The 52,427-nt window shown below is 56.7% G+C and carries 34 protein-coding genes and 1 other RNA gene (1 of these 35 only partly in view); 13 read left to right on the forward strand and 22 right to left on the reverse strand.

Translation table 11 applies throughout. The annotated features are described in order from the left end of the window. The 9 genes from B2V21_RS12975 to B2V21_RS13015 all read left to right on the forward strand — a co-directional run. A protein-coding gene (locus B2V21_RS12975) for a glycosyltransferase family 2 protein (RefSeq protein WP_376787064.1) crosses the window boundary here: on the forward strand, nt 1-2,244 show its 3' portion. The gene continues 72 nt to the left of window position 1, outside the view; 2,244 of the gene's 2,316 nt are visible here — the last part of the coding sequence; its start codon lies beyond the left edge, outside the window; its stop codon occupies nt 2,242-2,244. A gap of 33 nt (nt 2,245-2,277) precedes the next feature. Next, a complete protein-coding gene (locus B2V21_RS12980; protein WP_286917047.1) occupies nt 2,278-4,677 on the forward strand; it encodes a glycosyltransferase family 2 protein in 2,400 nt (799 codons plus the stop codon). 40 nt (nt 4,678-4,717) lie between these two features. Further along, nucleotides 4,718-7,750: a glycosyltransferase family protein gene (locus tag B2V21_RS12985; protein WP_286917048.1), complete on the forward strand. Its 3,033-nt coding sequence runs from the start codon at nt 4,718-4,720 to the stop codon at nt 7,748-7,750. Then, entirely contained in the window at nt 7,747-8,973 is a 1,227-nt protein-coding gene (locus B2V21_RS12990) for a glycosyltransferase family 4 protein (RefSeq protein ID WP_286917049.1), read from the forward strand. The genes B2V21_RS12985 and B2V21_RS12990 overlap by 4 nt, the downstream gene beginning before the upstream one ends. Beyond that, nucleotides 8,933-11,122: a glycosyltransferase family 2 protein gene (locus B2V21_RS12995; protein ID WP_286917050.1), complete on the forward strand. Its 2,190-nt coding sequence runs from the start codon at nt 8,933-8,935 to the stop codon at nt 11,120-11,122. The genes B2V21_RS12990 and B2V21_RS12995 overlap by 41 nt, the downstream gene beginning before the upstream one ends. A 32-nt stretch (nt 11,123-11,154) precedes the next feature. Next, nucleotides 11,155-12,393 carry a hypothetical protein gene (locus B2V21_RS13000; protein ID WP_286917051.1) on the forward strand — a complete coding sequence of 413 codons (1,239 nt, stop codon included), beginning with the start codon at nt 11,155-11,157 and terminating at the stop codon, nt 12,391-12,393. Continuing rightward, the gene (locus tag B2V21_RS13005) at nt 12,394-13,569 is read left to right on the forward strand and encodes a nucleotide sugar dehydrogenase (protein WP_286917052.1); all 1,176 of its coding nucleotides are present in this window, start codon (nt 12,394-12,396) and stop codon (nt 13,567-13,569) included. A gap of 605 nt (nt 13,570-14,174) precedes the next feature. Continuing rightward, the gene (locus B2V21_RS13010; protein WP_286917053.1) at nt 14,175-16,241 is read left to right on the forward strand and encodes a DUF7024 domain-containing protein; all 2,067 of its coding nucleotides are present in this window, start codon (nt 14,175-14,177) and stop codon (nt 16,239-16,241) included. Nucleotides 16,242-16,363: 122 nt separating this feature from the next. Continuing rightward, nucleotides 16,364-17,446 carry an acyltransferase family protein gene (locus B2V21_RS13015; RefSeq protein WP_286917054.1) on the forward strand — a complete coding sequence of 361 codons (1,083 nt, stop codon included), beginning with the start codon at nt 16,364-16,366 and terminating at the stop codon, nt 17,444-17,446. 30 nt (nt 17,447-17,476) lie between these two features. On the opposite strand, the gene B2V21_RS13020 is transcribed toward B2V21_RS13015, so the two are convergent. The 11 genes from B2V21_RS13020 to rfbB form a co-directional block, all read right to left on the reverse strand. Next, on the reverse strand, nt 17,477-19,138 hold the full coding sequence (locus tag B2V21_RS13020) for a hypothetical protein (protein WP_286917055.1): 1,662 nt from the start codon (nt 19,136-19,138) through the stop codon (nt 17,477-17,479). Nucleotides 19,139-19,196: 58 nt separating this feature from the next. Then, the gene (locus B2V21_RS13025; protein WP_090358565.1) at nt 19,197-19,535 is read right to left on the reverse strand and encodes a 4-amino-4-deoxy-L-arabinose-phospho-UDP flippase; all 339 of its coding nucleotides are present in this window, start codon (nt 19,533-19,535) and stop codon (nt 19,197-19,199) included. Next, the gene (locus B2V21_RS13030) at nt 19,532-20,530 is read right to left on the reverse strand and encodes a glycosyltransferase family 2 protein (protein ID WP_286917079.1); all 999 of its coding nucleotides are present in this window, start codon (nt 20,528-20,530) and stop codon (nt 19,532-19,534) included. Before B2V21_RS13030 ends, B2V21_RS13025 begins: the two co-directional genes overlap by 4 nt. A 336-nt stretch (nt 20,531-20,866) precedes the next feature. Continuing rightward, nucleotides 20,867-23,395 (reverse strand): glycosyltransferase family 4 protein, encoded by a 2,529-nt coding sequence (locus B2V21_RS13035; RefSeq protein ID WP_286917056.1) that lies wholly within the window; start codon nt 23,393-23,395, stop codon nt 20,867-20,869. Beyond that, the gene (locus tag B2V21_RS13040) at nt 23,396-24,892 is read right to left on the reverse strand and encodes a methyltransferase domain-containing protein (protein WP_414708399.1); all 1,497 of its coding nucleotides are present in this window, start codon (nt 24,890-24,892) and stop codon (nt 23,396-23,398) included. Then, on the reverse strand, nt 24,892-26,106 hold the full coding sequence (locus tag B2V21_RS13045) for an ABC transporter ATP-binding protein (protein WP_286917058.1): 1,215 nt from the start codon (nt 26,104-26,106) through the stop codon (nt 24,892-24,894). Before B2V21_RS13045 ends, B2V21_RS13040 begins: the two co-directional genes overlap by 1 nt. Beyond that, nucleotides 26,103-26,897 (reverse strand): ABC transporter permease, encoded by a 795-nt coding sequence (locus tag B2V21_RS13050; protein ID WP_056842872.1) that lies wholly within the window; start codon nt 26,895-26,897, stop codon nt 26,103-26,105. Before B2V21_RS13050 ends, B2V21_RS13045 begins: the two co-directional genes overlap by 4 nt. Nucleotides 26,898-26,899: 2 nt before the next feature. Continuing rightward, nucleotides 26,900-28,261 (reverse strand): phosphomannomutase, encoded by a 1,362-nt coding sequence (locus B2V21_RS13055; protein ID WP_192067217.1) that lies wholly within the window; start codon nt 28,259-28,261, stop codon nt 26,900-26,902. 141 nt (nt 28,262-28,402) lie between these two features. Further along, complete coding sequence (locus B2V21_RS13060; RefSeq protein ID WP_286917059.1) at nt 28,403-29,848, reverse strand: mannose-1-phosphate guanylyltransferase/mannose-6-phosphate isomerase; 1,446 nt, start codon at nt 29,846-29,848, stop codon at nt 28,403-28,405. A gap of 257 nt (nt 29,849-30,105) precedes the next feature. Continuing rightward, complete coding sequence (gene rfbD / locus B2V21_RS13065; protein WP_286917060.1) at nt 30,106-31,002, reverse strand: dTDP-4-dehydrorhamnose reductase; 897 nt, start codon at nt 31,000-31,002, stop codon at nt 30,106-30,108. Continuing rightward, nucleotides 30,999-32,069, reverse strand: coding sequence for a dTDP-glucose 4,6-dehydratase (gene rfbB / locus B2V21_RS13070; RefSeq protein WP_286917061.1), 1,071 nt, complete (start codon nt 32,067-32,069; stop codon nt 30,999-31,001). Before rfbB ends, rfbD begins: the two co-directional genes overlap by 4 nt. 372 nt (nt 32,070-32,441) lie before the next feature. Here rfbB and B2V21_RS13075 point away from each other — a divergent pair, with 372 nt between their 5' ends. Continuing rightward, a complete protein-coding gene (locus B2V21_RS13075) occupies nt 32,442-32,771 on the forward strand; it encodes a YceK/YidQ family lipoprotein (protein ID WP_286917062.1) in 330 nt (109 codons plus the stop codon). 18 nt (nt 32,772-32,789) lie between these two features. Here the strand turns inward: B2V21_RS13075 and B2V21_RS13080 are convergent, their stop codons facing one another. The 6 genes from B2V21_RS13080 to ffs form a co-directional block, all read right to left on the reverse strand. After that, nucleotides 32,790-33,668: a PhzF family phenazine biosynthesis protein gene (locus tag B2V21_RS13080; protein WP_286917063.1), complete on the reverse strand. Its 879-nt coding sequence runs from the start codon at nt 33,666-33,668 to the stop codon at nt 32,790-32,792. A 230-nt stretch (nt 33,669-33,898) separates the two neighbouring features. Next, nucleotides 33,899-34,501 (reverse strand): recombination mediator RecR, encoded by a 603-nt coding sequence (gene recR / locus B2V21_RS13085; protein WP_286917064.1) that lies wholly within the window; start codon nt 34,499-34,501, stop codon nt 33,899-33,901. A gap of 65 nt (nt 34,502-34,566) precedes the next feature. Then, nucleotides 34,567-35,601 (reverse strand): NADP-dependent oxidoreductase, encoded by a 1,035-nt coding sequence (locus tag B2V21_RS13090; protein ID WP_286917065.1) that lies wholly within the window; start codon nt 35,599-35,601, stop codon nt 34,567-34,569. A gap of 346 nt (nt 35,602-35,947) precedes the next feature. Further along, nucleotides 35,948-36,274: a YbaB/EbfC family nucleoid-associated protein gene (locus B2V21_RS13095; RefSeq protein WP_043189078.1), complete on the reverse strand. Its 327-nt coding sequence runs from the start codon at nt 36,272-36,274 to the stop codon at nt 35,948-35,950. A gap of 74 nt (nt 36,275-36,348) precedes the next feature. Beyond that, complete coding sequence (dnaX, locus tag B2V21_RS13100) at nt 36,349-38,541, reverse strand: DNA polymerase III subunit gamma/tau (protein ID WP_286917066.1); 2,193 nt, start codon at nt 38,539-38,541, stop codon at nt 36,349-36,351. Nucleotides 38,542-38,757: 216 nt separating this feature from the next. Next, an RNA gene (gene ffs, locus B2V21_RS13105) (signal recognition particle sRNA small type) lies at nt 38,758-38,854 on the reverse strand. Nucleotides 38,855-39,080: 226 nt separating this feature from the next. Between ffs and B2V21_RS13110 the strand changes: the two genes are divergently transcribed. Continuing rightward, nucleotides 39,081-39,563: a GNAT family N-acetyltransferase gene (locus B2V21_RS13110; protein ID WP_286917067.1), complete on the forward strand. Its 483-nt coding sequence runs from the start codon at nt 39,081-39,083 to the stop codon at nt 39,561-39,563. 300 nt (nt 39,564-39,863) lie between these two features. On the opposite strand, the gene B2V21_RS13115 is transcribed toward B2V21_RS13110, so the two are convergent. From B2V21_RS13115 to B2V21_RS13135, 5 genes are all read right to left on the reverse strand, one after another. Continuing rightward, the gene (locus B2V21_RS13115; RefSeq protein ID WP_286917068.1) at nt 39,864-41,030 is read right to left on the reverse strand and encodes a zinc-binding metallopeptidase family protein; all 1,167 of its coding nucleotides are present in this window, start codon (nt 41,028-41,030) and stop codon (nt 39,864-39,866) included. 468 nt (nt 41,031-41,498) lie between these two features. After that, entirely contained in the window at nt 41,499-43,841 is a 2,343-nt protein-coding gene (gene ligA, locus B2V21_RS13120; protein WP_286917069.1) for an NAD-dependent DNA ligase LigA, read from the reverse strand. 141 nt (nt 43,842-43,982) lie between these two features. After that, complete coding sequence (gene zipA, locus B2V21_RS13125; RefSeq protein ID WP_286917070.1) at nt 43,983-44,906, reverse strand: cell division protein ZipA; 924 nt, start codon at nt 44,904-44,906, stop codon at nt 43,983-43,985. 193 nt (nt 44,907-45,099) lie between these two features. Further along, entirely contained in the window at nt 45,100-48,588 is a 3,489-nt protein-coding gene (gene smc, locus B2V21_RS13130; RefSeq protein WP_286917071.1) for a chromosome segregation protein SMC, read from the reverse strand. 2 nt (nt 48,589-48,590) lie between these two features. After that, a complete protein-coding gene (locus B2V21_RS13135) occupies nt 48,591-49,250 on the reverse strand; it encodes a GntR family transcriptional regulator (RefSeq protein WP_090358607.1) in 660 nt (219 codons plus the stop codon). A 255-nt stretch (nt 49,251-49,505) separates the two neighbouring features. On the opposite strand from B2V21_RS13135, the gene xdhA reads away from it, so the two are divergent. Both xdhA and B2V21_RS13145 read left to right on the forward strand, forming a co-directional pair. Next, nucleotides 49,506-50,960, forward strand: coding sequence for a xanthine dehydrogenase small subunit (gene xdhA, locus B2V21_RS13140; protein WP_286917072.1), 1,455 nt, complete (start codon nt 49,506-49,508; stop codon nt 50,958-50,960). Further along, nucleotides 50,953-52,427, forward strand: a 1,475-nt coding sequence (locus tag B2V21_RS13145; RefSeq protein ID WP_286917073.1) for a molybdopterin cofactor-binding domain-containing protein, incomplete at its 3' end; no start/stop codon positions are given. The genes xdhA and B2V21_RS13145, both read left to right, overlap by 8 nt.

Raw genomic sequence — 52,427 nt, forward strand, 5'->3', positions numbered from 1 at the left:
CAAACGTCCGAATACCGACCGGAGGCTTTGATCTGGAAAGGTATCGGGACATTGCCGCATGATCCGCAGTTGGCTTTTATTTTTCTAAGCAATGCAGCGCACCTGCTTCCTCATCGACCAGACGTACACGCCTTGGTCGGCCGAAGCATTCTTCTTCAGCATCAGCCAAAGCTTGCGAAAGAGTATCTGTGGTCGGCCTGGCAGAAAAACCCAAACGACCTTTCTTTGAGAATGACTCTGTGGCAAGCCCGTAGCCAGTGTGAGTCGCCCCAGAAATTGCGCACATCAATTCTGGCGCACCTTCCTGATATCACCGAGGCGAGTGAACTCTCTTTCGTGTTGAAGTTGCTGCTCGCCCAGCCCGATGGCGCTTCTACCTTTGGCGTGGTTCGCTACAGCCCCGAGGAAAAGGAAGTTCAGGGTTGGGCCGTGGATCTACGCAATCCACAAGCTGTGCCCACTTTGGAGCTTGAGTCCAACGGGCAAACGATGTCGTTGACGGCAAATCTGGCGCATCCGCTACTGATTGCCATAGGCCTTCCCGCCACTCACGGCGGGATCCGAATCAAGGTTCCTAATCCCACGCGGGCCGTGAACATAAGATTCTCAGCAGGAGCCTGCTTGCTGGGCAGCCCGGTGTCGGCGATGCCAACGTTCGTCCCGCCCCCTGCAGTTCTTGGAACAGGTACAACTCAGTCAGTCGATGTACTGATTCCGGTCTATGACGGGCTTGAGGAAACCCTTGAGTGCATCAACAGCGCGATCGCAGCTCGTAAGCTCAATCGCATACCACACCGGATCGTAGTACTGGAAGATGCCACGCCGATTCCAGGTTTGCGAAAGGCGCTCAACGTCTTGGCAGGGAAAGGTAAGATCAAGCTGGTGCAGAATCCTGTTAATCTGGGTTTCATTAGGAACATGAACCGCGGCATGGCACTCAATAGCTTGCAAGACGTGGTCTGGCTCAATGCCGATACACGAGTCCAAGGCAATTGGCTGGACCGGCTGCATGCAAAGGCGTACGCCTCGGCCGATATCGCCTCAGTTACCCCCTTTACCAACAATGGCGAGCTGATGAGCTTTCCTATTAGCCGCATTAGCGCGCCGATGCCAAATGCCATCGAACACGCCAAGATCGATGACCTAGCTCGAGAAGTGGACAGCCCTGCGGTAGAGCTAGAGACCGGATGCGGCTTTTGCCTCTATATCAAGCGGAGTGCATTGGATGTCGTGGGCTATTTGGACGAGGTGCATCTGAGTCGTGGTTATGGTGAAGAAACCGATTGGTGCCTTCGAGCGCGTCAGCATGGTTTCAGGCATATCGGAGCTCCCAACGTATTCGTCGCTCACAAAGGCGGAGTCTCCTTCAAGGAGGAGAAAGCGCTAAGGGTGGCTTACAACAACGCAATATTGCGTACGCGGTTTCCTAGCGCCGAATCCGACTACGAGGCCTTCTGTAAGAGAGATCCATTGCGGCCAGCACGCAACGCACTTCAAAGCGCTCGCCTACCTGAAATATACGATTGGCTCGAGAACCGAGGGCTGCCTAGCAACGGTGTCATACCTCTCTATGCCCACAATCAAGTGCCCGTCGATGAGCCGGTGATACTCGAGTATCGCCAAGGTGAAGCTGGTCTGATGATCACCGTCAAGGCAATGACTACACCCTTGATGACAGTACTGGAATACAGCATGCCTAGAGATATTGCAGATTTCCGTCAAACCATAACCGCTCTACTGAACAATGGTGTGCGCGGTTTGGTTTGCAAAGGGACTGCTCAAGTGCCAGTCGCACTACAGGATCTACTGTGTGGATTAGATATCAGTTCCAGCGCCGACGACCTCCCCTCCATTGAGAAGGTGAATATCACGTCAGACGTTCTCGAACATCGCGCGATAATAGCGGACGATCTATCCCAACCCGACGTGCTGCACAAATGGCTTAAAATCGCGCAGGTACTTCGCAAAACGCGTTCAGCCAACGTGCTCTGCGTCGAAGGTGACGGCCCCGCGTTAGCGACGCTTCGTTCAACCGGTGCCGTACTAGGCCTGCTTGCTCCATCTGGACATGACCATGCTCAATGGGCAGCATTGAGCGGTTGCGAACGATTAATCAGCCTTGACCCTGAATCGGCAAGTGATGCCTATTGCCAAACCATGACCAAGCGGTATGGTTTGCCCCTTTATATACTGGATCAAGAACCTTCAGTCGAAGTCGACGCCGGGATCCGTGCACATGGATAAATCAAGGAAATAGGCCCGCAGCCTGACAGAACTATGAACGATCAAAATGCAACCTCTCGTATGTGTGGACTCATTACTGGGCTGTACGGCGACGTACTACAAGGCTGGGCACTAGACCCTTCAAAACCCGCGCTACGTCTGGTGATCGAAGTGTTCATCGATGGACATAGCGTAGCCTTTGCCAAAGCTAACGAATTCCATCCAGGGGCGGATGGGGGCGACGAATTCAATGGTTTCGCCCTTCAGCTTCGTGAAAGCTGGCTTTCAAACGCTAAAACCATCTCAGCACGTATAGCCAATCAAGAGAAATGGCTTGAAGGAACTGTTCACCTCCCTGCGCCCTCTCCTGCTGATCCAGCACCGGCGGCTTCACAGGTATGGCATACCGGTGGACTTAAAGTCAGTGGCTGGGCATTCGATCCTACTGATCCGAATCGAGCAGTGACCGTGACGGTCCGAGAAGGTATCAACACCCTGGCCACAGTCACCGCCGATCATCTGCATCACGCTCTAGCTTATAAGGCCAGCCGGCACCACGGCTTCGAGATTGATTTGCCGTGGGTGTTAGCGGATGGAAAACTGCATAATCTCGAGGTATTCAACGACCGAGGTCAACCCCTGTCTGGTAGTCCACTGCAGCTATGCTGCTGGCCAGAAGGTATAGAGTCACTCGTACGCTCAAATGGCCACACTCGTCTAAACACGCACTGTGATACTTTGTTGGCAACTGTAGCGCGCCACCAAGAACTACTACTTCCCAAAAGTGCTGGATTTGAGCACTATCCAGAGTGGTTTGAAGTATTTCAAGCGCCAGCACCAGCTGTAGAGGGTACACCGCTTAGATGTGGCGTAATGATTATTACCGATGGGAACAGTACGCTTGAGACAATCACTCAATCAAGTGTTGCGAATCAACGGGTCGAAGTTACTCTCACTGTGCTGACTCATGAGGATGACATTACAGCGGCAATAAATAAGCTTGAGGCCCAGAAGTGTGACGCAATTATTCCCGTGATGGCTGGAGACAGATTATCCCCATACGCAGTTGATCAACTGATGGGGTTGATGACTGACGGGGTGATTTGGGGATATGGTGATTGTGATTGCGATGGAATAAATGGTGAGCGTACCTCGCCATGGTTAAAGCCGATTTGGGATATAGACCTGTTTTTAGGCGCTGACATATTTACCCCTGGCGCGGTGATACGGACTGAAGCGATCAAAAGCGTTCTCGAGCGCATTCGAAAAAATACCCAGCCAGCGCGGATCAGCTGGTTAGACTTCGTTAGCGCTCTAGCTTTTTTTAGCGAAACATCAGGCTCTACCGTAGGGCATCTCCCCCGCGTAGTTTATCATCGGCATACTAGACTACCTAGAAGTCCTGTTGGGGCTGAAAGAAACATAAAAAGAGAAAAGTCGATTGGGTGGCTGGTTCAAAACCTAGTGCCCGGTTCGACTGTAAAACCAAATCACATTTATCCCGCGCTGCTAGTTCCTCAGTGGGCTCACCCCCAAACGTTTCCTAAAGTGACCCTTATGATTCCGACGCGAGATCGGGTTGATCTTCTTCGGACATGTGTTGAGGGGGTTTTGAAAAGCACCAATTATCCAAACTTAGAAATTATTATAGTTGATAATGATTCCACCGAGGATGAAACGCTCCAATATTTAGACGAACTACAAACACGGGGTGTACGCGTGCTGCCACATCCGCATGCGTTCAACTATCCTGCAGTCAATAACAGGGCCGCCGAGGTATCAACAGGCGAGCTTGTCTGCCTACTGAATAATGACATTGAAATCATAGATAGCAACTGGCTCACCGAACTGGTGAAGCATTGCCTTCGTCCCAACATAGATGTGGTAGGAGCGAAACTCCTTTGGTCGAATGGTATGGTTCAACACGGTGGAGTCGTTATAGGTATCAATGGCCTCGCCGCACACGCAGGGAACAACCTAGAAGATAGAGATCCCGGTTATCTTGGGAACAATCAGATTACACATCGCCGAAGTGCAGTGACTGGCGCTTGCATGCTACTCACCAGAGAGTTGTACTTGAAACACCGCGGCATGGATGAGTTCCTTTTTCCGGTAGCTTTCAATGATGTTGATCTCTGTTTGAGAATTACGGAATCTGGAGGGCGTATTTTGTGGGTAGCTTCCAGCAAGCTAATTCACGCAGAATCTGCAAGCCGTGGCAAGGACATTAGCGCCGAGAGGCGAAGTAGAGCAAAGCGAGAGCAAGATTACTTCATAAGAAAATGGTCCGTAATCAATAGAAGCGATCCTTTCTATCACCCCTCTCTTTCTCATGATTATTTGACTGGGCCATATTCAGGTCTAGCATTACCACCAACTAACAACTCAATCAGATACAGCTACTCAGTTCTAACCTCAACTGAGCAGCGAGAAATGGAAAGATTGAAAGGATGAAGAATTCATTCGCAGAACTAAATGACGGCGAATATAGCCCATGGCGCCGATCCATGCCATTGAAGTCAACGACAGTATCCTTTTGATGAATACACCATTACGTGACAACATGAACGATAGACATTCGTTACCAAGTAGTAACACACACACTCAATTTGATGCTGTATTCTATCGAACTTGGTTTCCCGACGCGTCGCAGCTGGACGATATAGCGGCTAGGGAAAATTGGGAGGAAAACAAAGCATCGAGGCCACCCAACTTCAATAGCCTGCTGAATAGCAGAGGACTTTCTCTTTCTACCATCCCTAAGGATACAGATTGGGATCTCTATGTTTCTAAGCATCACAAGCTTAAAGAGCCCAGCACATCTCAGTACCATATACTTTTCAGTTATTTAAGGAAACAGCAAGCCGAAAAGCTCCGAGATTTTCAGTTTGTGCGATCCTATTACAAGTCACTTAGCGCATATAACGATAAGCATTTGAATTCACTTTTCATGAATAGTGAACATGGCGCCTATTTGGGTTCCATACGCGAACTGCTAGAAGCCTATGGATTCGAACCAAACGTTATAGGCTACCTATATTCAAAAAATATCATCCCAATTGCAGCATCGGAAAACCTCGGCTGGGACTGGGATAAATTCATTGACCAGCTGATGATGCAACCCGTTCGGAAGCATACCTTTAGCAATAGTGCATTAACAAACGCAGAACTATACATTTTACTTGCGTGGCACGCGCATCGCAGTGGGCTTGAAGCCAAAGCAGAACAGTTATATAGAATTGCAAAGGAAATACATGCTGACTGTGCGATGATTAAGCAATGGACTAGTAAAGTCACGCTATCCACGTCGAGCTACATATTTTCACCCAATAACTGTGTTGATACGCTTTTTTATAGATCTCGTTACGAGGACCTCAGCCTCAGCGACGTTACAGGCTTGGAAAGACATTGGCAAACGCATGGCTTTGCTGAGCATAGAGCTCCGACCCTAGAGCATGAGCTGCATTTATTGCATCTCAACATACAAGATCTGCCCGTGGGTTTCGACTGGCGCAGCTTTTTGAAAGAATATGAGATTGATGGTAACAGACCTTGGGCGAGCAGAAACTTTGCCATAATCTCGTACCTCCAGCTGGTTAAAGAGGGAAAAGCGTATGAGCATAGTTTTTATACCAGCTACTACGTGGATGCCCTGAGGTTATCAGCCGATCCAAGCCAAGCTTTCGCTCACTGGTCAACTAGCGTGTCGGGCTCCGATCGTCGTATCGGTAACCTTACTCAATATTTGACAAGCCTAGATTTGCCTATAGGCAAAATTCCGAGTTGGCTTGATTTCGAGGAAATCAAAGAAATCAATAGTGAATGGAGCAAACCATATTGGGATACTATCGCCCACATCCTCCGCTCCGCATCGCTTCCACTACTGAAAGTCACCAAGGACTCGATGCGCAACGCTGATTTTTACTATGAAATCGGCAATCATTACGAGCACTTGGGAAATCTCGATAGGGCACATGAAATCTACATCGGACTACTTGAGTTTGCCAGCCATACATTCACATTAGAGCATCTAGGCAATATATACTACCGCGCTGGATTATATTCCAGGGCGATGAGCAAATACCTGAAGGCAGTTTCAAATGGAAACTGTTCAGAGTGGGCATATATCAACGCCTTGAGATGCGCAGCCAAAAATATCAGCACTGCGGCAATCACAGTGAGCATATGCTCTTCAGCGATCGACAATCTCACAGATCCAAAGCTGATAGAAGAATATATTGGCGAGATCGTTGATACGCTATGGACTGAAGCATCTAAACAAATTGATATTTATTTACATCAAAACAAAAGATCTGAAATAATAGATACCGTTTTTGAAACAGCTAAGGTTATCGATGCTTTATATTCAACACTGACTATTGGGAAATCGAAGCGACGGTACGAAGGAGCGCTTAATTCGGAAAAGGTTCTTATTGTGGGAGATTTCTTCCTACCTCAATGCAAACGATACCGTATTCATCAAAAGCTTGAACAGCTGGAGGCAGCCGGATACAGCGCAACCGCGGTCTCGTGGGTGGATGCCGATCTGGCACTGCAGGAAATCGCTCTGCATGATATTTGTATTTTCTATAGAGCACCTGCGCTCCCCAATGTAGTTAAAGTCATTTCAACCGCTAAAGCTATGGGCAAAGTAGTGGTGTATGAAACAGATGATCTTATTTTTGATGGTGCATATCCACCGCCCATAGAAACATACGGGGGATATATTAGCGAAGCTGAGTACAAAGATCTTGTAAAAGGAATGAGTCTCTACAGGGCAGCTGCTAAGCTCTGCAATTATGCTATTGGATCCACACAACCATTAGTAAATGAGCTCGCCAAACTAGTCACATCAGGCCGATGCTTCCTACATCGGAACGCTTTAGATAAGCAAAACGTGATTCCAGGACCTCCGCCCCAGAAAATCAATCGTGACCATGTCAATATCTTCTATGGCAGCGGCACCAAAGCGCACAATAGCGATTTTATCGAAACCGCACTTCCCGGCTTGAAAAAGCTGATGAGCGAACACACGGTGACAAGGCTCGTCATCGTCGGTTACTTAAATTTACCAACTGAGTTTTTAAAGCTTTTTTCTGATCGAATCGTACAAATCCCCCTTACTGATTCCGTGGAAACGTATTGGTCTTATCTTTCAGCCGCCGACATCAATCTCGCGGTACTTATTCCAGACGCGTTAACTGACTCCAAGAGCGAGCTTAAATGGTTCGAGGCCGCAATCTACGGCATACCATCCGTTGTCAGCCCGACACAGAACTACATAGATGTTATAAATGAGGGTGAAGACGGATTAATCGCTTTTGACCTTGAACATTGGTATGAAAAGCTTGAGCAGCTGGTGCGCTCGCCTGAATTGCGTCACCGCATTGGCGACGCTGCATATAGGCGCGTCGTGAAAGATTACGGAGTTCCAAAAATGTCTCAACAGCTGAGAAGTACGCTTGACCTATTGGTCGAGCTACAAACGTCTGTCAATAATCAGCGCAGTGAAAGATCCCCGTCATGAGCACTAAGAAAAAAATAGCACTCGTAAATGTATTTTTTGCTCCCCAGTCTATCGGAGGGGCTACACGTGTCTTGATGGATAATTTCGATCTGCTTCGCAAGGGTTATGCGGAGGATTATGATCTCGTTGTTTTTACCAGCGATCACGGTTCTCAAAAACCGCACACCTTAACCACCTATCTTCATGAAGGTGTAAGGGTGTACCGTGCAGGCATCGTCTACAGAATCAATATGGACTGGAACCCCTACGATCCAGTGATGGGAGAATTATTCTCGAAATTTCTAGAGCTGGAAAAGCCGGATATTGTGCATTTCCATTGTATTCAACGACTGGGATCGGGCATTGTTGAAGCGACTATAGCGATGTCTATACCATACATAGTAACTATACATGATGCTTGGTGGATATCAGACTATCAGTTCCTGATGGATCGGGAATCTAATGTTTATCAAGATGGCCACCCTGACGTATTTGCTCCACTGCTAACGCCCGAGGGAGTTTCCACACAAGAGTCGCTTAATCGGCGCACGCATCTCAAAAGTCTTTTGAGCAAAGCTTCTTCTGTGCAAGTTGTCTCACAAGCGTTTGAACAAATTTACAATCATAATGGTGTAATAAATACAGTTCCGAATCCTAATGGCATCAATTCACGCGAATGGAAGAAAAGAGCTACGTCATACACGAATAAAATTTGTATTGCCCATATTGGAGGAATGGCGGAACATAAGGGCTATCATATATTCAAACAAGCTCTTCTTGCGCTACCTTATAAAAATCTCGAAGCGTTAGTGGTCGATCATTCCGTACCCTCAAATCATGTTGCGAAAGACATGTGGGGTACAGTTCCGGTGAAATACATCGGAAAGGTTCCGCAAGAAAAGATTGAAGACCTTTACGCGCAAATGGACGTATTGGTTGCTGTGTCGATTTGGCCTGAAAGCTTTGGCCTCGTGACGCGCGAGGCTACTGCGGCTGGCGTTTGGGTAATAGCCTCCAATATAGGAGGCATCGGCGAGGATGTTGTCCAAGGCGTCACAGGAGTGGTGATTCCTCCAGCATTAAACGCGTTAATCGAAGTGTGCCACCAACTCGACCAATTAGGTACTCCACCTAAAGTTCCAAAACATGCAAAGGAGCAGATCCGCACAGTTCGTATTCAAGTTGATAAGGTGGTCGAAACCTATGGCCAGATTCTTCATGGAGGCGAGACAACGGGTGATTAAACAGCAACGATCTTATTGGGGTCATCTAGATGGCTACGCCGATGGGCGCATCACGGGTTGGGCGTTAGATCGACTGAACTCCGTTAAAGCCCCAAGACTAATTTTTTTGATAGATGGGAAGCGTGTTGGCTCCTTGAAGCCGCGGCAGTTCCGATCAGACCTGGTGGCGTCAGGCATTGGAGACGGACATCATGGCTTTTCGTTCAAAATTCCCGATACGTATTTGCGGGCAGAGTCATTTACGGTAAGTGTATTTTTTGCAGATGATTCTCAAGGACTTCAAGCAATTACCGGCTCCCCTGCAACTTATCAACATGGACCTAACATAAAAATAGTTGGAGCATTCTCCGTTGGTTGGGATGGGGTTGTACGAGGCTGGGCAACCCACCTCCCAGCATCCAAAGAAGATCTAGGTTTAGTCGTTCAAGTAGATGGCATCGCTGTAGGCACTGTTTTCACAGACATAGAGCGTCCTGACGTTGAACTTGCGGGGCTGGCCGATAGTAGGTGTGGCTTTCAGTTCGTATTATCGCCATCAGATTGCTTACGGGATATCGTAGACGTTTTGGTATTGGACCAAAAGACTGGAGCTAGCCTGACAGCTGGACCAGCCAAATTCAATGCGGGTAGCTCATATCTAAAAAAGCAACGTGCGTCAGACTTAGACTCCTACCTATTCCAGCTAGACAAATCCTCTCAGCAACTGACATCTACGATTTGCATATCAATACTCCTTCCAACCTACCGGTCTGATCTCCACTACCTATCTCTAGCGATAGAGTCTGTGCTGAACCAAAGTTATCAAAACTGGCAGCTCTGCATTGCAGATGATGGTTCCAATTGTGTCAAGCTGAAATCTCTCCTACTGCAATATAGTCAATCAGATCCGCGGATCTCCTGTGTTTTTATGGCAGAAAACCGACACATTAGTGAGGCTACGAATGCCGCTCTCGCTCTCGCACAGGGCGAATACATCGGGTTACTTGATCACGACGACGTTTTGCATAAAGATGCCATTTTTCATGTAGTAGGCGCTATTCAGTCTAATCCAAAAGCCGTGCTCTTATATACAAATGAAGACAAATGCGATGGTACAGGCGCGAGATATGACCCATATTTCAAGCCCGGCTATGATCCGGAGCTTATGTACAGCCAAAACTATATTAGTCATTTTGGTGTGTATAAAACAGATTTGGTGCGAATGATCGGGGGGTTTAGGCGGGGATATGAAGGAGCCCAAGACTATGATCTTGCGCTTAGAGTCACACGCAATGCCTCACAACAGCAGATAGTTCATATCAACCAAGTCCTCTACCACTGGAGAGCGCTAAGGACTTCTACGGCGTCTTCGATAAGTACAAAGGCCTACGCAAAAATCGCTATGCGGAAGGCTATTTATAGTCATATCCGGGCTATGGGAGAATCCGGAAAAATTAAGTTTAGCCACGATGGCCAGTATATGCAGTTCAAACCATCAAACAGCACACGGGAGCAGAAATACATATTAATAATTAGTACTAAAGTCATAAATTACGGCACTTTGAAACTCTTGCAGGACCTCCCTATCGGACTCAGAGACAACATACAAATTCACATAGTACAATGCTCTTCACCTGGGAAAGCTATTGCAGATATTGTCCTTTTTAACTTATTTAAGGTGATGCTGCATCACGTCTCGCCCAACAAATCACTTGCTCAAATCCTTGATGAGGTACTCTATCATCACAAACACGGCATAGTAATTTATTCCTCTTCTAGCGTCACTCGCCATGCTGCTTATCCTCATTGGTTTAAAACTCTGACCAGCCATGCTAACCGTAAAGAAATTGGATTTGTAACTCCGCGAATTCTTAATAGCAATGGAGACCTATTGCATTATGGTGACACTCGCCAATGCAAAAGCAGCCTAAAAGAAACCCCCCCCCCCGACAATGCATTTGGACAACTTGAGCTTGCGAAAACTGCACAATCTATTAGCTCTTGGATGTTTTCAATACGCACTGAGACCTATAAGCGCGTGAGATCACACTGCCCTGAACAGTCTTCCGACGTCCCGCTTAGCCTAGATTCCATGGCTGAGATTAGTACACAGCTAGGCTTACGCAATATAGCTATCCCGTGTAATGTGATTTTCGAAAAAGATTTCTAGCACTTACCGTTCAACATCATCTGAAGAATTTTATGGACAATACTCTCAGCAGCATCGAAGAATACAACGCACTCCTTGTACAAGGAGTACAATGGCGGAACGACGGAAATTTTGAACTAGCTGAAAAAGCTCTGGTTCTCGCATGCAAGTCTATGCCCCTCGAGTGGCAAGGCTATTATGAACTCGCTCTCATTTATGAAATAAGAAAAGATTCACTAAATCTCAGACAGTGTCTCGAACATGCTTTAACCCGCAACCCAGGGCAAATAGATACCATCCATAAGCTACTTACGCTCGTCATACTGGATGATAACGACAAAGATTATTTCAAGTTTATATCAATTATCGATTTTTCGCACGAATTGATCATCGAGAGAGTATGCGCACTTGATGAACTCAGGAGATTTAGAAAGCTGCATCCCATAGCTAGTATCCAAGAAGGTCATCAGCAAATAGTCAAGCAGTCAGAGGGCTGGATTTTCGTTGAGGACGTCATACAACGTATGCGAGAGGCGCTTCATAACCGAGAGGGTTTCGCATTCATCAGACTCGGCGATGGGGAAGGCACTTGGTTGAATCACGACAAAGCAGATGAGATTCTTTATCATACCATGCGAAGTATCAATAGGACTGAATTTTGGAATATATGGTACGGAGAGGAGGTTGCTGTCCATCGATACAGCTTTTTGTCAATTATGCATAACCTGGCGTTCCGATTAGGTGAAGCTGATATTTTGGGGATTCCCCCGTTGACATGGTTGGAACATGAGCACGCTATCGGCAGCCTTCGGGGGCTTCCTGGCACCGTCAACGTAGTGAAATTACTAGCTGCTAACCCCGCAATTCTTGAGAAGATGTCACTGTGCACTCAACTGATGCATTATGAATTATCAAACCATCCCGACTTTTTAGAGTTTCTATGCAATCTTGATCGAATCGCGATTATTTCTTGCCACCCTGAAACCGCCCAACTTATGCAATTGAAATTTGGCATTCTCGACGTTCTCTACATCCCTGTCCCAGGTGAGCCGTCACGCGCACATTTGCTTGGTGAAAACTCTGTTAAAGGCCAACATTATCCCGATGGTTTCTATCAAACCCTAGAATCAATCAATACGGTCGACTTCACCGGACTCGTATGTCTTGTAGGTGGAGGCATACTTGGCAAGCTCTATAGCTTGGAAATAAAAGCTCGTGGCGGTATTGCAATAGATGTCGGCTCTGTCATGGACAAATGGCTGAACAAACCAACTCGTCCGGATTTTTTCTAAATGAAAGCTACCAACATTACAGTAGTTGGCACAGGTTATGTTGGACTTGCGAATGCAGTCATGTTAGCCCGTCATCACAATGTGATCGCTTACGACATTTCAGCATCAAGAGTCGATCTTATAAACAGCAAATCGTCGACTGTCATCGACCCGGATATAAACCATTTTTTCGCAAATGAAGATTTGCGACTATCCGCAACTACATGTCCGCAACACGCATATGCAAATGCAGAGTTCATAATCATTGCAACGCCAACCGACTACGACCCGGAACTCAATCATTTCGACACAAGCAGCGTGGAGCAGGTTATTTCTGACTCTCTCAGAATATGTCCTACTGCGATTATAGTTATAAAATCCACCGTGCCTGTCGGCTTCACTGAAGAAATGAAAACTCGTTATCCGTCCGCAGATATCGTGTTTTCACCTGAGTTCTTAAGAGAAGGCTCATCACTACATGACAATCTGTTTCCATCTCGTATTATAGTCGGGGGTAAGGGACCTTCTGCACATTTATTTGCAGACATTATCCTAAATGCCACTGAGCGCGGTGACGCCCCTACCCTTGTTGTCGAATCAACCGAAGCCGAAGCGATCAAATTATTTGCAAACACATATCTCGCTATGCGTGTTGCCTTCTTCAACGAGCTCGATACCTATGCTCAAATCAAAAAACTAGACTCGCGCAATATAATTCAAGGTGTAGGTTTAGATCCGCGGATTGGCCTGCATTATCATAATCCGTCTTTTGGCTATGGCGGATACTGCTTACCTAAAGACACCAAACAATTACTTGCGAATTACACAGCAGTTCCTAATAATCTTATCAAGGCGGTCGTTGATGCAAATAGCACCAGAAAGGATTATATCGCCGATTCTATCATTAAGCTGAAACCTAAGTGCGCTGGCATCTACAGACTCACGATGAAGACTGGCTCTGATAATTTCAGGGCTTCGTCGATTCAGGGTGTAATGAAGCGACTCAAAGCCAAAGGCATCGACGTGATAATATATGAACCAGCACTTAAAGATGGTTCGTTTTTTAATTCAAGGGTCATCAATGACCTTGAGCTATTTAAGTCTCAAGCAGACTTGATCATTGCAAATAGACTCTCACCTGATCTAGCTGATGTCATAGACAGAGTTTATACCAGAGATCTATTTGGACAAGACTAAACTATAGCCTGTTTGGCCGCGCAATTGTCAGTGGCATTTCTAGATGTCGCTGACAGTAAAAACCACCTTCATGCTCATTTTCGCCATGCCGTAAGTGTGTATTTTTCGCTGACTATTACATTCATGCTTGCACTATTCGCAGATCTTAGGGGCTGCCTCTCTTACGACCCTATCTTCTACATTTTTCCATCCTCTGGCCTACCGATTTCCAGTACGAGTCATTGTCTCTGTGGCCTCGGCAAAGAACAGTTTTCTCCGCCTGCGTCTCACAATTGGCTATACTCCCGCGCATGAATTCGCCCCACTCAACAGCTTTGAACATCGTGACCCTCCTCGCCGGTCATGATTCGCCGCGATTTATTGGTAGGCCCTTGCCGTGAGCCAATATCCCTTCAAGCAACCAACTCTCTTGACTGCGCTCATTCAATGGCGAACCGCTGTCATGCTAGGTTGGAGGTCTTCACCGGTCTGTCGCTCTCGTATGGACCGTTTGAGCTCATATCACTGATGGCCTACTACGCTCTCGTAAATGTGTGGTTGAGACCTGCCATCCAAGCCTCACCCACCCAACCCCGATCAAGCACCACTTAAAGGAAAGTCAAGGGATGCAAATACCGAAAAGCTCACGCGTGAGCGCAGCCACCGTATTGCTGGCCATCATGGTGGTCACCTTCGTGCTGCTGATGCTTCGTTCCAGCGGCATCTACCCCACTGTCCTCGGCGACGAGTACACCTACAGCTCCATGGCGCGCTTGCTGCCCTTCTCAAGAGCTTCTATCCCGAACTACCTGTACTTGCTGGTTTTCAAGTCAACGTTGGTATGTGGCGATGGCTTCATGGCGTGTACCAAGCTTTACAACACGTTTTTCTTCGTCGCTGCCGCTCCGTTCATCTACCTAACGGCACGTCGCTGCTGCGGTGCAGGTGTGTCGCTGCTTATAGTCGCGGTAAGCATGCTTGGACCGATCAACAGCTATACGGCGTATTTCATGCCAGAGGCGCTGTTCTTCTTTTCGTTCTGGGTGAGCATCGCGTATTTTCTCAGCTTGAACGCCCAATCGCCGCTCCGCAAGTGGGCAATTTTCGGTCTCATCGTCGGATGTTCGTCGCTGATCAAACCTCATGCCCTCTTCGCGGTACCGGCATTCTGTGTCTGCATCGTGTTCTTCACCTATAAATGCGCAGAAAACTGGGTACGCCAATGCACTGCAGCTATAGCAGCCTTTTTGGGTAGCCTTTTCGCGACAAAATTCATCATTAGCTTCCTCTTGGCCGGCAAAGCAGGCTTGACGCTATTTGGTGGCTTCTACAGCTCCACGCTTGAATCTAACGCTACTACGTTACAGCGCTACATCGACATCTTTCTGGCTGCCCCAAAGATCGTCGAGGGCCATTTGCTTGCGAATATCTTGATGTTCGGGCTAGCGGTCGTGATCGTCGTGCTTGGCGCACTCAGGGCACTCTCTTGTAAGCCGCTGCAGGCCCAGGACCGCGTAGCCTTCTGCACGCTGATGCTGTTCATGAACCTGATTGCTATCGTCGCGCTGTTCTCGGCATCCGTTGCCGGGAGCAATGCGATCGAAACGGCATTCAGGCTGCATATGCGCTACTATGATTTCCTCTTTCCTTTGCTGTTCATCGCTGCTGGCTCTCAGATGGGCGTGGCCCACACCGCGCAGTTTAAGTACATCAGATTAGCCCTGGTAATCCTCGCGGTTGCAGTTATTGGCTATGCCGCAGTCAACAAAATGCAGCCGTTTACGGTGAGTTTCATCGACAACCCGGAACTGCGCGGCTACGCCTTGAACGATGTTGTGTTCATGATCCTGGCAGGTTTGTCAGCCATCGCAGTGATCACCTGGTACAGAGCCGCAGACACCGGTGTTCGCTTTTTCCTGTTTGTTTATCTTCCACTGGCGGTCCTTACCAGCACGGTATGCAATAACAAGGAGATCCGGCAGCGTATCGAGCCAGATGCCTTCGACAAAGCTGGCTTATTCGCTCGAAGCTATCTGCCAGCTTCCGAGTTTCCGCATCTGTTGGTGGTAGGTGACAACCCGGCGTCGATCTTGCGTACCTTGTTTTATATAGAAGACCTGAATGCCGGTCCCGACCTATCCTACGTCCCAGGGACGACGTATACAGCAGCTCAAACAGCGCCAGACAAGAAGTGGATTCTGATCGTCGGGGATGTCAATCTCGCCAAAGGCGACTTCGATGTCATGAGATTCAATGGCTATTCACTTGCCAAGAAAATACCCGCCCTCTACCCGCTGGCTATCGATCTGCGTACAGGTGTTTTGCCCAGTTCAGTAGAAGCCGTCACCGGGCTGTCAGATCCGGAGCCCTGGGGCACATGGTCCGATGAGTCCAAAGTCGAAATCAGCTTTAAGAAAGCACTGCCTCCGGTCTTCGAGCTAACCCTGACAGCAAAGGCGTTTGGCCCTAATGCCGGTCAATCGTTTGATGTTGAAATAGGTGGCGTTCACTATCCGGTGGAGATCGGTGAGGGTATGGCGACACATGCACTCAAGATCGCAAATCCGACAAGGGCTGACGAATTGCTCATTAAGGTGCCGTTACCCACGTCCCCGAAGCAGTTGGCATTAAGCCAAGACGGCCGCCCATTGGGGATTGGCATTGAGCACCTAGTCATTAGGCCCGTTGAGTGACCGTTGACTCCGTATGAAGTGGAAGGTATGGCAGATTAGCTCATACCTTCCGCGTGGTCGGACGGTTTTCTGGCCAGTTCATCGTAGCCCCCCTAAACGTTGGTGGATCTTTTCGGACCTTCATGATCAATCCTACCCCTCCCCCCACTAGGCTATACACGTTGGATGCGCTGCGCGGTATTGCAGCGCTTTGTGTAGTGTTTTGGCATTGGCAACATTTTTTCTATGTCGGCGATAATCCCGCTGGCTATGTCATAAGCAATCAGCCTTTCTTTCAGCTATTCGCACCGCTTTATCATTATGGCGGTCTTGCCGTGCAGCTATTTTTTTCGATTTCCGGGTTCGTCTTTTTTTGGCTTTTTTCGACTGGCATCGAAAGGCGAACGATAAGCGCTAGACGTTTTGCAGTTGACCGTTTCAGTCGTCTTTATCCACTTCACATTGCCACCTTCGTGCTAGTCGCAACGCTGCAGTGGATCTATGTCGCAGTGCACTCGACTTACTTTGTCTATCAGGCCAACGATGGTTACCACGCACTATTGAACATTCTGCTCATCCCTGCATGGGGCTTCGAAAAGGGGTGGTCATTCAACGCTCCGATCTGGTCGGTGTCAGTCGAGATGCTGCTTTACCTATCGTTCTTCCTGATGTGCCTAATAGGAAGGTTCAAGTACCCACTGGCCATCGCTGCCTGTGCGCTGGGATGGTATCTTTACCCTGAGCAATACAAGTTAGGCAGTGGTGTATTATGCTTTTACATAGGCGGCATCACGTATGGAGTATTTGATGCCGCACGGCGACAGATGAGTAGCGGCAATGCCTGCGTTACGATGACTCTGCTTTGCTTGGCTACATGGGTTTACATTGCCACATCTGGGGAAGTAAATGCGAACGCGGTGATGTGCTTGTGCTTTCCAACGACGATTGCTGCCCTAGCAGCGATGGGCCATCACTGGCCGAATGTACTGCGATCTTCCGCAGTACTCGGAGACATCAGCTATTCGTCATACCTTATCCATTTTCCACTACAGATTGTCTTCGCATTGATAACCGATGGTTTAGGCTTTGAGCGATCGGTTTTCTATCAGGGTTGGACAATGACGGCTTTCTTCGTCGTGCTGATTCCACTGAGTCTACTTTGTCACAGACACCTTGAGCGTCCAGCACAGCGCTATCTACGCTCGCTGGGGCGACACACGATTTGAATCCTATCGATCGACACGATCCTGAAAACGCTAAGGGACAATCAACTGCCACTGCTTGCTGGGTAGATCCAGCTTGCACACGCGGTTTATCTGGTGACTGTAGGCATAACTGCGCATCCTGTTGTCGTAGTCGTCGCTGTCTGGATTGGCGAAATTCCAGTCCGGAGGGTTGAACGACGCAAAACCGTTGATCGTAGGCATCCTCAGAAGCTCGGCTATGATCATCGCACTCACATTATGTGCATAGATTTTTGCTGTAGGGGTTACCTGATCACCCCAACTGCTAACATAAAAAAAGCTGCACTGCTGTGGTGCTCCAACGAGTCCAGTTATCTTTTCAACCTCTGCTTGGCGATCCAGTACGATGTACGCATCGTTGAGCTCCTCCACGACCAATACTATGCCGATCAAAATCAGAGTCACGCTCGAAAAACGGGGCATCCATTTTTCCAAGTACAGAGTGACAACCACGAGGATCGGAAAGATTAGAAAGATCTGGTACGCACCAATCACATTCAGTGCCTTGGCACCTGGAACCGTGTGATAGACCAAATACCACAAGCTGAAAGTGCCTACCTTGATCACGCAAAGCCATGTGATGATCGTGGCCACAGCGACAGACCAAACCAATCTGTTGACAGAGCCACCTTGCCTGCGTGCGTAACTCGTCACTACCGCCAGGCAAAAGAACACAAACAGAATCGGAGCTACACCGGTGTTGTAATACTCCCCCATGGGCTGATAGCCAGGCTGTGCCCAAGCGAGAAACCGCGTGTAAGCATGGCCGAACATCACGTTGGTCTCACCGACCTGCAAAATGCCCGGCAAGGTAACGGCGAAGTTTAGTGCAGACTCGTAAGGCCGCACGCCCGACTCTGCGGCCTTGGGCAGATACACGCTCAGTAAAGGCAGCATGGAAACAACCGCCACCATTGCGATGGCAAGCAGCGCCAGCCTCTGCTCTTTGACTACTTCCAACAATGCAGAACGTTGCGTCGCGCTGGCGGACACGTACAGCACTACAGAAAGAACCAGGGCAAAAAACAGGAAGAACCATGTAATGTAGAAACATGTGATTGCCCAAGCGCCTAACGCTGCGCCTGCGCCGCTTCCCCAGCCCAAGAGCGATAAGCGCCGACGGGCCATCAAACTCGTATAGGCCTTGTTCAGCAACACAGCTACAAAGGGCGCGAAAGCCAGCGTTGCCAGCTGCACACGAGTACCATGGACAGTTAGATTATTAGCTATCAGGAACAGCCCTGCCGAGAAAATAGCCCATCCATAACCCACCCGAAAAACGCTGCGTATCATCCAGTAGAACCCTAGATAGCCTATGGCACGCACGGTCATGTTGGAAAATTCGGAAGAAATGAAAGGGTCGAGTCCGAACTGCCTGATGATTGAATAAATGATCCCGATGAGGAAATAGCCATCGGTTTGAGCAAGCGTATTTTTGTAAGGGTAGAAATAATACAGTTGTGACCATTGGGAGCTGCCCCTAAAGACATTCGACCAATGCTCGAGTATCGCGACGACAATTGCCGAATCGTAGCTATCGCCATATAGCGTACTGAATCCGTTACCGATCTGCACCCGGAACTGGATATACAGGAAGAAACACATGGCCATTACGATGAGTGCAAGTCTGGCCAATGTTTTTATAGGAGAGTTACTGTGACCGGTGGCTTCCACTGAATGCGCATCCGTTAAACTGAATGAGTAAACGACGGGATCCGTGGACCCCGTGGGATCAACCTTTCAAAGCGACGACAATACCCGCCATGATCAAGGCTACACCGATGAAGTACTGAACACTGAAGCGTTCGCCAAACACGAAATGGCTACCGATAGGCACCAAGATGAAGGCCATGGCCATCAGGGGATAAGCCTTGCCTAGATCGATCTTCTGCAGGACCCAAACCCAGGCGATGGTTGTGATGCCATACAACGCAAAGGCGGTGAAAAGCGTCATCAAGGTGTGCGTATCGAAAATGCTGCCCGAGCGATGCAACGATGCGGCACTCAACTTGAACAGAATCTGGCCACCCGCAATGCCCAATACGCACAGTATGGCTACGAAGTAGATCATTGAAGCTCTTCCCGCGGTTTGACCTTCACTTTCTTGCGAGTCCGATGGAATGGGTGCTTCGGTCCTGAGGCGATGTCATGACCGATGAAGGCGAGCAGTAGTTGCACTCCGATGATCACCGGCAGCGCCGACAGCATTACCGTACCTGCTGGCGTCGGGATATCGGTGTTCATGGATTCGATCCAGTGCGATATGCCAAAACCACCGCCCCAGACCAGAAGTACCAAGGCGATCGGGAGCTCCAGCGAAGCCAGCGACATTCCTCGCAAGTAGTAATTATAGAAAATGCGCTTTCCGAAGTTACGGATGTGCTTGAACAAAAACTCGCCGACCACTTTCGATATCTTGAGGTTGCTGACTTCGTCTTCGTACTTGGCATCCATAGGGATATCGACGACGACAGCCCTCAGGGTATTGAGCCGGAAAAGCATGTCAGTTTCGAAGAAGTATCGACGGCTGATTCTGTTGAACGGCAAGTGACGCACCACATCGGTATGAATGGCCGTGAACCCATTGGTAGGATCGAACAGATCCCAATAACCAGACGAAAGTTTGGTCATGAACGAGAGAACAGCATTTCCGAACAGCCGCATTTTCGGCATGGCCGAAATCTTTTCCAGATCGTAAAAGCGGTTGCCCTTGGTATAGTCGGCATCACCCAGCAAGATCGGAGAAATGAAGCTTTCGATCAACGTTGGGTCCATTTGCCCGTCACCATCGATCTTCACAACGATGTCTACACCGTCGGCCAGGGCGGCCTGATAGCCAGTCATCACCGCGCCGCCAACGCCTTGGTTCTCAGGATTGCGCAGGACTACGACGCGCGGATCCTGATTATGCAGCTCAACGAAATCGCCGGACCCTTCCGGGCAGCAGTCGTCCACCACATAGATGGTCTGAATCTCGGACCCGATGCTCTTGATGACACCTAGAATGTGTGCCTTCACCTTGTAGCTCGGGATGACGACGGCCACCTTCACATCATTTACTACCATTTCCAACTCCATTCAGTGTCATCGGCAATCACTCCATCTTTGCAGGTGATAGCTGCCCGGCTTACGTGAGAAGCCGGGTTAAAAAACGTCTCGCCGGATGTCGAGAGGAACCGGACCCGACCAAAAAAGCCTTTTACTAACCTTTAGCGCGTGGCCACAACGCTCAAGCAGGGCTTGAACCAGCGCGCAAGAATACCTTGATACGACTGGTTTGGGGAGGTCATGCCCTCAGTCGCGGACACCGCGGCTCTTGCGCCGTTTTTCCCTGCCCCGCCCGCGCCATTATCGACTCACTGATCCGCGTCAAGGGTTGGGTCTTCCGCCCTTACTCAAGACTCACCGCTCAGCTACGCGATCCAGTTCATCAATCAGCTGCTGAGCGCTTTGTTTCCACGTCAGCCATGGCATTTCATCGGAACGCGGATGCTTGCTCTCCTGATACAGGGCCAACCAGTCAGCCAGCCTATCTGCGATCTCCTGAGTCTCGGTCCCTTCGAAGTAGTACGCATACTCCCCCGCCACTTCGCGAAACACCGCCAGATCTCGCGCGAAGATCGGCAGGTTGTACTGAGCTGCCTCGATCAGGGGCAAGCCGAAACCTTCGCCGTAGGAAGCAGCCACCAAACAGTCGGCCTCGTTGTAGAGGTGCTCGAGGTATTCATCGCTCACACCTTCCAGCCACAGCAAACGTTTACCCAATTCCGCATGCCCGGTCAGGCGCGCCGCCAGCTCGTCGACCAGCCAGCCATGCTTGCCTACGATGATCAAGTTCGCGTTATGACCTGCCTTCCATAGCAGTTCGAAGGCGTCCAGAGCCTGTGCATGACCTTTACGGGGCTCAAGCGTGCCCACCATGAGAAAGCTGGGGGAAGGACTGAGGGATTCGATACGCAACCCCGGACTTTCAGGCACGCCAGTGGACGGCATCGATTGATCGATGTCAGCCCCCAGGTGGAATGCGCCTATATGGAAAGGCCGGCTGCGCTCTGGCGCATTCTCGACCAACCACTCGCGCAGCTCGTCGGCCACCGCGTGGGAAATACACATCGCACCGTCGTAATGCGCGACGGCGTTAATCCACTTGATGTAGTGCGCCTGCAGGCTTTCCACGAAGCAATGCGGCAGTTGCAGGATGAGCAAGTCGTAGACTACGAAGAAGATGCTGACGCCATGCGCACGCATCGTATCGAGGTAGGACTGTTTGTGAGGCAGTACATCCATCAGCAGGTCCAGGCAGATGTAGACGTCGCCGGCGCGGTAGCTTATCGCTTCGTCGATTTCGGCTTCGCTGGCTTCTTTGCCCAGGAACATCGTGGTGAACTTGGCCGCATAGCGGTAGAACGGCTCACCGGCTTTTGTGTACACGGGCTTGACGACGTAGCCTGCTGGGGCGTTGGTCAGCCATTCCAGAAGAATGCTGCGCACCACGCGCTGGATGCCGCTCTTGCCGTCGTGCTTGCACAGCTCAGAGATATCAACGAACAGGGTTGGTTTCTCGCTGACGCCCTGAATCGAATAGTCGATGGCCTTGGCAAGGAGCGAAACGTCCACTGCCCTGTTGCTCAGGTGCCCGGTCGCCGCCAAAGCATCTACCAATGCCTGAGTGGCGTCGATCTGTGTGGTTGCCGTTGCTGCAGGTTTGTCCGAGCGCTCCAACGCCATCTCGAACGCCGCTATGGCTGCCTTACCGCTGCGATCCCAAGAGAATGCCTGAGAGCGTTCCAGCCCGTGCGCGGCCAGTGCTGCGCGGAACTCATCGTCCACCAGTGCCTGACGCAGTTTTCTGGCGATGGCCGAAATTTCGAATGGATCGAACATTGCTTCCTTCCAGCCGATCACTTCCGGAACGCTGGAAGTGTTCGCGCCGATTACCGGTGCTCCGCACTTCATGGCTTCCAGAGGAGGCAGACCGAAACCCTCGTGCCAGGAAGGAAACACGTAAAGTCGGCACATGCTGTAAAGCGCCACCAGCTCTTCGTCGGTTATGTAACCGGTGAAGATCAGATCCGAATTACCCAGGCCCTGTGCGCGCGCCAGCGTCTTGTAGCTGTTGATGTGGTACTCGGGCATCTTCCCGGCGAACACCAGCTGGATATCGCCCAGCTCCGCCTTGATGTTGGCGAACGCCTTGATCAGTTGCGGCAAGTTCTTACGATCGTCGGCGCCGCCGGAATAGAGTACGAACTTGTCATTCAGAGCAAACTTCTTCACGACGGCCGCGCGCTCGTCGAGACTCAGTGAAATAGGTCGGAACACATCGTCGGCCGCAGTCGATACGTTGACGATGTCAGACTCGTTCAGCGGCAGCAGTGATAGCGCTTCATCCCGAGCGAACTCGGAAATCGACAACAGCAGATCGTATTGTTTGAACGCTTCTACCTTTTCCAGATAGTGCCGCTTGTAGCCGGGGTTGGGATCCAGATACTGCTTGGTGCTGACCAGAGGGATGAGGTCGTACAGCGTCGCACTTACCACTGCACCGGTATCCAGTGTTGGACTGCCAATGGCGGCATCGTCGATGTAACCTTCTACGGCACTGGTCACGTGAACGACGTCGGGTTGCAGATCATCGATGCAGGCCTGGCGGATCAATTCTGCCACTTGCCGCCGCGCGGTATTGCCAGGGTCACGATCGCTCACCGGACCTTCTGCGTACCATACGCGGATATGACTCTGCGGCAACAACCCGACGAAGGCGGCGCGGATATTCTCGATGCTCTCGCTGAGCATGCCGTTAAGTACCAGAAACACTTCGTGCTCACCGCGGTTGCGGGCGATGCCCTGCGCGAGTGACAGACTGTAACGTCCAATACCTCTGAAACGACTTTCAGTTTGCGCACCTTGCATGTCAATTACGATACGCATTCAGTTCTGGTCCTTCGTCATGGCTTGCATCAGGGCACGCTCGATATGGCGGCCCCGCTCTGTCAACGGCGCGTGATCGATGACGCCGTGTTGTGGATCGCTGGCATTGCTAGCAGCATCTGCATGCAGGGCGTTTTGGTGCAACTGCCGTAGTTTGGCTGCCAGCCAGGGAGTACGGTTGAGTATGGCCAGTACCGGGCGTTGCACGGCCGGTCGGCGACCCACCCATAAGCGTGCATGAGGGACCACTTTGCGCAGGGTATTGCCCGCTGCAACCTTACCGGACCGAAACGGCCACGAGACTGCATGCACGATCGCACGCAACGGTGCGGTGATGCGCCATGAGGTGCTGCGATGCACGGCCTGCAACTGCTGCTCGTACGCCATGGCTCGCAGGTACCAGTGGTGTGCGTTGCCCAGCGATGCGTTAAGTTCGTGGCGAACATGCTCGGTCTGAGCAAGGGCTTCACTATGGCTTTTTTGCACATTGGTCAGGCTTGTCTGCAGGCCCGAGCAGTGCTGTTGCAGACTCAGGATGCTTTGATTGAACCGCTGCTGCTGAGCATCCACTTCCTGACTGAAGCGCTGTTGCTGGGCTTCGGTAGCATCCGTGAAACGATCCTGCAAAAGCGTCAGCTGTTCGGTATGTTGCCCATGCATACGATCCATCAGGTCCTGCAACCCATCACGGGTTACGAATTCCTCCCGAGCGGTGGCGAACCCACCTTCTATACCCTTCAATCGTCGCTCCAGCGCTTGGTCATAACGAACTGCTAATTGGTCCAACGAGACGCCGTAGGCAGCGTCGAATGCAGATGCAAAGTTTTCAAGCTGTTCAGGCGTGGCCTGCTTCTGGCCTACGACTGCGTAGTCTGGACTGGTACCGGCCAGAACTTCCCACAAGCCAAGGCTGGTGCTTTCATCACGCAGATCAGGGCGCTCTTGCAGCCGCACGATTTTGGACTTGGCAAACCCAGCGTGCTCGGCGAGAAACGACAGCAGCAAGTTGGGCAAAGGACGCTCGTGGGTCGGGTCCAGGTAGAAGGAGTTGGTACCCACGACCAGGCTTTCGGCGTTCGGCGTTTCCAGAATCAGCAAACCGGCTGGGCGCAGAACCCGCAGCGCTTCGGCGACCAGCTCCTGCAATACCGGGAACGGAATGTGCTCGGCGATGTGGAAGCCAGTCACCGCGATCAAGCTATTGTCGGGAAGCTCTTTCAGGGCGGTCAGAGCATCGGCTTTGCGCGCAGGCAGGTTCAGTGCCTGACACGCTTCGAGCATGCCTTCGTCCAGATCCACACCTGTTGGTGCATAGCCCTCTGCCGTGAGCAATTCCAGCCATTCGCCGCGGCCGCAGCCGAGGTCCAGCACAGGATGATCCTGGTACAGGGCTTTGAGCGGAGAAAGGAACGGCAGATAGGCTTTGAGTCGCTCGGTGATCAGTTCGCGCGAGCCACGATAGCGGTCTTCGAACGCACGGTAGAAACCGTCATCCATTACTTGCACTCCACAGTCGGCGGCATCCAGGCCAGGCCTACAAAAGTACTTTTCGACATATTGACTACGTTGAATACGAGAGCGAGATCGCGCCACTCATAGTTATCGGCGATATGGCTATCGGTAGCGTGCAGGGCAACCGCCACCGAATAAGAGCCCACGCCGAGGCTTGCCTTGAAGCGGAACTGGTACGAAAGCATGTCGCCATTGCGCAGGCCCGTACGGACGCATTCGAGGTGGTGGGTGTTGGTGCCGAACACATCTTGGCCAAGGCGGTCCTTGATCACGTAGCCGACGACCAGCTCCGGCAACTCGGCGTTGACCTTGACGTTCACGGTCAGGCACACATCGTCGCCTACGGCCACATACTCGACCGGGGCACCTTCGCCGTTGTAGAGCGCTACGCTATCGATGACTGCCTTGCCACTTCCCGAACGCGTTTGCACGCCACCGTCTGCCAAGGTCTGCACCTCGACGGTCGAGTTTTCCTTCTGAGCAATGATGGCGTTGTAGTAGTCCATCACCTCCTCTGGCGAGCCATCCTTGATGACGGTGCCGCCCTCCAGCAGGATCGCCCGGTTGCACAGCGCCTGGATGGCACCGCGATCGTGGGAAACGATCAGCAGCGTCGTGCCGGCTTTCTGGAACTCCTTGATGCGCCCGAAGCTCTTGTGCTGGAAATAGCTGTCGCCTACCGACAAGGCCTCATCGATGATCAGGATCTCGGGGCGGAACGCGGTGGCTACGGAAAACGCCACGCGCATCTGCATGCCGCTGGAGTACATCCGCACGGCCTGGTCGAAGTATTCGCCGATCTCGGCGAAGGCTTCGATGTCTTCAATGACGCTATCAATCTGGGCCGTGTTGAAACCCATCAAACCGGCTGCGTGGTAAACGTTCTGCCGGCCGGTGAGTTCGGCATTGAAGCCCATGCCCAACTCGAGAATCGCGGCAATGCGCCCGTTCACCTGAACCTTGCCTTCGGTCGGTTGCAGCGTGCCGGTGATCATCTTCAACAGCGTGGACTTGCCAGCACCGTTCTGGCCGACGATGCCGATCGCTTCACCCGCCTCGATATTGAAGCTGATGTGCTTGAGCACCCAGTGTTCCTGGCTCGCGCTAACCGGCAGATAGAACCAGCGCGCCAGGCGCTGCCATTCCGAACGATAGGTGCGGTAGGCCTTGCCTACGTTGGTGACTGCAAGAAGGGTCATAGCGAGTCCACCATTTCTGCGGATGCCCGGCGGAACAGGAACAGCCCCAGCAGCATCAGGCCGACGGCAATCAGGAACGTCACGCCGATCTGCTGAAGATCAGGCGAAACCTTGTAGACCAGCACATTGTGGTAGGCAGTGACGATGGGATACATCGGGTTGATGTCCAGCGTGCCTTTCAGGTAGTCGGGCACGATGTTGACCGAATAGACGATGGGCGTGAACCAGAACCACACCTGCAGGATGATCGGAACCACTTGCCCGATGTCGCGCAGGAACACGTTCAATACGCCCAGCACCAGACCAATACCAACGGCCAGTGCCACCACGGCAAACGTCAGGGGGATGAGCCAGAACATCTGGATATTGGGCGAGTGCCCCAACACCGCGAAGATGATCAGCACTGCGCCAAACAGCAGCAGGTTGTTCAGCAGGCACGAGCCCACGACGATAACGGGCAACGCGATACGCGGAAAGCGCATCTTCTTCATCAGGTTGCCCTGCTCGATGAACACCGTCAGGCAGCGCCCGACGATTTCCGCGAACAGGTTCCACGCCAGAATGCCAGCGATGAGGTACAGCGCGTAGGCGTACTTGTTGTCGATGCCCGGCAAGCGGGCACCGAGCACGTTCGACAGGATGAGCGCGTAGATAGCGACTTGGGCCAAGGGATGAATGATCATCCAGAGACCACCGAGCTTGCTGCGCGCAAAGCGCGCAACGAACTCGTTCTTGATGGAGGTGACGATGAAGCCTCTGTAGTCCCAGATGCCTCTTAACATGCCAAACATAATTATCCTTTGATCAAACGCTCAATCTCAGCAACACGCTGAGCCACCAATTCTTCGCTGCCGCGGCTTTCCACGTTCAGGCGCAGCAATGGCTCGGTGTTCGAACCCCGCAGGCTGAAGCGCCAGTCGGCGAACTCGACGCTGATGCCGTCGGTGCGGTCGACGCTGGGGTTCTGCGCGGTGTAGAACGCCAGGATCTTCTCGATGGAGCCTTTAACGTCGGCGACTTCGTAGTTGATCTCGCCGCTGCAGGGGAACGCTGCGATACGCTCGTCCACCAGTTGGGCCAGGGTCTTGCCGGTGACGCTCATCAACTCGGCGACCAGCAGCCACGGAATGTTACCGCTGTCGCAGTAGGCGAAGTCGCGGAAATAGTGGTGGGCGCTCATCTCGCCGCCGTATACGGCGTCTTCGGCGCGCATGCGCTCCTTGATGAAGGCGTGGCCGGTCTTGCTCTGGATGGCAACGCCGCCGGCGGCCTCGACCTGTTCGATGGTATTCCAGGTCAGGCGCGGGTCGTGGATGATCTTGCTGCCGGGGTGCTTTTTCAGCAGCATTTCCGCCAACAGGCCGACCAGGTAGTAGCCCTCGATGAAGCGACCCTTGTCGTCGAAGAAGAAGCAGCGGTCGAAGTCGCCGTCCCAGGCGATGCCCATGTCGGCGCCGTTTTCCAGCAAGGCCTTGCGGGTCAGCTCGCGGTTTTCCGGCAGCAGCGGGTTGGGCACGCCGTTGGGGAAGTTGCCGTCTGGCTCGCCATTGATGACGATCAGTTCCAGCGGCAGCTTGGCCTTGAGCAATTCGATGGTCGGGCCCACGGCGCCGTTGCCCGGGTCAGCCAGGACCTTGAGGGGCTTGAGCGAGTTGACGTCGATGTAGGTCAGCAGATGCTCGATGTAGGCGCTCTTGTCGAACACTTCGCGAACGTGGCCTGCAGTGGCTGCCTTGTCATCGAAGTTACCGGCTTCCACGCGGGCACGGATGGCGTCGAGGCCCGTGTCGCCGCTGATCGGCTTGGAGTGCTCGCGCACCAGTTTCATGCCGTTGTAACCCTTGGGGTTATGGCTGGCGGTAATCATGATGCCGCCATCGGCCTTGAGGTGGCTGGTGGCGAAATAGACTTCTTCGGTGCCGCACAGGCCCAGGTCGAGCACATCGGCGCCCGCCTCGGTGAGGCCCTTGATCAGGGCAGCGGCCAGGCCTGGGCTTTCCAGACGCATGTCGCGGCCGACCACATAGGCCTTGCCATGCAGCTCGGACACCAGCGCACGACCGATGCGGTAGGCGATGTCGTCATTGAGGTCGGCGGGAACCTGGCCGCGGATGTCGTAGGCCTTGAAGCAACGGGTCTGAAGAGGGGGATACATGGCAATCGCTCGCTCTATGGGGCCGACGCGCAATCGGTGCGGACGTCGGTAGATTGGACGGTCGCTGACGAACGACCAGCACGATTCGGCCCCTGCGCATGTTTTTCGAACACGGGCAGAGGCCGAGGCGGGAGATGTCGGTCAGGCCTTGTCAACGCGGCCGTAGACGTCTTCGAAACGGACGATGTCGTCCTCACCGAGGTAGTCGCCGCTCTGCACTTCGATCAGGACCAGATCGATCACGCCCGGGTTTTTCAGGCGATGCTGGTGGCCGGCACGAATGAAAGTCGACTCGTTGGTGTTGAGCATCAGCTCACGGTCATCGTTGACGACGACGGCCATGCCGCTGACCACGATCCAGTGTTCGCTGCGGTGGTGGTGCATCTGCAGCGACAGCGACGCCTGTGGCTTGACCACGATGCGCTTGATCTTGAAGCGCTCGCCCTCTTCCAGGGTGGTGTAGGTACCCCACGGACGGTGCACGGTGCGGTGCAGCTTGTGCAGGTGGTGACCATTGGCCTTGAGCTGGCCGACGATGTGCTTGACGTCCTGGCAGTGATCCTTGTGGCTGATCATCAGCGCGTCCGGGGTATCGATGACCAGCAGGTCGTCGACGCCGACCAGCGCGGTCAGGCGGTCTTCGCTGTGGACGAAGTTGTTGCGGGCATTGTGCGACAGCACTTCGCCTTCGAAACGATTGCCCTGTGCGTCGGCGTCAGTCAGTTCGCTGACCGCGTTCCACGAGCCGATGTCGCTCCAGCCGATGTCGCACGGCACGGTGGCTACTTTGTCCGAGCGCTCCATCAGGGCGTAGTCGACCGAGATGTCCGGCACCTGGGCAAACGCATCGGCGTCCAGCGCCAGGCAGCGATAGTTCGGCGCTTCGCTCAGACGCGAGGCTTCCTTGACGGCCACGGCGGCGGCCAGCACGTCCGGCGCATGTTTCTTCAGTTCTTCGAGGACGGTGCCGACCTTGAAGCAGAACATGCCCGAGTTCCAGAAGTAGTTGCCGGCGGCGACATAGCCCTTGGCAGTTTCCAGGTCTGGTTTCTCGACGAAACGGGCGACTTTCAAGGTGCCGCCCAGGCCTGTACCGACGCCAGCTTCGATATAGCCGAAGCCGGTTTCAGGGTACTGCGGCTGAATGCCGAAGGTGACCAGCCAGCCGTCGGCGGACAGTTTCACAGCCTTGGCGACAGCGGCGGAAAAGGCGTCTTCGTTCTGGATCAGGTGGTCGGCGGCCAGGACCAGCATGTGGGCATCGGGGCCGTGGGAATCATTGAGCTGCAGTGCGGCCATGGCGACGGCGGCTGCGGTGTTGCGGCCGAAAGGCTCGAGGATGAAGCCCTGGGCGTGGCCAGTCTTGTTGACGGTGCGGTATTCGTCTTCGGTCTTGAACAGCAGTTCGCGGTTGGTGACGGTCAGCACTTCGGACACGCCTTCGAGCTTGGCGGCGCGCAGGAAGGTTTTTTGAATCAGGTTCTGGCCGTCGGGCAGTGCCATGAATGGCTTGGGATGGGCCTCGCGGGACACGGGCCACAACCGGCTGCCAACGCCGCCGGAAAGAATAACGGGGATCAGGTTCATGCGTATTGGATCCTTTGTTTGCCGGTGTAGCGGCACTGTGAAATCGATCTATAGACCATCTTTACATGGGGTGGAACACCCCTGCGCATCGAAGATCTGGCGGCTCCCTGCGCCGCAGACAACATATACGTCAAACCCCTAAAACCGCTCGCTGCTGATGAGTCAAGGAAGTGGCGGCTAGAATATCAGGAAATCCGGGGCCAAGCGCAAATCGTTCGCGCTTGGACAGCTGACCTGGCACGGTAGTTCAGCGACCATCACTTGGTGCTGATTTCTGCCAGCATGCGCTTTACTCCAAGCTCCCAATGAGGCAGCTCCAAGCCGAAACGCTGAGTCAGTTTGCTGGTATCGAGCCGCGAGTTGAGTGGACGTCGGGCGGGCGTTGGGTAGGCGCTGGTAGGAATGGCGTCGACCGTTTCCACAGCCAGCTTGGTGCCCTGGCTGCGGGCGTTTTCGATGACCAGCTTGGCGAACGCATGCCAGGACGTTTCGCCACTGGCCGCCAGGTGATAGGTGCCTACCAGGTCGGGTTGGGCGAGCGCCTTGGGAATCGCATGCGCCACGACATCGGCCAGCAGCTCGGCGCCGGTGGGTGCGCCGATCTGGTCACTGATGACGCTGAGGCTCTTGCGATCCTTGGCCAGGCGCAGCATGGTCTTGGCGAAATTGTTGCCCCGCGGGGCATAGACCCAACTGGTGCGGAAGATCAGGTGCTTGCAGCCGGATTGGCGAATGGCCTCCTCGCCGGCCAGCTTGCTGGCACCGTAATAGTTGACCGGCGCCGTGGTGTCGCTTTCGCGCCATGGCAAGTCGCCGCTGCCATCGAACACGTAGTCGGTAGAGTAATGCACCAGCCAGGCGTCCAGGCCCAGCGCTTCACGGGCGAGCACGGCGCTGGCTTGATGGTTGATCAAGTCAGCGGCTTGTTTCTCACTTTCGGCCTTGTCCACGGCGGTATAAGCGGCGGCGTTGACGATCACGTTCGGCGCGATGCGTCGGACCGTTTCAGCCAGCCCGTCGAGTGCCGCCAGGTCTCCGCAGAGGCCGGCTTCATCGATGTTCCTGCCCAGCGCCACAACCTTGCCCAGCGGCGCCAACGCACGCTGCAGCTCCCAACCCACCTGACCGTTCTTACCCAGGAGCAATATTTTCACAGTTCACGCCCTTGATAATTCGTATCGATCCATTGCTGGTAGGCGCCGCTCTTCACGCGGCTCACCCATTCGGGATTATCCAGATACCACTGCACGGTCTTGCGGATACCGGACTCGAACGTTTCTACCGGCGTCCAGCCCAGCTCGCGCTGGATCTTGCTGGCGTCGATGGCGTAGCGAACGTCATGGCCGGGACGGTCTTGTACATGGGTGATCAATTGCGCATGCGGACGGTGGGGAGACTGCGGGCAGAGCTCGTCGAGCAGGGCGCAGACCGTGTGCACGACTTCGATGTTCTGTTTTTCGTTGTGACCGCCGATGTTGTAGGTCTCCCCTACATCACCTTTGGTCACTACCTGATACAGAGCCCGTGCGTGGTCTTCGACATACAGCCAGTCGCGAATTTGATTACCTTTGCCATAAATGGGCAGCGCCTTGCCTTCCAGGGCATTGAGGATGATCAGCGGAATGAGTTTTTCCGGGAAATGGCACGGCCCATAGTTGTTAGAACAGTTGGTGACCAGCGTCGGCAACCCGTAGGTGCGCTGCCAAGCGCGGACCAGGTGATCGGAGCTGGCCTTGCTCGCCGAATATGGCGAGCTCGGCTGGTACGGTGTGGTTTCGGTGAATAGGTCTTCGGGGCCTTCGAGGTCGCCATACACTTCATCGGTTGAGATGTGGTGGAAGCGAAAGGCCGCCTGCTGTTCGGCATCGAGCTGCGACCAGTACTGGCGCGCGGCCTCGAGCAGTGTGTAGGTACCGATGACGTTGGTTTCAACGAACGCCGCAGGCCCGGTGATCGAGCGATCGACATGGGATTCGGCGGCCAGGTGCATGACCCGGTCGGGCCGATGCTCGGCGAACACCCGATCCATTTGGGCACGGTCGCAGATGTCGACGTGCTCGAAGGCGTAGCGCGGTGTGCGCTCGCTGCCCATGAGGGAATCCAGATTGCCGGCGTAGGTCAGTTTATCGACATTGACCACCGCGTCGTCGGTATTCGCCAGGGTATGGCGAATGACTGCCGAGCCAATGAAGCCTGCACCACCGGTTACAAGGATTTTCACGTTAAACAACACCATCAAGTGGAGGAAAGGACGCGCTGCATCGATTCAGGACGCGTCTGTCGTAGGCGAACCCGCGCGAAGCCAGATGATACCAAACCACCCAAGGCGTGTCCGCACGGGACGTGCGGGCCGCGAGCCAGGTCTGTAACGCAGCTTGTACAGACTGGCGAAAAAGATGTTACTGGAGGTAACTAGCATAGCTTGGAATGAGCACTACAGCTTCGCAGTCGAATTTCGCGAGGCTATGGACAACGTCCTCCGCGCTTTCGTGAATCTCAGTTCCGTTCATCTGACGAAAGGTACGTCCCGCGCCTGGATAGGCGAGCTGATGGAAACGGTTATAGTGCCGGCCTCGCACAAGGAGTGACGGATATGAAAGTGTTGGCAGGTATGGCTTTGGCGGCTTTGCTGGCGGGTTGCGGCACCATCAATACGGTATTTCGCGACGACGTGGTGACCAGTGACAACCTCAAGGAGGCGGAATCGTTTTGCGGCGCCGTGCCTCGGGTTTACAGCGGTGTGGTCTATAACTTCTGCCTGCTCAATGGCAAGGAACCAAGGCCTGGTCGAATCACTACCGGGCCGCAGATGGGTTTCGTGGCGGTGGACATGGCCATCTCCGCCTTCACCGATACGCTGATGCTGCCTTATACGCTGTACCGGCAGCACAACGATGGCAGCATTGAGGTGGTAGGCGGCTGACTGTGATTCTGGCGAGGGTTAGGGATTGAGGAAGCCGTCGAGGCAGGTGACGCAGGCACCGGTGACCTTGATCGACTGGTCGGTGATCGACAGTTGCAGCTTGCCGGCGCGACCCAGCGCGGCGCCTTGGGCGACCCGCAGTTGCGAGCCCAGCGAAGAGGTCTGGCCGGTGGCACGGATGAAGGCAGCGACCGCCCCGCTGCCGCTGCCACAGGCGGCGTCTTCGGTGATGCCGCAGGTGGGCGCGAACGTGCGAACTTCGATGTGCTCGTTGCTCCCCTCAGGGTGCGGACCGAAGATCACCACACCGGTGGTGCTGGTGCGGTGATCGTTGATGGCCATGCGCGCCAGGTCGGGTATCACGGCCAGCACGGTTTGCGCATCGCGCAGTTGCACCACCAGCCATCGAGGACCCACGGTCACGAAGCACGGCCGGCGGTCGCGCACTACGCTTACGCCGAGCACGGCCTGCAATTCGCGATGGTCGCTGTCGTTGACCGGCTGGATCGTTGCCGGTGGCAGTTCGAAGGTGATCAGTTGCGAGCCGTCGGGGCCGCGTGCGATGTCGACATCGATCAGGCCTGCAATGCATTCCTGCGCCAGCTTGCCGTTGCGAGGCTCGATGAGTCCGGCTTCGATCAGGGCGTGGGCGCTGCCGATGGTGGCATGGCCGGCGAACGGCAGCTCGGAGTTGGGCGTGAAGATGCGCAGCCGGTAGTCGGCGTCGGGATGCGTGGCGGGAAGTACGAAGGTGGTTTCGGAGAGGTTGTTCCAGTGGGCAATCTGCTGCATCTGCTCGCGCGTCAGGCTTTCGGCCTGCAGGACGACCGCCAGAGGGTTGCCCTTGAATCGCTGGGTGGTGAAGACGTCGACGTGCTTGAACGCTAAGCGGTGCATGGTCGGCCCTGCAGATGGGTGTGTGGAGGCAGTGATACGGCGATTTTTTGTAGCAGCGGCGCGAGCCGCGTCCGGCGGCACCGCGTTTGTCCAGACCCGCCGCATGTACCGCCGACGCGGCNNGCGCCGCTGCTACAGGGATCGTGGGAGCCCGGTGATGACGCGTTCCGATTCACCGCGTGTACCGCCGACACGGCTTGTGCCGTTGCTACGGAAGCTATGGTAACCGGTTACAAGGTGATTGGTCTGCGGCCAGAGAAAGAATGGGCCAGGGTGCCGCCGTCTACCAACTCCAATTCGCCACCCAATGGAACACCGTGGGCAATGCGTGACGCGAGCAGACCTTTTTTCGCCAACAGCTGAGCGATGTAGTGAGCGGTGGCTTCGCCTTCGACGGTTGGATTGGTGGCAAGGATGACTTCGGCGAAGGTGCCCTGCTCGTCTATGCGTGCCATCAGTTGCGGAATGCCGATCGCTTCCGGCCCGAGCCCATCCAGAGGCGACAGATGCCCCTTGAGCACGAAGTAACGGCCGCGGTAACCCGTTTGCTCTACAGCATAGACGTCCATCGGCCCTTCAACCACGCACAGCAGCGTGTCGTCGCGCCGGGGGTCGGCGCATTGCGGGCAGAGTTCTTCTTCGGTGAGGGTACGGCACTGGCGGCAATGGCCGACGCCTTCCATGGCCTGGCTCAGCGCTTGGGCCAGGCGACTGCCGCCGCTGCGGTCGCGCTCGAGCAGCTGCAAAGCCATGCGCTGGGCGGATTTCTGACCGACGCCGGGCAAGGTGCGCAGGCTATCGATCAGTTGGCGGATCAGTGGGCTGAAGCTCATGGAGGGCGGCCTGAGGTGACGACGAGACGCGGTTTATACCCGCGCCTCTGAACCACGTCAAATGATCAGACGTCGGAGACCTTGACCACCAGCTTGCCAAAGTTATGCCCCTGCAGCAGGCCAATGAAGGCCTCCGGGGCGCGCTCCAGGCCGTCGACCACGTCTTCGCGGAATTTGATCTTGCCGTCACGGACCCACGGCACCATGGCCGAGAAGAATTCGGCATGACGATCGCCGAAGTCGTCGAACACGATGAAGCCTTGCATGCGGATGCGCTTGGTCAGCAGCATGCGCGGCAGCAGCGCGAAGCGATCCGGGCCTTCGGGCAGGTCGGTGGCGTTGTAACCGGCGATCAGGCCGCACACTGGGATGCGCGCGCGGGCGTTGAGCAGGGGCATGACGGCGTCGAAAACTTTGCCGCCGACGTTTTCGAAGTAGATGTCGATGCCTTTGTCGCAGGCCTTGGCCAGGTCATCGGCGAAGGTGTCGCTCTTGTGGTCGACGCAGGCGTCGAAGCCCAGCTCCTCAACGACGTAGCGGCATTTTTCTGGGCCGCCAGCGATACCAACGACCTTGAGGCCTTTGATCTTGCCGACCTGCCCTACTACCGAGCCGACAGCGCCGGAAGCCGCGGCGACCACGAGTGTTTCGCCTTCCTTGGGCTGACCGATATGGGTCAGGCCCATGTAGGCGGTCATGCCGGGCATGCCCAACACGCCGAGCGCCATGGGCGGGGTGGGGATGCCGGCAGGCAGCGGCGTGAGGTTGCTGCCATCGGAAATGCAGTGGGTTTGCCAGCCAGTCATACCGACAACCAGATCGCCTTCACGGAATTTGGGGTGTTTGGACGCTTCCACACGACTGACGGTGCCGCCGGTCATGACTTCGTCGATCTCAACCGGGGCAGCGTAGGACGGCGCGTCACTCATCCGGCCACGCATGTAGGGGTCCAGAGACAGATACAGGGTGCGCAGCAGGACTTGGCCATCTTCGAGATCCGGCAAGGCTTCGCGCTCCAGGCGGAAATTCTCCGGCGTGGGTGCACCGGTCGGGCGGGAAGCGAGGACGAAGCGCTGGTTGAGGGTCAGGTCTTGGGACATTGCGGGGTATTCCTTGAGCAAGTGGCTATAGGAAAAGGACAGCGGGGGGTGGCGGGATGTTCAAACGGGTGATGGTTGGAGGGCAAGTTGTGGTGGTTGTAGGTGAGTAGATTGTGTGAGGCAGGTGAGTTGTGGAAGCAGATGAACTGTGGGAGCAGATGAATTGTGGGAGCGGGCTCTGCCCGCGAAGCGAACGCCGCGGTATGTCTGCTAAACCTCGGCGCGGCCTTCGCGGGCAGAGCCCGCTCCCACAGGGATCGCGCTGCCTGTGTAGCAGCGGCGCGAGCCGCGAGCCCCACATTGACCCGGATACAAAAATGCCAGGCTTGGCGCCTGGCATTTTGTTTTAGAACGGCATCTTGAAGCCTGGCGGCAGCTGCATGCCGGAGGTCATGCCGGACATCTTGTCCTGGCTGTTCGCCTCGATCTTGCGCACGGCGTCGTTGACGGCGGCAGCGATGAGGTCTTCCAGCACGTCCTTGTCTTCCTGCATCAGGCTGTCGTCCAGGCTGACGCGCTTGACGTCGTGGCGGCCGGTCATCACCACGCTCACCAGGCCTGCGCCCGATTGGCCGGTCACTTCGGCCTTGGCCAGCTCTTCTTGCATCTGAGCCATTTTTTCCTGCATCTGCTGGGCCTGCTTCATCAGGCCGGCCATGCCACCTTTCATCATGGGGTTCACCTCAAAGGTCGATGGGTATGACCGCGCAGTGCCAGAAGCATCCTGCGCGGGTTCGGGTAGGTTGCTTAACGCGTTGGGCTGGCCACCGCTTCGACTGGTTCAATTGTATCGTTGCGAATGATGGCGCCGAACTGTTGCAGCATTTGTTGAATGTACGGGTCTTGCTGAATCGACTGCTCGGCATCGGCCTGGCGATTGGCACGCCAGCGCGCCGCGGCCTGGGCTGGCGTTTCCTGTTCCGGGCGGATCAGCTCGATGGTCAGGCTGATCGTGCGCTCGTGATACTGGTTCAGTGCATCGTTCAAGCGGCGCTGCTGGGTGCTGTTGAACAGGGCGCTGTGGGCCGGATCCAGGTGCAGCAGCCAGTCGTCACCTTCTACGGCGATCAACGTGCAGTTGGCGGCGATGCTGCCGGTCATGCCCGAGATCGGCAGTTTCGGGAACAGTTCGAGCCATTGCAGGGCCAGACCGGTGGCAGGCTGCGCGGCGGGCAGCACTTCGGGTTCGGCTTGGACCGGGGTTTCGTGAACGGTTTCGCTGGCCAGTTCGTCGAGGTAGCTGTAGGCGGCGCCATCGGTTTCGGGGGCGTAGTAGTCTTCGTCGAGCGGTGGCTCGTCGTCGCGTTCCATGCCGGCGGGGGTGTAGTCGACTGGGTCGGTGTCGTCGGCGGGCGGTGTAGCCTGGGTTTCAGGGGCATCGGGTACGGCACTGGCGGGCGTGGGGGCCGGCATGGGCGTGAGTGCAGGTTGTTCGCCAACGACGTCGAGGATCGGCTCTGGCGCCGGTGCGGCGACGGGCGTTACAGGGTCGTTCCAGGGGAGGTCGATGGGTTCTGCGGTTGCCTGATGGACCGTGGTGGATTCTTCGCGGGCAGAGCCCGCTCCCACAGGGGGTGTCGCCGGTGCGATGCGGTCGTTCTGGTGGACCGCGGGGGGTTCTTCGCGGGCAGAGCCCGCTCCCACAGGGGGTGTCGTTGGTGCGATGCGGTCGTTCTGGTGGATCGCGGGGGATTCTTCGCGGGCAGAGCCCGCTCCCACAGGTTCCGGGTCCATGGGGGCCACGCTTGGAGATTGTGGCTCCACAGGAGACGAGACTGCCACGGGTTGGGTGGAATCAACTGTGGCCTGGCTGATCCCCACTGTCTTTAGGGGTTGATCGGGCCCATCGCTGGTGCCTGCCGGGCGGAACGCGAGCATGCGCAGCAGCACCATCTCGAAGCCGCCTCGCAGCTCCGGGGCCAAGGGCAGATCGCGGCGACCGATCAGGCCCATCTGGTAATAGAACTGCACATCTTCGGCCGGCAGCGCCTGGGCCAAGGCCAGCACGCGATCGCGATCACCCTGGCCGTTGTCGACCGCTTCGGGCAGCGCCTGGGCGATGGCCACGCGGTGCAGCACGTTGAGCATCTCGGCCAGCACGCCATTCCAATCGGGCCCCTGCTCTGCCAGATGGCGCACAGCTTCAAGCAGTGCACGAGCATCGCCATCGAGCAATGCCTGCAACACGCCATACACCTGGCCATGGTCCAGTGTGCCGAGCATGGCTCGCACATCGGCTGCCAGCACCTTGCCTTCGCCGAACGCGATGGCTTGGTCGGTCAAACTCATGGCGTCCCGCATCGAGCCATCGGCGGCGCGGCCCAGCAACCACAGCGCATCGTCTTCGAACGGCACGTTCTCCACACCCAGCACATGGCTCAAGTGCTCGACCACGCGCTCTGGCGTCATGTTCTTCAGCGAGAACTGCAGGCAGCGCGAGAGGATGGTCGCCGGCAGCTTCTGCGGATCGGTGGTAGCGAGTATGAACTTGACGTAGGGCGGCGGCTCTTCAAGCGTCTTCAGCAGCGCGTTGAAGGAATGGCTGGACAGCATGTGCACTTCGTCGATCAGGTAGACCTTGAAGCGCCCGCGGCTGGGGGCGTACTGCACGTTGTCGAGCAGCTCGCGGGTGTCTTCGACCTTGGTGCGGCTGGCGGCGTCGATCTCGATCAGATCAACGAAACGGCCCTCGTCGATCTCGCGGCAGACCGAGCACTCACCACAGGGCGTGGACGTGATGCCCGTCTCGCAGTTGACGCATTTGGCGATGATCCGCGCGATGGTGGTCTTGCCCACCCCCCGGGTGCCGGTGAACAGGTAGGCGTGATGCAGCCGCTGGTTGTCCAGCGCATTGATCAATGCCTTGAGCACATGGGTCTGGCCGACCATTTCGCGGAACGAGCGCGGACGCCATTTACGTGCAAGAACCTGATAACTCATCGAAAACCGTCGCGACATGAAAGCGGAAGACCGCCAATGCTAATGGAGCAGGGCCAAAATTGCATCCGCGCCCTGCTCTATTGCTGCGTTGGCCTGTAAAAACGCGGGCGAAAGCTGGCGAAGACGATTGATCGCAGGAGACGAGGACAAGGATGGTAGTTCGAGAGGGGCATTGCGATGAACCCGTGCGACGACGAATTCGGAAATAGGTGGCAACCCTACCAGCCACACCCCGGCACACAATGTTCCCGTTGTGGCTGCTTCCTTCCGGATCTGACCAGGTTCACGGGTAATCGTTGCGGGGGGACCGGCAGGGTCACCATAACGACACTCGCTGGGTAGCGAGCGGGGGCCATTGTACCGGTCCTGACGGAAGTTACAACCCGTGACGCAAGATAAAATTTCGAGGGCCGTCAGGGACTTGGCGTGGTGCGCTTGTTGGTGATTGTGTTCGGGAGCGTTTGTTTGCGCGCAAGTGAAGCGACAGACGGCATGTGAATTGGTAACTTCGCCACATGTCTCTTGCCCGGTTGCCTGCGATGAATGTTCTGACGCCCTACCCCGACTTGTCTCCTGATCAACTGTACCAATTGATGGACATCGAGATCCTTCCTGAGCAGAAGCAGTATTCGGGCGATGTGGACATGGCGCTGTATACCCTGCTGGGCTGCATGGACGGTGAAATCCGTGGCTTCGCTTTGCTGGTGGATGAAGTGCCCAAAGCGTTTCTGTTGCTGAAACATGGGCGGTATGTACCGGAGTGGGCTGATCCGCAAGCGGTGACGTTGCATGCGCTGCAGGTGGATTGGCGGATGCAGGGTCGTGGGCTGGGTCGTGCATGTCTGGAGGGTTTGCCGGAGGCGGCGAGGGCCGCGTGGCCTGGGGTCAAGCAGCTGGAGTTGTCGGTGGATGCCGATAATGTGGCGGGTATTGGTTTGTATAAGGCGTTGGGGTGGGTGGACCGCGGTGAGGCTTATCGTGGCCGGATTGGTTTCGAGCGCAGGTTTGTGATGGAGCTTTAGTGGGACCCTTGTTGCACCTGGCATGGATCCACGCAGGAACCGGTGATTGTGGGAGCGGGCTCTGCCCGCGAAGGCGTCTGGATGGGCGATGCACAGTTTGGAAGATGTGGTGCTTGGGAGGGCGTCTTCGCGGGCAGAGCCCGCTCCCACAGGGTTAGGCTTGGACATGGAGTGGGGTCCACTCTCACAGGGGCAGGCCTGCACATAGAGTGGGGTCCACTTCCACAGAGTCAGGCCTGCATATAGAGTGGGCTCCTCCCACAGGGAGGGGCTCACGCTTGGGGGGCGGGGTTGGCGGGTTCAGACCTGCAGGACGTCATCCGCGCGGCCGCCGGCTTCCTGGACGACGACGTGGATGAAGTGCAGCTTGGCGATCACGGCCGGTGGCAGCACGAAAGGGTAGAAATCGGGCTGACCCATGGCGCGTGACAGTTCGTTGAGCATGCCGGCCAGTTCGATCCAGGCGTTGACGAACGCCAGGAATGCCGGGCCGCTGGTGTGGTCCGGGTCGTACAGGGTCGTCAGAGGGAACGGTGTGTAGTCGAGGTCCATTTCCTTGGCGCTCATACCAAAGCCCAAGGCCGTGTCGACGGCGTCCATCATGTGCAGGTAATGCGCCCAGGTTTCGGCCCAGTCTTCCCATGGATGCATGGTGGCGTAGGCGCTGACGAAGTTCTGCTGCCAGTCGGCCGGGGCACCCTGGTCATAGTGACGCTGCAGTGCATCGGCGTAGCTTTGGCTTTCATCGCCGAACAGACGGCGGTAGTCGGCAATCCAATGGGTGTCGGCGATCAGACGATCCCAGTAGTAGTGCCCTACTTCGTGTCGGAAATGTCCGAGCAGCGTGCGGTACGGTTCGCGCATCTGCACGCGGACCTTTTCCCGATGGGCGTCGTCCGCTTCCTTGATATCCAGTGTCACCAGGCCATTGGCGTGACCGGTGGTGGGTGCGTTGCCGTTCATGTCGGTGCCGATGAAGTCGAACGCCAGGCCGGTGTCTTCGTCCTCGGTCTTGGCGATCACCGGCAGGCCCAGGTTGATCAGTTGAGCGATCAGACGGCGCTTGGCGGTTTCGACCTTGCGCCAGTGTTCGGGGTTTTCCGGGACACTGAGGTCGGGGATGGTGCGGTTCAGGCTGCACGCGGTGCACAGGGCGGCGGCGCCCTTCTCTGCCGGGACTACCCAGTTGCAAGCTGCCGGCGTGTCGAGGTTGGCGCAGCGGCGGAAGAGTCCGGCGTCTGGTGCGGCGTGCAGGCGCCAGGTCCCGGCTTCGGGACCGGCATCGAGCGTGGACAACACGTTCTTTTCCGGCCAGAAACCGAGCAGTCCGTGGCAGGCCAGGCACTGGCTGTTGCGGAAGAAGATCGACTGCCCGCAGGTGCATTCCCAGACCTTGCTATGGCGGTTGTCCGGCTTGGTGAATGGGGCGGTTATTCGGGTGCTGAGTTGTTCGAAAAAACGATACATGGCGATCTCCAGTGGCCTGCCATGACTAGAGCTTGCGGCTGTGAGAAAGGTTTCATCTGCGATGTGGGTGAAGCGCGAAATGCGGATGAGAGGTTGAAATACGCCCCTGTAGCAGCGGCGCGAGCCGCGTCCGGTTGCACCACGTTTATCCTGATGCACCGTGCGCGCCGCCGACGCGGCTTGCACCGCTGCTACAGGGGCCGTGGGGGGTTGTTGACGTGGCGCGAGCCGCGTCCGGTTGCACCACGTTTATCCTGATGCACCGTGTGCGCTGCCGACGCGGCTCGCGCCGCCGCTACAGGGGGCGTGTTGTTCATTTGTGGGGGATTGAAGAAGCGGCGGGTTTTGCGTTGATTACTTGGCTTACATCGTAGGTGGGCCGACTTCGACGGGGATGTGTCATGATGTTACATACTTTGGGGCAAGGTCAGGCGCGCTGGGGTGGCAGCGCGCTATCTTGTCATGATGTTACATCTTGGTCAGGAACGTCAGGAATTGCTCTTCGTCGAGGACCTCGATGCCCAGTTCGTTGGCCTTGGCCAACTTGGAGCCGGCGCCGGGGCCGGCGACGACGGTGTGGGTTTTGGCCGAGACCGAGCCTGAAACCTTGGCGCCGAGGGCTTCGAGTTTCTGCTTGGCTTCGTCGCGGCTCATCTGTTCGAGCGAGCCGGTCAGCACCCAGGTCTGCCCTGCCAGCGGCAGGCCTTCGACGATTTTCCTTTCACTGGCCCAGTGCATGCCGAAAGCCTGCAACTGAGCTTCCACCGCCCTCGCCGTCTCGGCGTTGTGCGGTTCCTTGAAGTACTCGCGCACCGCCTCCGCCTGCCGAGCATTGAGCGCCTGGCGCAAGTCGATGCCGTCGGCAGCGATGATCTTGTCCAGGCTGCCCAGCTTGGCCACCAGTTTCTCGGCGCCGGTTGGCCCCACCGAGTTGATGTCCAGTTTGGCGATCATCCCGGCCAGCGTGGTACTGGCGGCGTACTCGGGATGCACCTCGCCCTCCTCCTGCAACTGCAGGCCGCGCTCGAGCAGTTGCTGGATCACGCTGCAGTTGTGCGGGTCTTCGAAAAAGCTGTGGATTTCAAAGGCGACTTCCAGGCCGATGTCCGGCAGGTAGGTCAACACCTGGGGCAGCGCTTCGCTGACGCGTTGAAGCGAACCCAGGGAGCGCGCCAGTACTTTAGCGGTCTCCTCACCCACATCCGGGATGCCCAGGGCATAGATGAATCGCGCCAGGGTCGGCCGTTTGCTGTTTTCGATGGCCGTGAGCAGGTTGTTGCTGGACACCTCGGCAAACCCTTCAAGCTTGACCACGTCGTCGAACTGCAGGGTGTAGAGGTCGGCTGGCGAGTTCACCAGGCCTTCGTCGACCAGTTGCTCGACGCTTTTCTCACCCAGGCCGTCGATGTCCATGGCTCGCCGCGAGACGAAATGGATGATCGCCTGCTTGAGTTGCGCACCGCAGGCCAGACGCCCGACACAGCGATAGACCGCGCCTTCGCTGACGGTCTGCTTGCCCTTGCTGCGCTTGATCAGCTGGGTGCGCTCGACGTGGGAACCGCACACCGGGCAGGTTTCCGGGACGTGCACTGGACGTGCGTTTTCCGGACGACGCTCGGTTACCACCTGCATGACTTGGGGAATCACGTCCCCCGCGCGGCGGATGATCACGGTGTCGCCGATCATCAGGCCCAGGCGAGCCACCTCGTCCATGTTGTGCAGGGTGGCATTGGCCACCGTCACGCCGGCGACCTTGACCGGCTTGAGCCGTGCTACGGGCGTAACCGCGCCGGTGCGGCCGACCTGGAATTCCACGTCGAGCAGTTCGGTAAGTTCTTCCATCGCTGGAAACTTGTGGGCAATGGCCCAGCGCGGCTCGCGGGCCCGGAAACCCAGTTCGCGTTGCGCCGCCAGGCTGTTGACCTTGAACACCACACCGTCGATTTCATAAGGCAGCTGGGTCCGCCGTGCGCCGATGTCGTGGTAGTACTCCAGGCACTGCTCGATGTTCTCGGCGACCTTGAGTTCGCGACTGATCGGCATGCCCCACTGCTTGAGCTGTTCGAGATTGCCGGTATGGGTGGTGGCGATGTCCTGGGTGACCTGGCCGATACCGTAGCAGCAGAACTCCAGGGGGCGGCTGGCAGTGATTTTCGAATCCAGCTGGCGCAGGCTGCCGGCTGCGGCGTTGCGCGGGTTGGCGAAGGTCTTGCCGCCGACTTCCATCTGGCTGGCGTTGAGCCGCTCGAACCCGGCCTTGGACATGAACACCTCGCCGCGCACTTCCAGCACCGGCGGCCAGCCGCTGCCGTGCAGCTTGAGCGGAACGTTGCGGATGGTGCGAACGTTGACGCTGATGTCTTCGCCGGTGGTGCCATCGCCGCGGGTCGCGCCGCGGACCAAGGCGCCGTCCTGGTAAAGCAGCGACACGGCCAGGCCGTCGAGCTTGGGTTCGCAGCTGTAGTGAATCGCAGCGCCGCTGCCGAAGAGGTCACCGGTGGGCAGGTCGAGGCCTTCGGTGACGCGGCGGTCGAACTCGCGCAGGTCGACTTCTTCGAAGGCGTTGCCGAGGCTGAGCATGGGGATTTCGTGGCGAACCTGGGTGAACGCGGTCAGGGCCGCATTGCCGACGCGCTGGGTGGGCGAGTCGGGGGTGATCAGGTTAGGGTGATCGGCTTCAAGGGCCTTGAGTTCGCGGAACAGACGGTCGTATTCGGCATCGGGGATGCTGGGTTCGTCAAGCACGTGGTAGCGGTAGTTGTGCTGGTCGAGTTCGGCACGTAGTTCGAGGATACGGTTGGCGTCGTTCATGATCGGTTCTCGCTTGAAGCAAAAGAGCAGCCTTGGCTGCTCTTGGGTTGAATCTGGGGGGTTGGCGGTGGGGCTTTCGCGGGCAGAGCCCGCTCCCACAGATGGGAACGCGATGTCTGTGGGAGCGCTGCGGTTTATGGCCTAGCGCTTGTGGGTCAAGGCGCGGCGTTCGAATTCGACGATGCGCTGGCGATAATGCTCGATGGTCTGCGCGGTCAATACGCTGCGCTGGTCATCCTTGAGCTCGCCGTCCAGTTCGTGGGCGAGCTTGCGGGCAGCGGCCACCATGACGTCGAAGGCCTGCTTGGGATGACGCGGGCCGGGCAGGCCGAGGAAGAAGCTCACCGCACGGGTGCTGAAGTGGTCGATGTCGTCCAGATCGAAAATACCCGGCTTGACCGCGTTGGCCATGGAAAACAGGATCTCGCCATTACCGGCCATGCTTTCGTGACGATGGAAGATGTCCATCTCGCCGAAACGCAGACCGCTCTCCAGAATGTTCTGCAGCAGCGCCGGGCCACGGAAGCCGCTTTCGCTGCGGGAAATCACGCTGATGACCAGGACTTCCTCGACAGGCGGCAGATCCTTCTCCACAGCCGGAGCACCGGTGCTGGAGAAGCCTTTGGCATCGCTGGCAAAGTCTTCGTTGCTGTCACGCGCGGCTTTCATCGGCGGCTGCGGCTTAACCGGCTTGGGCTCGCGTGGGGGTTTGGGTGGACGCGGCTCGCGAGGCTCCTTGATTTCGTCCGGCTCCACGGCCAGGTTCAAGTCGGCATGATCAGCCACGGGCTCGCGCTTGGCGCGCTTGCTGCCGCCGTCGCGTTGGGCGCTCATGGACGGCAGGTCGTGCTCGTCCAGTTGCGGCTCCTTGTGATCGTCCAGCACCCGGGGCGGACCCAGCACTTCGGCGCCGGTGTCTTCGTCGGGCAGGTTGGAAAGGTTGCGATCCAGACGAAACTTGAGTTTGCCCTTGCCACCGCGCATCCGGCGCCAGCCATCGAAAAGAATACCGGCAATGACAATGATGCCGATGACGATCAGCCACTCGCGCAGACCGATTTCCATGTAATCCCGTGCCTCTAATAAAAATGCTGAAAAATAAAGGGCTTGAACCCTCTTTAAGACGTGGCGCCAACTCTATGTTCTGACAGGCGTTTTCTCCACGCGTAAATACGATGCGGTAAAACTAGCACGACCAGAAACAACTTTACACCGTCTGTCGCACATGGCTCGATTTTAACGTCGGTTTGAGGGTTTTTCAGGCCTCGACCATGGCCAGAGCCTCCTCAACATCCACCGCCACCAGACGCGAACAGCCCGGTTCATGCATGGTCACCCCCATCAATTGATCGGCCATTTCCATGGCGATCTTGTTGTGGGTGATATAGATGAATTGCACCGTCTGCGACATCTCTTTCACCAACCGCGCGTAACGACCTACGTTGGCGTCATCCAACGGTGCATCGACTTCGTCGAGCATGCAGAACGGCGCCGGATTCAATTTGAAGATGGCGAAAACCAGGGCCAGTGCGGTCAGGGCTTTCTCTCCACCGGAGAGCAAATGAATGGTGCTGTTCTTCTTGCCGGGCGGACGCGCCATGATCGTTACCCCTGTATCGAGTAAATCTTCGCCCGTCAGTTCCAGATAAGCACTGCCGCCACCGAAAACTTTTGGAAAAAGAGCCTGCAAACCGGCGTTGATCTGGTCGAAAGTGTCCTTGAAACGGCTGCGGGTTTCCTTGTCGATTTTGCGGATGACGTTTTCCAACGTGTCCAGCGCTTCGGCCAGGTCGGCATCCTGGGCGTCGAGGTAGCGTTTGCGCTCGGATTGCTGCTGGTACTCGTCGATGGCGGCCAGATTGATTGCGCCCAGGCGCTGGATGCGGCCATCGATGCGCTGCAGTTCTTCCTCGGCTTCCTGTTCGCTGGTCAGCACGTCGAGAGTGGCGAGCACACCGTGCAGGTCGTAGCCGTCGGCGTGCAGTTGTTCCTGCAGGGTCTTGCGGCGCACGCTCAGCCCTTGCCATTCCAGGCGGTGCTGTTCCAGCTGGCCGCGCAACAGCTGGCTCTGCTGCTCGGCCTGGGTACGGCGTTTCTCAACCTCGCGCAGGTCACGATCGGCGTCGTCCAGGGCCAGTCGCGCGTGGCGCATTTCATCGTCCACGGCCATGCGTTGTTCGAGCAAACCTTCCAGGCTCAGGCGCAGCTCTTCGAGGGGCGCTTCGCCCTCCTCCAGGCCCAAAGTCAGTTGTTCACGCTTTTCAGTCAGGCGTTCGGCCTGCAGTTGCAGGCGCTCCAGTGCCTGGCGCGTGGAATCGTGCTGGGCGCGCAGCGAGCCCAGGCGGACCGCCAACTGGTGAGCCCGATCCTTGTGCTGACGCGCGTCCTGGCGAATGCGCTCCAGGCCCTCGCGCAGCTCGTCGCGCTGCGCCATCAGTTGCTCACGGTGTTCGGTGTCGCTGGCCATGGCGTCAAGCGCGTCCTGCAACTGCAAGCGCGATTCGCCGACCTGCTCGTGCTCCAACGCGCGCTGCTCGGACAACTCACTCAATTCTTCGTCGAGCCGGCGGCGGCGCAGCGACAGTTGCTCGGCCTTGGCCCGGCTGGCCGACAGCTTGGCCTTGAGCTCGCCCTGCTGGCGGTTTTCATCCTGGATGCGGCGGCGCAGCTGTTCGCGCAGTTGTTCCTGGGCTTGCTGATTCTCGCGGCAGGTGAGCAATTGTTCCTGCCAGTGCGCCAGGGTTGCCTCGCGGGTCTGCATGTCCGCCTGAAGGGCTTGCAACTCTTGCCCGCGGGCCAGGACGCCGCGACTGGCGTCGTTGCCACGGCTGACCCGCAGGAAATGCCGTCCCAGCCAGTAGCCGTCCTGGCTGACCAAGCTCTCGCCTTCGGCCAACTGGCTGCGCAAGGCCAGTGCAGTGTCGAGGTCAGCGACGCCGCGCACTCCGGCCAGCCAAGGGCTGAGGTCGACATCGCTGTGGACCTTGTGCAGCAGGCTGTCTGCCGAGGCTGGAGCCCCCTTGGCAGGGCTGACCAAACGCAGCTCGCCCTGATCGAAGCCGGCCAGGTCCAGCCCCGCCAGATCATCGACCAGCACCGCTTGCAAGTCGGCGCCCAGAACGGTTTCCACGGCCAGTTCCCAACCCGCATCGACCCGCAGGCCTTCGGCCAGACGGGGATGCTGGGCGAGGCCCTGGTGGTCCAGCCACTGCGCGGTTCCCGTGCCCGGGTCCAGTGCGGCCTGCTGCAGCGCTTCCAGGGAGGCCAGGCGGCCGTTGAGTCGCTGCAACTCGCCCTGAGCCTGCTGTTGGGCCTGGGTGGCCTCTTGCAGTTGCTGACGGGTGGTTTGCAACTGCTCGGCTTGCTGCTGCTCCTGCGCGGTCCACTCTTCGATGAGCATTTCGCTGCTGGCCAGTTGTTCGTCCAGCTCGAGGATGGCGGCATCCTCAGGATCGGCCGCCAGCAGTTCGCGCTCTTCGCTGTGGCGCCGCTGCCGCTCGGCCAGGCGCTGCATCGACTGTTCCAGCTGGGCAATGCGCGCCTGCTGGACTTCGGCCTGGCGCCGCGGCTCGGCGGAGCGTGTGTTGAACCGATCCCACTGTTCCTGCCAGCCGTGCATGCGGGTCTCCGCTTCTTCCAGGGCTGCGGCGGCCTCCTCGGCGGCTTCAGTACTGATGGCCTGTTCAGGCTCAAGCATTTCCAGCTCCTCGCCCAAGGTCGCCAGCAGTGTGCGGTCGTGGCCCAGGTGCGATTCGGTTTCCAGGCGCGCGCGTTCGGCTTCCTTGAAGTCGTCCTGCAATTGCCTCAGGCGCTGCTGGCCGTGCTGGATGTTCTGCTCGACCCGGGCGATGTCGCCGCCTACCGAATAGAAGCGTCCTTGCACCGTATTGAACCGCTCGGACAGCTCGTGATGACCATCGCGCAGGCGCTCGATGCTGGCATCGGCGTTGCGCTGCTCGGCGACCAGGGCCTCGAAGGCCACTTCCTGATCGGCGATGACCGCTTCGCGCTGGCCGACCTGCTCGTTCAAAGTCTGCCAGCGTAAGGCCGACAGCTGCGCCTTGAGCTGGCGCTCCTCGGCCTTGTACTGCTGGTATTTTTCCGCGGCCTGGGCCTGGCGGTGCAGGCGTTCGAGCTGGCGTTCCAGCTCCTCGCGCAAGTCGGTCAGGCGCGCCAGGTTCTCGTGGGTACGACGGATGCGGCTCTCGGTTTCACGACGGCGCTCCTTGTACTTGGAGATGCCCGCGGCCTCTTCGATGAAATTGCGCAGGTCTTCGGGCTTGGCCTCGATGAGCTTGGAGATCATGCCCTGCTCGATGATCGAGTAGCTGCGCGGGCCCAGGCCGGTGCCGAGGAAGATGTCGGTGATGTCGCGCCGACGGCACTTGGTGCCGTTCAGGTAATAGGTGTTCTGGCTCTCGCGGGTGACCTTGCGGCGGATCGAGATTTCCGCATAGGCGGCGTACTCGCCGACCAGGGTGCTGTCACTGTTGTCGAACACCAGTTCGATGCTGGCCTGGCTGACCGGCTTGCGGCTGGTGGAGCCGTTGAAGATGACGTCGGTCATCGACTCGCCGCGCAGGTTCTTCGCCGAGCTTTCGCCCATGACCCAGCGCACCGCATCGATGATGTTGGACTTGCCGCAGCCATTGGGCCCGACCACGGCGGCCATGTTGCTGGGGAAATTGACCGTGGTGGGGTCGACGAACGACTTGAACCCGGCCAGACGAATGCACTTGAGGCGCATGCTCAGCGGGCCGCCAAGGCGCTGAGCACCAGTTCGCAGCTGCGTTGGCAGTATTCGCCCAGCACCTTGCGGATGAGCGGCAGGTCGCGCGCAGACACCGCTTCGAGCAAGCGCCCGAACAAGGCCAGGTATTCGCTCATCGACGCCTTGCGTTGTTCCAGCGCCAGGTAGTAGGTGCGGTTCATGGCTGGTTGCAGGTTCTCGACGGTTTCTTGCAGGTACGGGTTGTTGGCGAAGGGATAGGCGGCGCGCATGACGTTGAAGCTGTCCTCGACGAAGGCATTGATGTCCTGGCGCTCGAAGCTGGTGTGCAGCCGCCGCTGGATGACCAGAAACGGCGCCAGGTCGGCTTCGCTCTGCCAGCGCTGGGCCACGGCCTCGCCGAGCATGATGTACATCTCGCCCATCAGGGCGCACAGGCTGCGCACCTTGTGCTCGCTGAGTTCGCTGACCTGGGCACCGCGCCGCGGCAGGATGTCGACCAGATGACGCCGTTCCAGAATCAGCAGGGCCTCGCGCACCGAGCCACGGCTGACGTTCAGCGCCTGGGTGACCTTGAGTTCCTGGATGCGCTCGGCCGGCTTGAGCTCACCGCTGATGATGCGCTCGGCCAGATGATGGGCAATTTGCTCGGCGAGGCTGTCCGGCGCCTTGAACGTCATGGTTTTCCTTCGACAATCGGTAATCGGTGATCGGCTGTCTGTGATCGCAGCATGGCGCGCAGTGTACCCCAATTGCCGGGCAAAGGCGGCAGGTTGGCACGGATGTGGCTTGGCAAAGGGCATGACTGCCGGGGCGCAGGAAACGGGCTCGCTCAACTTCCTGACCCGCAGGTCAACTAATCGTTGACCGCTCCCCGGCCGCCGCATAGATTCTGCTTGAGGCAGACCCAAGAATCAGGTGTCGTGAGGCCATCCGTGATCCAGTTCCTTTTGAATCAAACGCTGCACACCGAGCATGCCCTGGACCCGAATCTGACCGTGCTCGAGTACCTGCGCACCGATTTGGCGCGTCCGGGCACCAAAGAGGGCTGTGCCAGCGGCGATTGCGGTGCCTGCACCGTGGTGATCGGCGAGCTGGTCGAAGACCAGGGCCAATCACACATTCGTTATCGCAGCAGCAACGCCTGCCTGACGTTCGTTTCCAGCCTGCACGGCAAGCAATTGCTCAGCGTCGAGGACCTCAAGCATCAGGGTCGCCTGCACAGCGTGCAGCAGGCCATGGTCGACTGCCACGGCTCGCAGTGCGGGTTTTGCACCCCAGGCTTCGTCATGTCGCTGTTCGCCCTGCAGAAGAACCAGCCGCAGGCCAACCGCGAGCAAGCCTGCGAGGCGTTGTCCGGCAACCTCTGCCGCTGCACCGGTTACCGCCCGATTCTCGACGCCGCAGCCCAGGCCTGCGGCGGACCTGCCCTGCCCGATCAGTTCGACCGCCAGCAGGCGCAGACCGTCGCCCGGCTGAAAACCATCGCGCCGGCGCAGACCGACGAGCTCCACGGTGGCAACAACCGCTGCCTGGTGCCCTTGACCGTGGCCGATCTGGCCGAGCTGTACAGCGAGCAGCCCGAGGCGCGGCTGCTGGCCGGCGGCACCGACCTGGCACTGGAGGTGACCCAGGCGCATCGGGTCCTGCCGGTGATGATCTACGTGGGCCATGTGGCCGAGATGAAGCGCATCGAGACTTTCGACGACCGCCTGGAGATCGGCGCAGCCACGCCGCTGACCGATTGCTATCAGGCCTTGGCGAACGAGTACGCGGATTTCGGCCATCTGTTGCACCGTTTCGCCTCGTTGCAAATTCGCAACCAGGCCACCCTGGGCGGCAACATCGGCAACGCCTCGCCGATCGGCGACAGCCCGCCCCTGCTGCTGGCCCTGGGTGCGCAACTGGTATTGCGCAAGGGCGAACGTAGCCGCACCCTGCCCTTGCAGGACTACTTCATCGACTACCGGGTCACCGCCCGCGAAGACGGCGAGTTCATCGAAAAGGTCATCGTGCCCCGCGCCGACGCTCGCCGCGTGTTTCGCGCCTACAAGGTTTCGAAACGGCTGGACGATGACATTTCAGCGGTCTGCGCCGCGTTCAACCTGCTGATCGAAGACGGCTACGTTCATGATGTGCGCATCGCCTACGGCGGGATGGCGGCCATTCCCAAGCGCGCCGCCGCTTGCGAGGCCGCATTGCTCGGCAGGCCTTGGACACAGGCGAACGTTGAAACCGCTTGCGCCGCCCTGGCCGATGACTTCACACCGCTGTCGGATTTTCGCGCGAGCAAGCAGTACCGCTTGCTGACCGCGCAGAACCTGCTGCGCAAGTGCTTCATCGAATTGCAGTCGCCCCACCTCCAAACGCGGGTGATCGCCCATGTCTGAACATCAAGCGCCCGACAGCCAGGCACGTATGGCTGAACTGTTCGCCCAGGGCCTGACCACCGGCGTCGGCCGGGGCATCAAGCACGACAGCGCCGACAAGCACGTCACCGGTGAGGCGGTGTACATCGACGACCGGCTGGAATTTCCCAACCAGCTGCACGTGTACGCCCGGCTTTCCGACCGGGCCCATGCGCGCATCCTGCGCATCGACACGTCGGCCTGCTACAACATCCCCGGTGTGCGCCTGGCGATCACCCACGAGGACATTCCGGGCCTCAAGGACATCGGTCCACTGCTGCCGGGCGACCCGCTGCTGGCGATCGACAAGGTCGAGTTCGTCGGCCAGCCGGTGCTGGCCGTGGCCGCCCGCGATCTGGACAGCGCCCGCCGCGCAGCGATGGCCGCCGTGATCGAGTACGAGGACCTGCCGCCGGTGCTGGACGTGGTCCAGGCGCTGCGCCAGCAGCATTTCGTGCTCGACAGCCACACCCACCAGCGCGGTGATTCGGCTGCGGCACTGGCCAGTGCACCGCATCGCCTGCAGGGCAGCCTGCACATCGGCGGTCAGGAACATTTCTACCTGGAAACCCAGATCAGCTCGGTGATGCCCACCGAGGACGGCGGGATGATCGTCTACTGCTCGACGCAGAACCCGACCGAGGTGCAGAAACTGGTGGCCGAGGTGCTGAACGTGCCCATGAGCCAGGTGGTGGTGGACATGCGGCGCATGGGCGGCGGTTTCGGCGGCAAGGAAACCCAGGCCGCCAGCCCGGCCTGCCTGTGCGCCGTGGTCGCGCACCTGACCGGGCAGCCGACCAAGATGCGCCTGCCGCGCGTCGAAGACATGCTGATGACTGGCAAGCGCCACCCCTTCTACATCGAGTACGACGTCGGCTTCGACGACAACGGAAGGCTGCACGGGATCGATCTGGACCTGGCCGGCAACTGCGGCTATTCACCTGATCTGTCGGCGTCGATCGTCGACCGGGCGATGTTCCATGCCGACAACGCCTATTACCTGGGCGATGCCACCATCAACGGCCACCGCTGCAAGACCCACACCGCGTCCAACACGGCCTACCGCGGCTTTGGCGGCCCCCAGGGCATGGTGGCCATCGAGGAAGTGATGGACCGCATTGCGCGCCACCTGGCCCTCGACCCGCTGGCGGTGCGCAAGGCCAACTACTACGGCAAGACCGAGCGCAATGTCACCCATTACTACCAGACGGTGGAGCACAACCTGCTCGAAGAGATCACCGCCGAGCTGGAAGCCAGCTGCGACTACGAACAGCGCCGCGAGGCGATCCGCGCTTTCAACGCCGACAGCCCGGTGTTGAAGAAGGGCCTGGCGCTGACGCCGGTCAAGTTCGGCATCTCGTTCACGGCCAGTTTTCTCAACCAGGCCGGGGCGCTGATCCATATCTACACCGACGGCAGCATTCACCTGAACCACGGCGGCACCGAGAT

The sequence above is a fragment of the Pseudomonas sp. UBA6276 genome, assembly GCF_002438365.1.
GTDB classification, from domain to species: Bacteria; Pseudomonadota; Gammaproteobacteria; order Pseudomonadales; family Pseudomonadaceae; genus Aquipseudomonas; species Aquipseudomonas coleopterorum.

Excerpts from the sequence above, each read along its gene's own strand:
- B2V21_RS12980 (WP_286917047.1), top strand. The coding sequence starts at position 2,278 with ATGAACGATCAAAATGCAACCTCTCGTATGTGTGGACTCATTACTGGG.
- B2V21_RS12985 (WP_286917048.1), top strand. The coding sequence starts at position 4,718 with ATGGCGCCGATCCATGCCATTGAAGTCAACGACAGTATCCTTTTGATG.
- B2V21_RS12990 (WP_286917049.1), top strand. The coding sequence starts at position 7,747 with ATGAGCACTAAGAAAAAAATAGCACTCGTAAATGTATTTTTTGCTCCC.
- B2V21_RS12995 (WP_286917050.1), top strand. The coding sequence starts at position 8,933 with ATGGCCAGATTCTTCATGGAGGCGAGACAACGGGTGATTAAACAGCAA.
- B2V21_RS13000 (WP_286917051.1), top strand. The coding sequence starts at position 11,155 with ATGGACAATACTCTCAGCAGCATCGAAGAATACAACGCACTCCTTGTA.
- B2V21_RS13005 (WP_286917052.1), top strand. The coding sequence starts at position 12,394 with ATGAAAGCTACCAACATTACAGTAGTTGGCACAGGTTATGTTGGACTT.
- B2V21_RS13010 (WP_286917053.1), top strand. The coding sequence starts at position 14,175 with ATGCAAATACCGAAAAGCTCACGCGTGAGCGCAGCCACCGTATTGCTG.
- B2V21_RS13015 (WP_286917054.1), top strand. The coding sequence starts at position 16,364 with ATGATCAATCCTACCCCTCCCCCCACTAGGCTATACACGTTGGATGCG.
- B2V21_RS13025 (WP_090358565.1), bottom strand. The coding sequence starts at position 19,535 with ATGATCTACTTCGTAGCCATACTGTGCGTATTGGGCATTGCGGGTGGC.
- B2V21_RS13030 (WP_286917079.1), bottom strand. The coding sequence starts at position 20,530 with ATGGTAGTAAATGATGTGAAGGTGGCCGTCGTCATCCCGAGCTACAAG.
- B2V21_RS13035 (WP_286917056.1), bottom strand. The coding sequence starts at position 23,395 with ATGCGTATCGTAATTGACATGCAAGGTGCGCAAACTGAAAGTCGTTTC.
- B2V21_RS13040 (WP_414708399.1), bottom strand. The coding sequence starts at position 24,892 with ATGGATGACGGTTTCTACCGTGCGTTCGAAGACCGCTATCGTGGCTCG.
- B2V21_RS13045 (WP_286917058.1), bottom strand. The coding sequence starts at position 26,106 with ATGACCCTTCTTGCAGTCACCAACGTAGGCAAGGCCTACCGCACCTAT.
- B2V21_RS13050 (WP_056842872.1), bottom strand. The coding sequence starts at position 26,897 with ATGTTTGGCATGTTAAGAGGCATCTGGGACTACAGAGGCTTCATCGTC.
- B2V21_RS13055 (WP_192067217.1), bottom strand. The coding sequence starts at position 28,261 with ATGTATCCCCCTCTTCAGACCCGTTGCTTCAAGGCCTACGACATCCGC.
- B2V21_RS13060 (WP_286917059.1), bottom strand. The coding sequence starts at position 29,848 with ATGAACCTGATCCCCGTTATTCTTTCCGGCGGCGTTGGCAGCCGGTTG.
- B2V21_RS13075 (WP_286917062.1), top strand. The coding sequence starts at position 32,442 with ATGAAAGTGTTGGCAGGTATGGCTTTGGCGGCTTTGCTGGCGGGTTGC.
- B2V21_RS13080 (WP_286917063.1), bottom strand. The coding sequence starts at position 33,668 with ATGCACCGCTTAGCGTTCAAGCACGTCGACGTCTTCACCACCCAGCGA.
- recR (WP_286917064.1), bottom strand. The coding sequence starts at position 34,501 with ATGAGCTTCAGCCCACTGATCCGCCAACTGATCGATAGCCTGCGCACC.
- B2V21_RS13090 (WP_286917065.1), bottom strand. The coding sequence starts at position 35,601 with ATGTCCCAAGACCTGACCCTCAACCAGCGCTTCGTCCTCGCTTCCCGC.
- B2V21_RS13095 (WP_043189078.1), bottom strand. The coding sequence starts at position 36,274 with ATGATGAAAGGTGGCATGGCCGGCCTGATGAAGCAGGCCCAGCAGATG.
- dnaX (WP_286917066.1), bottom strand. The coding sequence starts at position 38,541 with ATGAGTTATCAGGTTCTTGCACGTAAATGGCGTCCGCGCTCGTTCCGC.
- B2V21_RS13110 (WP_286917067.1), top strand. The coding sequence starts at position 39,081 with ATGAATGTTCTGACGCCCTACCCCGACTTGTCTCCTGATCAACTGTAC.
- B2V21_RS13115 (WP_286917068.1), bottom strand. The coding sequence starts at position 41,030 with ATGTATCGTTTTTTCGAACAACTCAGCACCCGAATAACCGCCCCATTC.
- ligA (WP_286917069.1), bottom strand. The coding sequence starts at position 43,841 with ATGAACGACGCCAACCGTATCCTCGAACTACGTGCCGAACTCGACCAG.
- zipA (WP_286917070.1), bottom strand. The coding sequence starts at position 44,906 with ATGGAAATCGGTCTGCGCGAGTGGCTGATCGTCATCGGCATCATTGTC.
- smc (WP_286917071.1), bottom strand. The coding sequence starts at position 48,588 with ATGCGCCTCAAGTGCATTCGTCTGGCCGGGTTCAAGTCGTTCGTCGAC.
- B2V21_RS13135 (WP_090358607.1), bottom strand. The coding sequence starts at position 49,250 with ATGACGTTCAAGGCGCCGGACAGCCTCGCCGAGCAAATTGCCCATCAT.